The sequence below is a fragment of the Capnocytophaga sp. HP1101 genome (assembly GCF_054772415.1).
The window spans coordinates 6,896-64,566 of sequence record NZ_BPUU01000017.1 but is presented as its reverse complement, the minus strand read 5'-3'; the positions used below and the strand labels follow the sequence as shown (position 1 = coordinate 64,566).

The 57,671-nt window shown below is 40.1% G+C and carries 40 protein-coding genes and 1 tRNA gene (1 of these 41 cut by a window edge); 27 read left to right on the top strand and 14 right to left on the bottom strand.

What is annotated here, in order from left to right; genetic code table 11:
- On the bottom strand, positions 1-778 hold the start of the coding sequence (locus RCZ04_RS10320) for a nitric-oxide reductase large subunit (RefSeq protein ID WP_460485955.1). The gene continues 1,466 nt to the left of window position 1, outside the view; 778 of the gene's 2,244 nt are visible here — the first part of the coding sequence; its start codon is at positions 776-778; its stop codon lies beyond the left edge, outside the window.
- A 188-nt stretch (positions 779-966) separates the two neighbouring features.
- On the bottom strand, positions 967-1,752 hold the full coding sequence (locus RCZ04_RS10315; RefSeq protein WP_460485954.1) for an HAD family hydrolase: 786 nt from the start codon (positions 1,750-1,752) through the stop codon (positions 967-969).
- 575 nt (positions 1,753-2,327) lie between these two features.
- Between RCZ04_RS10315 and RCZ04_RS10310 the strand changes: the two genes are divergently transcribed.
- The 11 genes from RCZ04_RS10310 to dld all read left to right on the top strand — a co-directional run bounded on the left by RCZ04_RS10310 (position 2,328) and on the right by dld (position 14,982).
- Positions 2,328-2,627: a hypothetical protein gene (locus tag RCZ04_RS10310; RefSeq protein ID WP_460485966.1), complete on the top strand. Its 300-nt coding sequence runs from the start codon at positions 2,328-2,330 to the stop codon at positions 2,625-2,627.
- A 74-nt stretch (positions 2,628-2,701) separates the two neighbouring features.
- Complete coding sequence (locus tag RCZ04_RS10305; RefSeq protein WP_460485953.1) at positions 2,702-5,020, top strand: TonB-dependent receptor; 2,319 nt, start codon at positions 2,702-2,704, stop codon at positions 5,018-5,020.
- Between the two features lie 8 nt (positions 5,021-5,028).
- Entirely contained in the window at positions 5,029-6,108 is a 1,080-nt protein-coding gene (locus tag RCZ04_RS10300) for a DUF4625 domain-containing protein (protein WP_460485952.1), read from the top strand.
- 20 nt (positions 6,109-6,128) lie between these two features.
- Positions 6,129-7,061: a hypothetical protein gene (locus RCZ04_RS10295; RefSeq protein ID WP_460485951.1), complete on the top strand. Its 933-nt coding sequence runs from the start codon at positions 6,129-6,131 to the stop codon at positions 7,059-7,061.
- A gap of 181 nt (positions 7,062-7,242) precedes the next feature.
- Complete coding sequence (gene pruA / locus RCZ04_RS10290) at positions 7,243-8,871, top strand: L-glutamate gamma-semialdehyde dehydrogenase (RefSeq protein WP_460485950.1); 1,629 nt, start codon at positions 7,243-7,245, stop codon at positions 8,869-8,871.
- Between the two features lie 48 nt (positions 8,872-8,919).
- The gene (locus RCZ04_RS10285; RefSeq protein ID WP_460485949.1) at positions 8,920-10,599 is read left to right on the top strand and encodes a putative transporter; all 1,680 of its coding nucleotides are present in this window, start codon (positions 8,920-8,922) and stop codon (positions 10,597-10,599) included.
- A gap of 50 nt (positions 10,600-10,649) precedes the next feature.
- The gene (locus RCZ04_RS10280) at positions 10,650-10,955 is read left to right on the top strand and encodes a YbaB/EbfC family nucleoid-associated protein (RefSeq protein ID WP_460485948.1); all 306 of its coding nucleotides are present in this window, start codon (positions 10,650-10,652) and stop codon (positions 10,953-10,955) included.
- Positions 10,956-10,968: 13 nt separating this feature from the next.
- Positions 10,969-11,739 carry a ParA family protein gene (locus tag RCZ04_RS10275; RefSeq protein ID WP_460485947.1) on the top strand — a complete coding sequence of 257 codons (771 nt, stop codon included), beginning with the start codon at positions 10,969-10,971 and terminating at the stop codon, positions 11,737-11,739.
- On the top strand, positions 11,740-12,675 hold the full coding sequence (locus tag RCZ04_RS10270) for a ParB/RepB/Spo0J family partition protein (protein ID WP_460485946.1): 936 nt from the start codon (positions 11,740-11,742) through the stop codon (positions 12,673-12,675).
- Positions 12,668-13,288 (top strand): DUF5683 domain-containing protein, encoded by a 621-nt coding sequence (locus RCZ04_RS10265; RefSeq protein WP_460485945.1) that lies wholly within the window; start codon positions 12,668-12,670, stop codon positions 13,286-13,288. Before RCZ04_RS10270 ends, RCZ04_RS10265 begins: the two co-directional genes overlap by 8 nt.
- Before the next feature lie 2 nt (positions 13,289-13,290).
- Positions 13,291-14,982 (top strand): D-lactate dehydrogenase, encoded by a 1,692-nt coding sequence (gene dld, locus RCZ04_RS10260; RefSeq protein WP_460485944.1) that lies wholly within the window; start codon positions 13,291-13,293, stop codon positions 14,980-14,982.
- 80 nt (positions 14,983-15,062) lie between these two features.
- Here dld and RCZ04_RS10255 read toward each other — a convergent pair whose 3' ends face one another.
- Both RCZ04_RS10255 and RCZ04_RS10250 read right to left on the bottom strand, forming a co-directional pair.
- Positions 15,063-18,953 carry a hybrid sensor histidine kinase/response regulator transcription factor gene (locus RCZ04_RS10255; protein ID WP_460485943.1) on the bottom strand — a complete coding sequence of 1,297 codons (3,891 nt, stop codon included), beginning with the start codon at positions 18,951-18,953 and terminating at the stop codon, positions 15,063-15,065.
- Positions 18,954-18,957: 4 nt separating this feature from the next.
- Positions 18,958-21,006 (bottom strand): HD family phosphohydrolase, encoded by a 2,049-nt coding sequence (locus RCZ04_RS10250; protein ID WP_460485942.1) that lies wholly within the window; start codon positions 21,004-21,006, stop codon positions 18,958-18,960.
- A gap of 1,076 nt (positions 21,007-22,082) precedes the next feature.
- Between RCZ04_RS10250 and RCZ04_RS10245 the strand changes: the two genes are divergently transcribed.
- Positions 22,083-24,758, top strand: coding sequence for a putative LPS assembly protein LptD (locus tag RCZ04_RS10245; protein ID WP_460485965.1), 2,676 nt, complete (start codon positions 22,083-22,085; stop codon positions 24,756-24,758).
- 121 nt (positions 24,759-24,879) lie between these two features.
- On the top strand, positions 24,880-26,868 hold the full coding sequence (gene ligA, locus RCZ04_RS10240) for an NAD-dependent DNA ligase LigA (RefSeq protein WP_460485941.1): 1,989 nt from the start codon (positions 24,880-24,882) through the stop codon (positions 26,866-26,868).
- Positions 26,869-27,006: 138 nt separating this feature from the next.
- On the opposite strand, the gene RCZ04_RS10235 is transcribed toward ligA, so the two are convergent.
- The 4 genes from RCZ04_RS10235 to RCZ04_RS10220 form a co-directional block, all read right to left on the bottom strand.
- Positions 27,007-28,200 (bottom strand): OmpA family protein, encoded by a 1,194-nt coding sequence (locus RCZ04_RS10235; RefSeq protein WP_460485940.1) that lies wholly within the window; start codon positions 28,198-28,200, stop codon positions 27,007-27,009.
- A gap of 114 nt (positions 28,201-28,314) precedes the next feature.
- A complete protein-coding gene (gene hpf / locus RCZ04_RS10230) occupies positions 28,315-28,605 on the bottom strand; it encodes an HPF/RaiA family ribosome-associated protein (protein ID WP_460485939.1) in 291 nt (96 codons plus the stop codon).
- Positions 28,606-28,634: 29 nt separating this feature from the next.
- Entirely contained in the window at positions 28,635-29,561 is a 927-nt protein-coding gene (locus RCZ04_RS10225) for a site-specific integrase (protein WP_460485938.1), read from the bottom strand.
- Between the two features lie 226 nt (positions 29,562-29,787).
- Positions 29,788-31,035: an ABC transporter permease gene (locus RCZ04_RS10220; RefSeq protein WP_460485937.1), complete on the bottom strand. Its 1,248-nt coding sequence runs from the start codon at positions 31,033-31,035 to the stop codon at positions 29,788-29,790.
- Positions 31,036-31,861: 826 nt separating this feature from the next.
- On the opposite strand from RCZ04_RS10220, the gene purH reads away from it, so the two are divergent.
- Genes purH through RCZ04_RS10205 form a run of 3 tightly spaced genes read left to right on the top strand, consistent with a single transcriptional unit; the run spans position 31,862 to position 35,384 of the window.
- The gene (gene purH, locus RCZ04_RS10215) at positions 31,862-33,394 is read left to right on the top strand and encodes a bifunctional phosphoribosylaminoimidazolecarboxamide formyltransferase/inosine monophosphate cyclohydrolase (protein ID WP_460485936.1); all 1,533 of its coding nucleotides are present in this window, start codon (positions 31,862-31,864) and stop codon (positions 33,392-33,394) included.
- Between the two features lie 22 nt (positions 33,395-33,416).
- A complete protein-coding gene (locus tag RCZ04_RS10210) occupies positions 33,417-34,154 on the top strand; it encodes an MlaE family ABC transporter permease (protein ID WP_460485935.1) in 738 nt (245 codons plus the stop codon).
- 9 nt (positions 34,155-34,163) lie between these two features.
- Positions 34,164-35,384 carry an MFS transporter gene (locus tag RCZ04_RS10205; RefSeq protein ID WP_460485934.1) on the top strand — a complete coding sequence of 407 codons (1,221 nt, stop codon included), beginning with the start codon at positions 34,164-34,166 and terminating at the stop codon, positions 35,382-35,384.
- 388 nt (positions 35,385-35,772) lie between these two features.
- On the opposite strand, the gene RCZ04_RS10200 is transcribed toward RCZ04_RS10205, so the two are convergent.
- Positions 35,773-36,030: a hypothetical protein gene (locus RCZ04_RS10200; RefSeq protein WP_460485933.1), complete on the bottom strand. Its 258-nt coding sequence runs from the start codon at positions 36,028-36,030 to the stop codon at positions 35,773-35,775.
- 73 nt (positions 36,031-36,103) lie between these two features.
- Here RCZ04_RS10200 and RCZ04_RS10195 point away from each other — a divergent pair, with 73 nt between their 5' ends.
- From RCZ04_RS10195 to proS, 7 genes are all read left to right on the top strand, one after another.
- Positions 36,104-36,442, top strand: a complete 339-nt coding sequence (locus RCZ04_RS10195; protein WP_460485932.1) for a DUF4286 family protein — start codon at positions 36,104-36,106, stop codon at positions 36,440-36,442.
- Between the two features lie 160 nt (positions 36,443-36,602).
- Positions 36,603-37,655, top strand: a complete 1,053-nt coding sequence (locus RCZ04_RS10190; RefSeq protein ID WP_460485931.1) for a hypothetical protein — start codon at positions 36,603-36,605, stop codon at positions 37,653-37,655.
- A gap of 14 nt (positions 37,656-37,669) precedes the next feature.
- The gene (locus RCZ04_RS10185; RefSeq protein ID WP_460485930.1) at positions 37,670-39,280 is read left to right on the top strand and encodes an OmpP1/FadL family transporter; all 1,611 of its coding nucleotides are present in this window, start codon (positions 37,670-37,672) and stop codon (positions 39,278-39,280) included.
- A gap of 66 nt (positions 39,281-39,346) precedes the next feature.
- Positions 39,347-40,558: an RsmB/NOP family class I SAM-dependent RNA methyltransferase gene (locus RCZ04_RS10180; RefSeq protein WP_460485929.1), complete on the top strand. Its 1,212-nt coding sequence runs from the start codon at positions 39,347-39,349 to the stop codon at positions 40,556-40,558.
- Positions 40,559-40,674: 116 nt separating this feature from the next.
- Positions 40,675-42,702, top strand: a complete 2,028-nt coding sequence (locus RCZ04_RS10175; RefSeq protein ID WP_460485928.1) for a protein-disulfide reductase DsbD family protein — start codon at positions 40,675-40,677, stop codon at positions 42,700-42,702.
- Positions 42,703-42,711: 9 nt separating this feature from the next.
- Positions 42,712-44,370 (top strand): S41 family peptidase, encoded by a 1,659-nt coding sequence (locus RCZ04_RS10170; protein WP_460485927.1) that lies wholly within the window; start codon positions 42,712-42,714, stop codon positions 44,368-44,370.
- A gap of 7 nt (positions 44,371-44,377) precedes the next feature.
- Positions 44,378-45,856 (top strand): proline--tRNA ligase, encoded by a 1,479-nt coding sequence (proS, locus tag RCZ04_RS10165; RefSeq protein ID WP_460485926.1) that lies wholly within the window; start codon positions 44,378-44,380, stop codon positions 45,854-45,856.
- A 53-nt stretch (positions 45,857-45,909) separates the two neighbouring features.
- Here the strand turns inward: proS and RCZ04_RS10160 are convergent, their stop codons facing one another.
- The 4 genes from RCZ04_RS10160 to RCZ04_RS10145 are packed head-to-tail and all read right to left on the bottom strand — an operon-like array spanning position 45,910 to position 51,647.
- Positions 45,910-46,695 (bottom strand): zinc ribbon domain-containing protein, encoded by a 786-nt coding sequence (locus tag RCZ04_RS10160; protein ID WP_460485925.1) that lies wholly within the window; start codon positions 46,693-46,695, stop codon positions 45,910-45,912.
- A gap of 2 nt (positions 46,696-46,697) precedes the next feature.
- Positions 46,698-47,795, bottom strand: a complete 1,098-nt coding sequence (locus RCZ04_RS10155; RefSeq protein ID WP_460485924.1) for a Nif3-like dinuclear metal center hexameric protein — start codon at positions 47,793-47,795, stop codon at positions 46,698-46,700.
- A 9-nt stretch (positions 47,796-47,804) separates the two neighbouring features.
- Positions 47,805-51,353, bottom strand: coding sequence for an AAA family ATPase (locus RCZ04_RS10150; protein WP_460485923.1), 3,549 nt, complete (start codon positions 51,351-51,353; stop codon positions 47,805-47,807).
- Between the two features lie 42 nt (positions 51,354-51,395).
- Positions 51,396-51,647, bottom strand: a complete 252-nt coding sequence (locus RCZ04_RS10145; protein WP_002671135.1) for a type B 50S ribosomal protein L31 — start codon at positions 51,645-51,647, stop codon at positions 51,396-51,398.
- A gap of 967 nt (positions 51,648-52,614) precedes the next feature.
- Here RCZ04_RS10145 and RCZ04_RS10140 point away from each other — a divergent pair.
- The 4 genes from RCZ04_RS10140 to RCZ04_RS10125 all read left to right on the top strand — a co-directional run bounded on the left by RCZ04_RS10140 (position 52,615) and on the right by RCZ04_RS10125 (position 57,208).
- On the top strand, positions 52,615-53,658 hold the full coding sequence (locus RCZ04_RS10140; RefSeq protein ID WP_460485922.1) for a vWA domain-containing protein: 1,044 nt from the start codon (positions 52,615-52,617) through the stop codon (positions 53,656-53,658).
- Between the two features lie 83 nt (positions 53,659-53,741).
- Positions 53,742-54,662, top strand: coding sequence for a tetratricopeptide repeat protein (locus RCZ04_RS10135; protein ID WP_460485921.1), 921 nt, complete (start codon positions 53,742-53,744; stop codon positions 54,660-54,662).
- A 19-nt stretch (positions 54,663-54,681) separates the two neighbouring features.
- Positions 54,682-56,436: a BatD family protein gene (locus RCZ04_RS10130; RefSeq protein WP_460485920.1), complete on the top strand. Its 1,755-nt coding sequence runs from the start codon at positions 54,682-54,684 to the stop codon at positions 56,434-56,436.
- Positions 56,437-56,452: 16 nt separating this feature from the next.
- Positions 56,453-57,208 carry a tetratricopeptide repeat protein gene (locus RCZ04_RS10125; protein WP_460485919.1) on the top strand — a complete coding sequence of 252 codons (756 nt, stop codon included), beginning with the start codon at positions 56,453-56,455 and terminating at the stop codon, positions 57,206-57,208.
- Between the two features lie 349 nt (positions 57,209-57,557).
- Here RCZ04_RS10125 and RCZ04_RS10120 read toward each other — a convergent pair.
- Positions 57,558-57,641: transfer RNA gene (locus tag RCZ04_RS10120), tRNA-Leu, on the bottom strand.
- Positions 57,642-57,671: the final 30 nt, after the last annotated feature.

Genomic DNA, 57,671 nt, shown 5'->3' with positions numbered 1-57,671 from the left:
GTTCACTCTCCTCCTCTTCCTTGTTGCTGGCGTGGTAATACACCAAAAGTCCTACTCCAAAAAGCAACATTAGCACGCTGAAACCTGACCACATCTGTAATGAAGTAGACGGGTGATTGCCAATTACGGGGTCGTAAGGCCAGTTGTTCGTATAAGTAACATCGTCATTAGGACGGTTGGTACTACATACCCACGTTGTCCAAGTGAAAAACGCATTCATCTGTTGCATACGCACTGAGTCTTTAATAGCGTTCTTTGGGATAGCGTAATGACTGCGCGTTTCATTAAGCGATGGGTCATTCATAAAGAGCTTGGTGTAATATGCCGCCAACTCTTTAGCCACTTGGGCGCGTTCTGGTGAGAAGGTAATTACACCTGTCTCTTGATTAAAAGTGTTGGTGCGCAACTCTTTGCGCAACTGCACTTGGTACTTTGCTTGCTCTTCTTCAGGCAGGTCTTTGTATACCTTACCGTCTTTCTGTGCAAAAAGTGCCAAAAGCATTTCCGATTCGCGGTGCAGATAATCAGCATTCCAGTCGGGTGCAATGTAAGCACCGTGCCCCCAAATACTGCCTACCGTCTGTCCGCCTATCGACTGCCATACGTTCTGACCGTCTTTGATATCTTGCCCCTCATAGAGCACTTCCCCTTCAGTAGTTACTATCTTTTCAGGGAAAGGTGGCGTAGTACGGTATATCTCCACACCGTAAAAAATAAGCACGAGGAATGAGGCAGCTACCGTTGCCCCAAGCCAAATCCATAATTTCTTTGCTGTCATAAATAAATCTATTAGTGTTTTATGTTTCTGGGTGTAAATATATAAAAGACTTTTTTATCTCCTATATCCTTCGTACTATTTTTTTATTGTTAATTTTTAATTCTACCACTAAAAAAATAGGTTATCTGTTGAAAATCAACAGATAACCTATCTCATTTTTTTATAACTTTTTCCGCGCTACGTTATTGTTATTTTATCAAATGCTGAATAGTTTTCACCACGCCAGCCTCATTATTGTCGTGCTCAGTCACATAATTAGCAACAGCCTTCAAAGCCTCTTGAGCGTTTTTCATCGCATAACTCATCTCAGCGGTTTGTATCATTTCCACATCGTTCATATGGTCACCAAAAACTACGGTTTCTGATGGTAAGATACCCAATTTCTCTTGCAGATGCCGTACTGCTACCCCCTTGTTTACATCGCTTCGAGTGATGTCAAGCCATATTTCACCCGAAACCACCACATTAAAATCATTCTCATATTTTTTCAAAAGAGGATAACTGTTAATCCTCGAAATACCTTCGTCACAAATAGTTATTTTAAAAATATCATCATTCACTTCCGAAAAGTCTTTCACCTTTGTATGAGCAGGATAATGCCTGGCTATTTCGTCAAAAATAGTAACGCTATCCGTCTTGATATAGGCATATTCTCTTCCGCAAAGTGCTACCCCTATTTGTTCAATATCCTCACAAGTTTCCAATATAGGGCAAATGCCCTTAGGACTCAACGGATTTTCAAAAAGCGTCTCCCCTTTATAGATGAGCGAAGCACCGTTATCAGGAGCAAAAGCTATCTCATCTTTGATAGGTGCAAAAAGCTCGTGCAAACTCTGTATTTGTCGCCCACTCGCCACACAAAACTGAATTCCACGAGATTGCATTTGTTTAAAAACTCCCCAAAAACTCTCTGGCACTTCTTTTTGATTATTTACCAAAGTACCATCAATATCCGTTACAATAAGTTTTATCATACGTTCTAATTTTTGGCAAATATACAAAATTATTCACACATAGCGTTCAAATATTATGCTAATTCAGCACACCTTCTTATCTCCTTTCTTTTTTCTTCGTCTCAAAACCCTATTTTCGGCATCATTGGCATTATTGTATTATGGTATTAATCAATTATTTACATACCCTTTGTATAACAATCGTCCAAGATTCGTATAAGCTTCCTATAAGCTTTGTATAAGCTAACCATACCCATTTTACCTTTTAATTTTTAACTTCCACCTAAATCACCTCTTCCGAACCCCTCCGTTTTCTTCCGAACTCTCCACCCCTCTCACCTGTCCGACTCGTCTAACTCGTCTGAATTTTCCAATATCACAACTTTTTCAAAGTTTTTAATCACCCGTCGTGCTACGACCTTTGTCAAAGTTCATCATCAGTATTATTGGCATTTCTGGTATTATTGGTATTATTGGCATTTTTTTTTGTCATTCATCATTCGTAATTCATAATTATTTTGTAATTTTGCATCTTGAAAACTATGAAAAGACAATCGCTACATACACGCATTTTCGCCTTTCTGCTACTCTTTTGTATGCTGAAGGTAGCTTTTCCAGTGGGTGAATTCTTCCATAATCACCACACTCAAGAAGAGTTATGCACCATAGCTACCGGCGATACTTGTCATCACGACTCTCACCTTTCGGCGGTAGATACGCATCACGATTGTATCTTTTTGCAGTTACACCAGTTTTTCGCTCCTTCATTTTTTACCTATCAATTCTTAGAACAAAATGTAGTAGCAGTATTCTTCTTTATCGAAAAAGGCATTCCTCAAACTGCCTTTGCTATCTTTTCAAGAGGTCCGCCAGTTAATTTAGTAGTTAGTCGTTAGCTGTTAGTCGTCAGAACTAACGACACTTTACTAAGGACTAAAGACTGACGACTAAGGACTAATTTATTAATTTTATGCAAAAGATATTCAGTCTTCTGCTGCTCAGTTGTGCCTTTTCTCTATATGCACAAGAAAGCCTGCAATTGCAGATTGAAGACACTCAACACCTACCCTTAGGCAATGCAGTGGTGCATTTCGTCGGAAAGCACTTCGTAAGCGATGCCGAAGGGAAGGTAACGGTTAAAAAGCTCAGCAAGGGCTCTTATCCCATTAAAGTAACCTATCTCGGCTATCACGATTATGAAGCAACGGTTGCCATTCCTCACCCACAGCCTCTTGTGATTGTGATGAAGGAAACAGCCACCCAACTCAAAGAAACCACTCTTGTGAGTACATATGTACGCCCACATAATCCTGTAAAAACAGTAGCCGTGATAGGCAAAACTGAAATACAAGAAAACTCAGGTAACGAACTGGCTAAAGTGCTTAGTAGCGCTGCTGGCGTATCAATGATACAAACAGGGGCAACCATCGCCAAACCCGTAATACACGGATTGCACAGCAACCGCATCCTGATTCTCAACAACGAAGTACGCCAAGAAGGACAACAATGGGGTGCCGACCACGCTCCTGAAATCGACCCTGCTGTAGCCGACCAAATAACAGTGATAAAAGGAGCTGAAGCCGTGCGCTATGGCGCTGATGCCTTAGGAGGTGTTATTGTTATTTCTCCTAACCGATTGCCTTATGACGACGGACTACACGGTGAACTCTCACCCTCGTTTGCTTCTAACGGACGTAAATCCGCTACCTCTCTGAAGTTAGAGAGTTCAGTATTTGGGATACCCTCGTGGGCGTGGCGCATACAAGGAACATTAAAACGTTCAGGCGACATTAGTACGGCTAATTATCTACTGAACAACACCGCAACTCGCGAAGGCAACTTCTCAATAGCAACCGGCGTTCAGAAGGATAAAGGCAGTGCCGAAGTGTTCTACAGTAGGTATGAGAATGAGAGTAGTGTGTTCTACGGTTCACATATTGGCAATCTAGACGATTTACTCGCTCGATTTGAAATAGGTCGCCCACTCACCACTTATCCATTTTCGTACAGCATCAACGCTCCTAAACAAAAGGTAGTGCACCACTTGCTGAAAGGAAAGGCGTTCTATCTCTTGCCTTTCGGCGGTAAACTCACGGCACAATACGCTTTCCAGAAAGATATACGTCAGGAGTTTAGTGTGCGCCGTATGGATAGAACCCGTATCCCTGCCCTAAATATGGAGCTCACCACACACTCTCTCGATGTATATTGGGAAAACAGCTATGGCTACGGCAATTGGCATAGTATGGTAGGTGGTAGTTTCGGCAAGCAGGATAACTACAACCAACCGGGCACAGGGGTAGTACCTGTAATCCCTAACTTTGCCTCGCTTAGCTATGGTGCTTTTGGTATACAACGTTATGATTACCAAAAGTGGCTTGCTGAGGTAGGACTTAGGTACGACTACAAATACCTCAATGCCGATGGCTATGATATGTACTCACAACGTTATGGAGGTGAACATCAGTTTCACAATATCACTTATAGTGCAGGGATGTTATACCGTTGTCATAGATGGATAGACCTTAGCACCAATGTAGGAGTAGCGTGGCGTGCCCCTCACGTAAACGAGCTGTATAGCAGCGGGCTACACCACGGAGCGGGTACTTATGACTTGGGTGATGAGACGTTGCAGTCCGAAACGGGCATCAAGTGGCTTACCAGCTTTGCTTACAAGCACCCTAAGTTATCGCTTAATGTAGATATGTACCTGCAATGGATAAAAAACTATATCTACGATTACCCTACAGGCGAAGTACGCACTCTATTTTCGGGCGTATACCCTATCTTTCAGTACACTCAAGCGGATGCTTTCTTTAGAGGGGTAGACCTTGAGGCAAGATTGCCACTGATAAAATGGTATCGCCTAAGCGACCACGAACTAAGTTATGAGCTAAAAAGTTCTGTAGTCTTTGCTAACGAGATGCAAACCAAGCGTTACTTTCCTTTTATACCTGCTCCGCGTGTGAGTCAGCAGTTAAAATGGAACGTAGACCGCAATGGACGGTTGCTAAGAAACTTTTCTGTGGGTATAGGGCATATCTTTGTAGCCAAACAAACCCGCTTTGAGCCTTCTCAGGAGTTAGTTTCCACCACCCCCGATGCCTATCACCTTTTTGAGGCAAGCGTAGGAGGTACTCTCAATATAGGTAAACGTCAAACCCTTACTGTAAGGCTCTCTGCTGAGAACCTTTTTAACACCGAATACAAGGAATACACCAATCGCTTTAGATATTACGCACACGATTTGGGTAGAAATGTATTCGTAAGATTGAGTTATAATTTTTAATTTTTATTATGAAAAGAATCACATCATTTATAGGTGGCATAGTAGCTGGACTGCTATCCACTATCTTGTTCTTTTCTTGTTCAAAAGACAAGAACGACACCCCTATAACCTCTAATATCGCTGCTCCTAAAATTGAAAATATTGAACTGGGGCACGACAATACTAAAACTGCTGAAATAGGTAATGATTTGCACTTTGAGGCGACCATTACAGCCGAAGCTACTATCAAGGAAATCAAACTATTAATCACTTATAGCCAAGGATCTTCCTCTTTCAAAGTGGAAGAAAACTTTACTAAATCAATAGGTTTAAAAGGCTATAATATTCATCAGCATTTTGATATTCCTACCGATGCCGCTGAAGGTAACTACAATTTCTTGCTAAAAGTAACTGATACAAGCGGACAAACAGTTGAATTAAAAGATGTAGTAAAAGTTACTAAAGCAATTGACTTAACCGAAGACAATAGCTTACCCCTCAGCACCTTGCAGTTAGGTGTACTCAACCAATGTATCGCAATGCCTCGTGCTGATTTTATTGCTAAATTAGGTAGTATAGCACACGAATGGACAGATGAAGACGAAATAGAATTAGTGTACTACGCTACTAAAAAAGAGAGTCCTTTTGAGTTGTACAAAGTAACCGTCACCTTTGAAAATGTAGCTGATTTAAGCACTCCCCTACCCTACAAACCTTATGATGGAGTAGCTAAAATAACGGTTGTACCCGTAAATACCCAAAAGGAAGTTGCCGTAAATACTGATGCCTCAAATGTACTTCATTATTTTGAGCATTACATAAATTCTTTTCAGCAAAAACCTCTGAAATATATCCGTAAAAACACTGATATAGGTTACGAGTACAATCAATTCACTCAAGAAGAGTTTTACACTTCACTGCCTAATAAAAACATTGAGGCTGATGCTATCATCTTGTGGAATAAAAACCCTAAAGCTCTTGCCAAAGATAGTAGCAAAGAGAAAAACACTCCTATAGTGGAACTCTCTCATTTCTACGAAACTCATACTTACCAACTCTCTTTGGAGTTCAACGCTCCTAAAGATTTTTCCTACAATATTAAATTTTAACAACAAACATTATCAAAACGATGAAAAAAATATTAAACACATTAAAATCAATGCTTAGTGTAGCTTTATTAGCTACTATTTTAGTAGGTTGCAGCAAGGACAGCGCAACACCCAAACCTCCTACCAATGAAAAAGAAGACAAAGGTCACGAAGAGCCTTCTCGCGTAGAATTTACCATTCGCCAAGGACACTTGCACGGTGTTAAATTTCACGGTAACCCCGAAAGTATCATTGCCCCTGTGCAGCAATTCAAATTTGAATTAGACGAAGCCTCAAAAAACTGGGTTCGTAAGGATATGAATGGTAAAATTCTTACTGAAAATGCACCTGTTATAATGATTGAAGGTGCCTATTATGCTATGGAAATAGTATACTACAACAGTAATGGCAAACGCATTAACAGTGAGTTTACCACCAAAGAAATGCTCCCTATTCATCAACACTTCTTTGAAGTAGATCAATACACTGATGTGAAGGCTAATAAAGTAGAAAAAGATACTGACAACTTGTTAGACTACACCTATCGCGATACTGATCCTGAAAACGTTGCTGTAGGAGACTTCGTCAATCCAAAAGGTAGTACCCTCAAATCTGAACTTACTAACAATCCATTAGGTCTCAAAGGCTACTTTGCTCCTAAAATAGCTTATATCAAATTCAATTTGCAGATAAGCTTATTTCATGTGATTAGAGGAATAAAAAACGTGAATAACCAAGCTGGTCAATTCTATCCTTTTAATAAACCAGGCGATGAATTACTTGCGCGGAGTACTACCGATTTCTCTCAAAAAATACCTGTCTATGTAATTACTAAAACTCCTGGAGGAGGTACTGAGGATGCCAACCGCTTCTACCAAGAAGTAGCCGATTACTACAAAATCACTCCCGAGAGAGTAAAAGAACTGATAAACGAAGCTCGTAAAAATCAAGAAAACAGCAGTTATTGGATGTAGTATATAAAAGCTGTTAAGCCTCCTCGCTTAACAGCTTTTATATCTCCTCAAAATAAAGTAGTTACCTACTTACCTCTTATCTCTTACCTCTTACCTAACAAAAAAAACTTGCAGATTCAAATATTTGTTGTAATTTAGCCGAAATTTTTGAACTGTATTAACAACTAAACAACCTATAACTATGGGAAAAGGATTTTTCAAGGTGCCTACACCTACCAATGAACCCGTAAAAAGCTATGCTCCAGGCTCTGCCGAACGCGAGGCTGTACTACAAGCCTATAAAGAATTGTGGAATTCTCCAATAGATGCTCCGCTCTACATAGGTGGAGAAGCTGTACGCACTGGTAACACAGGTGAAATGCATTCTCCTCACGACCACAAACACTCTTTGGGCGTGTATCACAAAGCTAATAAAGAACACGTGCAACAAGCCATTGAAGCGGCTCTCAAAGCACGATCTCAGTGGGCTTCCCTTGCGTGGGAAGAACGCGCCGCTATCTTCTTAAAAGCAGCCGACCTTATTGCCGGTCCCTACCGCGCTAAAATGAACGCTGCCACTATGATTGCCCAATCTAAAACCGTGCATCAAGCTGAAATCGATTCAGCTTGTGAGCTCATCGACTTTTTACGCTTCAATGTGCAGTTTATGGCGAATATATATAGCGACCAACCCAACTCTTCCGAAGGCGTGTGGAACCGTGTAGAATACCGTCCGCTTGAGGGGTTTGTGTATGCCGTTACGCCTTTTAACTTTACCGCTATTTCGGGCAACCTTCCTACCAGTGCTGCTCTTATGGGGAATGTAGTGGTGTGGAAACCCAGTACCTCGCAAATCTTCTCTGCCGAAATGATTGTAGAAGTACTTAAAAAAGCTGGACTCCCCGATGGCGTGATTAACGTCCTCCACGGCGATGCGGGTATGATTACCGATACCGTATTAGCAAGCCGTGATTTTGCGGGTATCCACTTCACAGGTTCTACTGGTGTATTCCAAGATATATGGAAGAAAATAGGCAACAATATTCACCATTATAGAACCTATCCTAAAATTGTAGGCGAAACGGGGGGTAAAGACTTTATCATCGCGCACCCAAGCGCTTGCCCTAAACAAGTTGCTACTGCTATCACTCGTGGAGCTTTTGAATACCAAGGACAAAAGTGTAGTGCCGCCTCTCGTGTATACTTGCCTAAATCTAAAGCTGAGGAAATTTTAGCCTTGGTAAAACAAGATGTCCTTTCTTTCAAAATGGGCTCTCCTGAAAACTTTGAAAACTTCATTACAGCAGTCATCCACGAAAGCTCTTTTGATAAATTGGTAAGCTATATTGAACAAGCTAAAAAAGACAAAGATGCCCAGATATTTGTAGGTGGTGGTTACGATAAGAGCAAAGGTTATTTCATCGAACCTACAGTAATTGTAACTACCAATCCGCATTACACCACTATGGAAACTGAACTTTTTGGTCCTGTGGTAACTGTATATGTATATGAGGACGATGAGTGGAGTAAAACCTTGCATTTAGTAGATGAAACTTCAGAGTATGCCCTTACAGGGGCTGTGTTTGGCACTTGCCGCTATGCGTTAGACGAAGCGGTCAAAGTACTCGAAAACGCTGCAGGTAACTTCTATATCAACGACAAGCCTACGGGTGCTGTAGTAGGACAACAACCTTTTGGAGGGGCTCGCTCCTCAGGTACGAACGATAAGGCAGGTTCTGCCCAAAACTTATTGCGCTGGGTATCCCCTCGCCTTATTAAAGAAACCTTTGTACCCCCTGTGGATTACAGATACCCTTTCTTAAACAAGTAATAAATAATAAAGAATCTAATCATTAATCATTAACAATTAAACATTAAAATGGACTGGTTTATTAATTTAATGACCAATCACGAAAGTGTAGCCTATACTGTCATCGTGTACAGTATAGTAATTGCCATAGGGGTAGCCTTAGGTAAAATAAAAGTATTCGGTATCTCCTTTGGCATTGCGTGGGTGCTATTTGCAGGTATTGCAATGGCTGAATTAGGATTCACTGTTAACCCACATATTCAACATTTTGTAAAAGAGTTCGGACTGATCTTGTTTGTCTATACTATAGGGTTGCAAGTAGGACCTGGCTTTTTTGCTTCCTTCCAAAAAGAAGGTATTAAACTCAATCTCTTGGCTTTGCTCTCCATTGTGAGTTGCGTGGCAACTGTAATTGCTATTCACTACATCACCCAAACCGATATGGGTACTCTTGTAGGAATTATGTCAGGAGCAGTAACCAATACACCTGGATTAGGAGCCGCTCAAGCTACATTGGAAGACGTATTCACCGGCGACCCTGCTACAATGCCTACTCTATCTACTGCTTATGCCGTAGCTTACCCATTTGGGGTATTGGGAATTATCTTAGTAATGTTAGGACTCAAAGCCTTCCTGAAAGTAAATGTAGATGCCGAAAAGCGCTTAAACGCTGTACGTCATTCCAAAGATCAAGTGGTAATCAATCGCTTTGCTATCAAAGTTACTAATCCAGCTCTTTTTGGTAAAAAATTGAGTGTAATCAAACAAACTCTCGACTTTGATTTTACTATTTCACGTATGTGCCGAAAAGGTGAAATACTATTGGCTAGTGCCGATACATTGATAGAAGAAGGCGATATTGTGCTGATAGTTGCTAACCAAAAGGAAAACGAGAAATTCCTCACTCTTATAGGAGAAAGTGTTTCTATTTTAGAGTATTTCCCCGATGAAAAAGATATGCGCTATATTTCACGTCGCATTAATGTAACTCAGCGCGCTATTTTTACTAAAACTCTTGCCGAACTCAACGTGCGTAAGCGCTTTGGGGTAACCATTACTCGCGTATATCGCGCAGGTATTGAATTTGTACCCGCTGCCGATACTAAATTGCAGTTTGGTGATACCATTACGGTAATAGGCGATGAAGCCCATATACAACAAGTAAGCAAAGAGTTTGGTAATTCTAAACGCCGTATGCAAACACCTCACATTGCAGAACTGTTTATGGGCATCACTCTTGGCGTATTATTGGGTAGCATTCCTTTTGCTATACCTGGCATTCCTGTGCCTGTGAAATTAGGATTGGCAGGAGGACCTCTGATTGTAGCCATACTCATCAGCCGTTATGGTGGCAAATTATCAGTAACTCATTATGTATCGCAAAGTGCTAACCTGATGGTGCGTGAGATAGGTATCGTGCTCTTCCTTGCTAGCGTGGGCTTAGACGCAGGAGCTACATTTGTAGAAACGATTTTGCACGGTCAAGGCTTATATTGGATGGGATTAGGTGCTCTAATCACTCTTATACCACTTATTATCACATCATTAGTAGCCCGCTTTAGAGCAAAATTAGATTATTTGGGTATTTGCGGTCTACTTTCAGGGGCTTCAACTGACCCTCCCGCTTTGGCTTTTGCTAACGATATGTCTAACTCCGAAATTCCTGCACTTACATATGCTAGTGTATATCCGCTTACCACGTTTATGCGAATAATGGTCGCACAACTATTGATTGTCTTTTTTGTGTGATGTTTCAAAAAAAGTTGTACTTTTGCCCTCTCAAAAATAAAAAAAATATTATGTTTGGAAATATGATGGATATGATGGGCAAACTGCAAGAAATCAAAGAGAAAACTGATCAAGCAAAAGCACAACTCAACAATGTATTCTTGGAGGAAACGTCTGCTGATGGGAGTGTGAGAGTAATCATCACTGCCAACAGAGAAATTAAATCTATTAGTATTAACGATGCACTTTTGCAAGACAAAGAAGCCTTAGAGGACTATCTAATTCTCACCCTCAACAAAGCCATTGCCAAAGCGACCGAAAAGAATGAAGCTACCTTGGCTGAAGTGGCTAAACAAGGGCTTCCGTTTAACTTTTAAAAACACTAAATCTATGGGTAAAATAATAGCTATTGCAAACCAAAAAGGAGGCGTAGGCAAAACCACTACCTCCGTGAACTTAGCCGCCTCATTAGGCGTGCTTGAGAAAAAAGTATTACTCATTGATGCCGACCCTCAAGCAAATGCTACTTCTGGCTTAGGTATTGATGTAGATTCTATCGAACACGGTACCTATGAGCTCTTAGAGCACGCTATGGAAGCTAAGGATATGATCGTGCACACCAGCTCTCCTAACCTTGATCTCATCGCTGCTCACATTAACTTGGTGGCTATCGAAATTGAATTGGTCGACAAAGAACAACGCGAGTTTATGCTCAAAAAAGCCATAGCTTCTATAAAAGATCAGTACGACTATATTTTGATAGACTGTGCTCCTTCTTTAGGGCTCATTACCTTGAACGCCCTTACTGCAGCCAACTCGGTGATCGTACCTATCCAATGTGAGTATTTCGCTCTCGAAGGATTGGGCAAATTGCTGAATACTATTAAGAGCGTACAGAAAACTTTCAACCCCAATTTGGATATCGAAGGCCTTTTGCTCACTATGTACGATGCCCGCTTGCGCCTATCTAACCAAGTGGTAGAAGAAGTCCAAAAACACTTTAGCGATATGGTATTCAAAACTATCATCCAGCGCAACGTGCGCCTCAGCGAAGCTCCAAGCTTCGGCGAAACAATCATCAATTACGATGCGACAAGCAAAGGCGCTACCAATCACATCAACTTAGCTCAAGAGATTATTGATAAAAATAAAACAGTGTAAATGACAAAACCTGCAAAAAAACAATCCTTAGGGAGAGGTATTTCTGCTATTTTCGGCAATAGTCCTGAAGTGGCTATCAATTCTATCAAAGATAAAAATGCTGATAAAATTGTAGGAAATATCATTGAATTAGAACTCGACCTAATCGAAACGAACCCTTTCCAGCCCCGTACCTCTTTTAACGAAGAAGAACTGCAAGGGCTCGCCTCGTCTATTGAGGAACTGGGGGTAGTACAACCTATCACCGTGCGCAAACTCAATGGAGAAAACAAATACCAACTCATCTCGGGCGAACGCCGTTTTCGGGCTTCCAAATTGGCGGGTCTAAAAACAATTCCTGCCTATATCCGCATTGCCGACGACAACGAGTCGCTCACTATGGCTTTGGTAGAGAACATTCAGCGTCAGGACTTAGATCCTATTGAAATTGCGCTTTCTTACCAACAACTCATTGAGCAGGTGAACCTCACTCAAGACCAAATGAGCAAACGCGTGGGTAAAAAACGCTCTACTATCACCAACTACTTGCGATTGCTAAAGCTCGCTCCTATCATCCAAACCGGCATACGCGACGGCTTTATCTCTATGGGGCACGGCCGCGCGATCATCGCTATTGAAGACCCTGAACAACAAGCTGAAGTGTATCAACGCATCATTTCAGAGAATCTATCTGTACGCGATACCGAAGAGCTCGTGCGCCGTTTGCAAAACCCCGAAACTCCTACCAATGTGGTGAGCATTCAGTTGCCTAAAAGCAGTAACAAAAGCGAAGTGCCTACCTATATCCGTGAGAATATGAGTAGCTTCAATCACTTTTTTGGCACTAAAGTTGCCGTAAAAATGGGCAAAGATGGCAAAGGTAGCCTGACCATCCCTTTCAGTTCAGAGGAAGATTTCAAACGCATTCAAAGTTTATTACACAAAAAAGATGAATAGAGCCATTGTTTTGATAATAATGCTCCTGCTGGGAGTGGGGAGTTCGTATGCACAAACCGACAACGAGGAAGTGGTAGAAGTACCCTCCGACTCTATGCAGGTGGCTGTTATGCAAGACAATATGCGAAAAGTCCCTTGGAATACCGACCCGCTCTCGCCTGCCAAAGCTGCTTTTTACTCAGCGGTAGTGCCTGGTTTGGGTCAAATATACAACAAAAGTTATTGGAAAGTGCCTTTGGTCTATGCGGCCATAGGCACTCCTATCTATTTTTACGTGCGCAACTCAAAAGAGTACGACCGCTACCTCACCGCCTACAAACGCCGTCAGCAAGGTTTTACTGACGATGAGTTCTACGGTGATAGAGCCGACGGCCAACCCCGCCTCAGCACCGATGGATTGCGCCGTGGCATACAGTTCTACCGCCGTAACAAAGAACTTTCCATCCTCATAGGGGTAGGCTTGTACGCCCTCAACATCATCGAAGCCAATGTAGATGCCCACCTCAAGCAATTCAATGTTGATGAACGCCTCACCGTTGAGCCATTCATCCAGCACGACTTTCTCACACACCCCCAGTTTGGGCTTACCCTTACATATAAATCTAAGAAATAATAATGAATAAAGAAACCTTATTAGAAACCTTGCGCCACATCGTTGGCGCTAAGTACGTTATTACTGATCCTTCCAAAACCGAACGTTACCGAACTGGCTACCGTTTCGGTATAGGAAATGCGATTGCCGTGGTGCGTCCCGCTACTTTGTGGGAACAATGGCAAGTACTCGAAGCCTGCGTCAATGCCGATGTCATCGTGATTTCGCAAGCTGCCAACACGGGCATCACTGGGGGCTCTAACCCCTTTGGCAATGATTACGACCGCGAGGTGGTGATCATCAACACGATGCGCAACGACAATATCCAGCTCATCCTCGATGCCAAACAAGCCGTATGCCTCACTGGCGCTACCCTCAACCACTTGGAACAAGAACTCAAACCTCACGGACGCGAACCGCACTCAGTCATTGGCTCTTCGTGCATTGGGGCTTCAGTCATTGGGGGCGTGTGCAACAACTCTGGAGGGTCTTTAGTACAACGCGGCCCTGCCTACACTGAAATGGCGCTCTTCGCCCAACGCAATGCTGAGGGCAAATTAGAGCTCATCAACCACTTGGGCATCGACTTAGGGACTACCCCTCAAGAAATCCTCACCAACTTGCAAGAGGGTAAATATCAAGCTAAAGACATTCACGCTACAGGCAAAAAAGGGCACGACCACGACTATTGCAACCACGTGCGCGAAATCAATGCCGATACTCCTGCCCGCTTCAATGCCGACCCTGCTCGTTTGTACGAGACTTCAGGAAGTGCAGGGCGCTTGGGCGTGTTTGCCGTGCGCGTAGACACCTTCCCTGCCGAAAAACACACCGCTGTGTTCTATATAGGCACCAACGATACAGCTGTACTCACCAAGTTGCGCCGCGATATGCTTGGCACCTTTGAGGAAATTCCTATCTCGGGCGAGTACATCCACCGCACGGCTTTTGATATTGCTGCCAAGTACGGCAAAGATACTTTTTGGTATATCAAAAATGTAGGCACTGAGTACCTCCCCCGCCTATTTGCAATGAAAGCGTGGGGCGACCGTGTGGCTAAGAAATTGCCTTTTATGCCCAATCACTTCAGCGAAAAATTCTTGCAATTCACCTCTAAGCTAATGCCTCAGCACTTGCCTAAAATATTGTGGGACTACCGCAACCAGTACGAACACCACCTCATCTTAAAGATGGGAGGCAAGGGCGTGGAAGAAGCCCGCGAGTACCTCAAAAAAGAATTTGCTGATAGTAGCAAAGGCGCTTATATTGAGTGTGATGCCAAACTGGCTCAAGCGGCTATGCTCTTGCGCTTTGCCGTAGCCTCAGCCGCTATTCGCTACCGCTCTGTACACGAGGACGAGGTTGAAGATATCGTTGCTTTGGATATCGCTTTGCGTCGCAATGATGAAGATTGGTTTGAAAAGCTTCCTCCTGAACTCGACGCTAAGATACTTTACAAATTGTACTATGGTCACTTTATGTGCCACGTATTCCATCAAGATTACGTGATTAAGAAAGGTTACAACTGTGAGGAAATAGAAGAAGAGATGCTCAAAATATTAGACACTCGTGGCGCACAATATCCTGCAGAACACAATGTAGGACATTTATATCACGCTAACGACGACCTTAAGAACTTTTACAACTCTCTTGACCCTACCAATAGCTTTAACCCAGGTATTGGTAAGACCTCTAAGAAAAAAGATTGGAAATAGAAACTCATAGTATTACATATTTATTTAGAGAGGCTACCTCAAAAAGTTTTGAGATAGCCTCTCTTTTTTGTTTTTCTTTATCACTTCATACCTTCTCTATAATCACGTGGCGTTATTTTAGTAGCTTGTTTAAAAACTGTACTAAAATACTTAGAAGAGTTAAATCCTACTTCAAAAGCTATATCAGTAACTGATTTTTCTGTTTGTTTTAAGAGCTGGCAAGCTACTTCTATGCGATACTTATTGATATATTCACTGATACCAATGCCTGTAATTTGTTTCATTTTATTATACACCGAAGCACGACTCATTGCCATTGCTTCAGAAATCATTGTTACATCTAAGTCGATATTACTATAGTGCTTTTTAATGATTTCATTAAGTTTTATCATAAACACTTCGTCAGCATTGCTGATAGTAGTAAGTGCAGGTGAAGGAATCAATAGTTCTTTTTCATAACGTTGCTTGATGAGCTCTTTTTGTTTGAGCAAATTACCTATTACTGAAAGCAAAAGGTCTATATCAAAAGGTTTAGAGAGATAAGCATCGGCACCTAATTTATAGCCTATCTTTTGACTTTCGGTATCACTTTTAGCAGTGAGTAATATTACGGGAATATGACTGATTTGCAAATGCTCTTTCACCTCTTTACACAACTGATAACCATTCATTACAGGCATCATCACATCGCTGATAATAATATCGGGCTGATGCGTTTTTAATAACAACAAAGCTTCCTCACCATTTACTGCTTTTAAAACGCTTTTAAACAACGGACGAAGTTCATCATAAAGATAATTTAAAAAATCAGGATTATCATCTACTAAGAGTACAGAATACATAGAGGTATCCATAGTTACTGCTATCTTCTCTGGGGCTTCGGTTTGTTCTTCTTCACCTTCAAACTTGTGAAGGACGCCCTCAGTGCTATGAGAGTAAGGTAATTCTACATAAAAAACCGTTTGCTCTTCTTCATCTTGATAAGCCCCAATAGTACCGAGATGTTTCTCTACTAATTCTTTACAATAAGCCAACCCTATACCACTACCTCGCTGGTTGTGTTTTCCTTGTTCAAAGCGAGTAAAGAGCTTATCCATATCAATATTATGCAATCCTATACCGGTATTTTCTACTTGAAAACGCACTTTTTGTTCGTTATAACTACTGCGAATGTGTATAGTAGAATACTCATTACTAAACTTTACTGCATTCATTAGTAGGTTAGAAAGGACTACCCTTATTTTGGCACTATCTAACTCTACAGGGGGTAGATTTTTATCGAGGTGTAGTTCTAAACTTATATGCTTTGTTTCAAATTCTTGTTCAAAATCTTTAGCACTATCAGTGATAAAGTGATTCAAATCAGTATAGGCTTTGGTGAGTGTATTTTCTAACGAAGTATTACGGTTGTAGTCTAATACCCAATTGATAATATTCTTCATAGTAGTAGCTTGACGGAAAGCACTCTCTAACTGGGTTTTCTGTGAACGCGTGAGTTTACCACTCTCGGTATGATTTAGCAGACGCTTTAACGGTGCATAAATGAGGGTAAGAGGCGTGCGCAATTCGTGACTTACATTGGTGAGGAATTGTATTTTATCTTCATTGAGTTCCTGCTGATGCAAAGCTATTTGCCATTTGAGTTGTTGCTTTTTACGACGCAGATAACCCCACATTACACCTGCAATAATAGCCAACAAAAGCAAAGAAACTCCTACCAAAAAAGAAGTGCGCTGATACCACACAGGAAGCACTTCGAAGTTGAGCAATGGGGTATCTTTCGTCCAATAACCATTTTTAGTCATACAAGCGACTTCTACTTGGTATTTTCCTACTGAAAGCAAAGAGATATCTAAACTATTGTCATAAGTTTCAATCACCGAAGTTTGGGCGTTATTTTTAATCTTAAAACGGAAGAGTATGCGCCTAAACATATCTTTTTCATTCAATCCTACATTTAGTTTTAAGGTTTTGAAATAAGGGGGTACCTCTTTAGGAAAGTTTTCGGCGGTGTATATTTTGCCGTTCAATTCTATATTTTGCAAAAAGAGTAAAGGAGTACTACTCTCTTCGGTGTGAATATTCTTATTTATCTTCACAAAACCACCCACTCCTCCCATATAGATGTAAGGGGAAGGCAACAACTGTACATAGCCTGTAAGCACATCGTTGTGGAGAAAGCCATCGGAATCGTCCCAAATCATTATCTTCTTATCGGGAATATGATAAGAAAATAGCACGTTGGAAGCATTAATCCACAAACGCTGTTCAGTATCGAGTTGCATATAGCTAATTTGGTGGAACATATTATCGGTTCCTACGGCACTGAGCTTCTTTTGTGGTATCGCATAACTAAACAACCCATTGGAAGTAGCAATCCAAAGGGTGTGATGAACTTTATCATCGCATACTGCACTAATAGTATACCCTTCATTAAGGGGTAGATAACGTGTTATCTTAGCTTCCGATAACTTCATTTGGTAGAGTACATTTCCTTTGGAGAGAAATAAAGTATCACCTTGTTGTGCTTTGAGTTGTAAGGCATTTTTAGGAGTAAGTCCTTCGGCAAAAGAAATTTTATTAAACTCTTTGTTTTGAAGATTATACAGATAGGTATTTTTAGCTGTAATGAGTATTTTATCTTTATCAATGTGATATACAAAGGGAGTAAAGCCTGCGTGACACTCTTGCTGGTCAGTAGCTTCATCGATGAGCAAGAAAGGAGTGTAGGAACGACTCAGAATATTATATATGAAAAGACCTTTGCCATAGAGAGAGACTAACAACTCATTAGGTGAAAAATAGGTTATAGAAGAGACCTTATCGTTATACGTATTGGTATGATGTACAAATTGTTCTGTTCTGGGGTTAAAAGCATTGATACCTCCTCCATCGGTGCCTATCCATATGATGCCATTGGGAGCTTCGAACAAACTTATCACAGCGCGTTCACTTAACCCATTGCTACTTCCTAACGCACTATCGGTATAAGTCTTGATATAGGTTTCTTTAAAGAGAAAAACGCCATCGCGCACTGTACCTGCCCAAAGGTTATGATTAGGGTCTTCATAAAGCACTGTAATGGAATTGACCGGCAAGGAATGTATATTACCGGCACTATGCTGAATATTGTAAAAAGTGTTCTTCTCAGGACTAAAAACCGATACTCCTCCCCCATCGGTGGCTAACCATATATTGCCTTTATAAGGCTTGATATCTAAGATAATATCATTGGACAAAAGAGTATTGTGAGTATCGTAATGTGAGCGCAATTCACCTGCAAGGGTAGCACGAAAAAGCCCTTTTTGAAAAATAGAATAATACACTTCTTTGTGTTGTGCATCATAATACAAAGAACTCAGCGGGCTTGTATTTTCAATAAACAAACTCAACAGTTCTGAGGTAAGAGAATACTTATAAATACCATCGTTTTCAGTACCTACAAGAAAGGTTGTATTATCAACAGGACATAGATAGGTAATGAGGCATTCTTTATCTTTTGTTTTAGGTTCTTTCCTCAAAGGCAAGCGCCCTATATTTTTAGTTTTGTAGTTATACTGGTAGATAGCACTATATCCACCAAAGTAAACCCCTTGCTCAGTAGCGCAAATAGAGAAGAGTTGTTGCTGGATTTTAGAGGTAAAAGTATCTTTATTTGGGTCGTATTGCCATACGCCTTTATCGGTTACAGCCCAAAGGTTATGCTGGGTATCTTCATAAAGATGGTAGATGTAAGACTCAGTATACCTTTTGATATGATTACGGTCTACCCTATTGATACCCTGGCGAGTACCTATCCACAAAATTCCCTTATGGTCACGTACAATAGCGGTAACGCCCGATTGAGAGAGACCGTGTTCAATGGAAATACGTTTAAAATAGTATTCCGTAGGGTTTTGCCCGTAGATTACCCACGTAAAAAAAAGTAAGATATAAGTGCCAAGCACCGATGGTAGTTTTATTATCTTCATTGGGTTATTCAGGGTATTCGATGCGTACGTGATAGATATTAGTAAGTTTGCTTTTAAATATGCGTTTGATAGCTTCGATTTCTTTGAAAGATATATCGGAATTGGCAAACTGATTATCGTCTAACTGTTTTTTGATAATACGGTCTACAAACTCATTGAGAGCTTCGAAAGTAGGATTTTTGAGGCTCTTAGTAGCTGCTTCAACCGAATCAGCCATCATAAGAATAGCGGTTTCTTTGGAGAAAGGAATAGGACCTGGATAACGGAAATCTTCTTCCTTAGTACCTTCGGGATTTAAGTCTAAGGCTTTGCGATAGAAATAATAAGTAAGACTACGCCCGTGATGGGTTTTAATAAAATCGATAATGCGTTTGGGCAGTTTGTTTTTATGAGCGAGTTCTACTCCATCGGCTACGTGCTTGATAATCACCTTAGCGCTTTGTTCAGGAGTGAGCTGGTCGTGAGGGTTGAGGCTTGTTTTTTGGTTTTCGGTAAAGTAAATAGGGTTTTCCATCTTACCGATGTCGTGATAGAGGGCACCTACACGCACCAAGAGGGTATTAGCTCCAATCTCGGCAGCAGCAGCTTCGGCAAGATTAGCCACTTGCATAGAGTGCTGGAAGGTGCCTGGAGCTTTTTCGGAAAGTTGACGCAAGAGCTTGGTATTTGTATCGGAGAGTTCTAAGAGAGAGACATCGGAAACTAAGCCAAAAGTACGTTCGTAGATATACGTAAAGGGTTGCGAAAAGAGAATACCAATACCATTGAGGATAAAGAGCGTAAGTAGAGAGATATCGAGTCCTTTGAGTGTTCCTTCGGTAATGGTATGGAAAGCGATATAAATAATTAAATAGGCAGCCGTGATCAGTCCTGCTGATACAAAACTGCTCAATCGGTAGTGCATTCCCCTAGGGGTGAGAATGATAGCCATAGCAGCCACAATCTGTATGAATACAAACTGGAAGCTATTGGGCACAATAAAGCCTGTGATGAGTATGGTGCTGATATACACAAAGAGGACGGTACGCAAATCGAAAAACGACTTGAGAATGAGCACCATCATACCTATAGGAACAATATAGATATAATCAGGGAAATATCTTGCAATGAGCCCTACGAAGAGAATCATAGAAAGCATATTGAGCAAAATAACGCCCAATTTAAGGTTGCTTTTGTATATCTTCTTTTCGTACATTTTCAGATATAACGCCATTAGTAGCAAGACCATAGCTACTAAAATGTAATAACCTGAAAGCGACCAATTATAGTTGTTTTGATTCCACGTTTGGGTTTCGTACTCTTCTTTAAGCGACAAAAGGGTATTGAGCTTTTCTCCCTCTACCAATTCGCCTTTAGCGATAATGAGTTTTCCTTTATTTACCCAACCACGGGTATAGACTATTTCTTTAAGATTTTGACTAAGTGCTTTTTGGGTAAAATTTTGGTCGATTACGAGATTAGGGGTAAGGATTTCAAAGAAAAGTTCGTAGTAATTCTTGAGATATTCGTTATAAGGGGCGGTATCAAAATAATTTTTAATAGCCTCAGTGAGCTGCTGAAGGTACAGCAGGCGCTCAGTGGGCACTTCCACTATTTGATTGTTATGCTTGATAACAAAGACTTCGGAGGGGCTAAATGCAGGTGGATTGAGCATCACCCCATTTTGATAGCTTTCAGTTAAAAAAGCCTCAGCTTTGTTGAGCAAGAGCTCTCTTTTATCTTCGGGCAAATACTTGAAATAGCTAAGCTTCTTCTGTTCAAACTTTTGCTTAGCACTCACAAAGGCAGTTGTATCTTGCTTGTAATAAACGGTAGATTGGCTAGATATATGTTGCTTTTCGGCATTTATTTGTTCTTCAGTTTTTTTGAGGGGAAAATCAAAAGGGGCGTATAGGTTATCGTGTTGCCATAATTCTCCCTTGCGAAATTCATACTTAAACTTCGCTTTTTCGGGAAAAACTTGCAAGATGAGCACTAAGGCTATGGCAAAGGCTAATATCTTGAATACAAGTGATTTTTTAATAAATTCTTTGATATTTTTGAGCGTTATCATCGTTCGTCCTTTCTCAAATGTAAACATAAATGCACTGCAAAGGTACGAAATAATTTTTTAATACCAAAATACTGATAATGCCGATTAAGGGTTGAATTAACTCGCTAATTATAAACATCCCCCCAGCCCCCCTCAAGGGGGGAGATGTAACGCAAAAGTGACAATGCACTGTGTATCAGTGATAATTATTTTTTAACCCTTGATTCATATTAATAATACCGATTAATACCAATAATACTGATAATACCGATAATACCAAATAATGAACTTTGCCAAAGGTCGTAGCACGACGGGAGATTAAAAACTTTGGCAAAGTGTGGAGGAGTCAGATTTTTCGAGTGTGGTTGAGGAGGAAACATAGTGGGGTAGAAGGCGTCGGAAGAAAAGGAAAAATATCAAAAGAGGAGTTTTAGGTAAAAAGTAAAAGATAAGAGGTAAAGTGGATATGGTTAGCTTATACAAAGCTTATAGGAAGCTTATACGAATCTTGGACGATTGTTATACAAAGGCTATGTAAAGAGTTGATTTATACCATAATACAATAATACCAAAAATGCTGATAATAGGGTTTCGTGACGAAAGAAAGAGGAAGTGCGAGCCGCACAGGCAGGTAGAAAATTAGAGAATTAGCAAATTTAAAAATGTGTAGAAACCTCCCCCTAACCCCCTCGGAGAGGGGGAATTAGTGACGGAAAAGTGATAGAAAATTAGGCATTAGGCAATAGGTATTAGGGGAAATGGGCGAATGACGAGGACGAATGACGGAGAAAATGTGCAGAAACCTCCCCCTAACCCCCTCGGGGAGGAGGAATTAGTGACGGAAAAGTGATAGAAAAATAGTAAAAACTGCTCTCTATTCACTTACTTCGTTCTCGCAGATTACCTCCAAAAAAGGGAACTGTAGCGACATTAAAGTGAGGGGAATCGTTTGTAAAATATCGTGTTTTGGATGTTGTTTTTTTGGTAAATAGCAGGTAATTCAAAAAAAAGTTGTATTTTTGACCCCTCAATAAAACTATATAGAAAAGACTTTGTTACATTATAAACGTCAGATAACTTTCATTGTCAGCTTATTAGTGATAAGCTCGTGCCTTTGGTATGCGGAATCATTCGCCTTTAGGTCGGGCAGTTTTCACTATACGTATCCGTGGACAGTGCGCGATACCGTTAAAAAAGATACGGTAGAACCCAAAAACGACCGCCGTGGGCGACGTATCCGCCCTAAAAAACCTTCGGAAAAAGCGAAAGATTCTCTTAAAAACGACACGCTTAAAAAGCCTAAGAATGCCTTGGAAGACATCGTGAAATACAAGGCTAAGGATAGTATCGTCTTCAACAAAGTGAAGAATGAAATCATCTTGTACAACGAGACTAATGTGCAATATACTGATATTGACATCACTGCGGGGATAGACGTGATTAACTACGAGAAGGGCGAAGTGTATGCCGGACGCCTGAAAGACAGTGTAGGAGAATACAGTCAGCACCCTGTTTTTAAGCAAGGTAGTGATGTGATAGAGCCTGATTCTATTCGTTTTAATTATCGGAACCAGAAGGCGATTATCCGCAATGCTTATACGAAACAGGACGAGAACAACATAAAAGGAGAAATCATCAAGAAGGAGAACGACTCGACCTACTTTATGCGCAACGCCATTATCACTACGGCTGAAGACCTTGATGACCCCGATTATTACATCAAAGTGCGCAAAGCGAAGTTTGTGCCTAAGAAGAAGATTATTGCGGGATTCAGCAATATGTATATCGTGGATATTCCTACGCCACTGGCTATCCCTTTCGCTTATTACCCTATGGTATCGGGGCGGTCTTCGGGGCTTATCTTCCCTACCTTTGGAGAGGTGAACAACCGCGGTTATTTCTTGCAGAACATAGGTTACTACTTCGTGATTAGCGACAATTTTGACCTCTCGCTCACGGGCGACTATTACACCAATGGTAGTTATGGGCTCAGGGCACAGTCGGCTTATGTGAAGCGCTACAAGTACTCAGGAAGTTTTAATCTTTCGTTTGAGAACAACATATACAGTATGAGGGGCTTACCTGATTATTCGGGTAGCCGTATGTACAATATCCAATGGTCGCATTCTAAAGACGGCAAAGCGAATCCTAACTCCAACTTCTCGGCTTCGGTGAACCTATCGAGCAACAGTAGATATTACCAAGAATCGTACAATCAAGCGAACACATCGAACTTTTTGAACAATACGATGATGTCGTCTATTTCGTATTCTAAGACGTTTCCAGCGTATCCATCGATTAACTTATCACTATCGGCATCGCATTCACAAAATACGAATACCAAAAGTATTGATATGACATTGCCTTCGATGCGTGCGAGTATGGAGCGTATTTACCCTTTTGCTCGTGAAGGACAAGCGAAGAAAGGGCTAATCAAGAGTCTGAATTTCCAATACAGTATGCAGGCGGATAACCGTTTTTCGACCTATGACAGTTTGTTTTTTACTAAGAAGATGTTCGATGAGGCAAGAAACGGGGTGCGCCACTCTATACCGGTGAGTACTACGGCTAAGCTGTTTAAATACGTTACCTTAGGACTCAACTCTTCAGTAAACGAGACGTGGCAGTTTAAGACCATTCGACGTAAGGACTTCAATAGCAACACTGGCAAGGTAGGCATTGACACCCTCAGTGGTTTTGACCGTTTTATGACGTACAACCTGGGGGCGAGTTTAGGTACCACTATCTACGGGACTTTCCGCTTTGGGAAGAATGCTAAAATACAAGCGATTCGCCACGTGATGCGACCCTCGGTGAGTTATGGTTATAATCCTTCTTTTGACCAGTATTACGATTATTATATATCCGATGCTTATGGCAACCGCGCACAGTACACTCGTTTTGAAGGAGGTGTCTACGGTACGCCCAGTTTGGGTGAATCACAATCGATAGGATTCTCATTGGCAAATACCTTTGAAGCGAAAGTGCGACAAAAGGATAGTACCGATGCAGAGACTAAGAAAGTAATGCTCTTGAACAGCCTCAATTTCAGTTCAAACTACAACGTGATTACTAAGCAATTTAGTCCGCTGAACGTTACGGGGGGTACTTCGTTTTTCAATGGCAAACTTGGGGTGAACTTTGGGGCGACACTTAACCCTTATGCGATAGACAACAACGGGCGACAAATGGAGAAATGGAATATTGACAACGGCGGTAGCCTGTTTAGACTTACCAATGCCAATATTTCTACCAACTATTCTTTCTCGAACAAAGATAAAAAAGATAAGAATAAAGACAAACAGACGGGAACGGTAGCAGGTGGACGCACCGATGACCTTTTTGGTTCATCGAAACCGCTGAGCGAAGTGCAAGATATGGATAAGCCACTCAGAGAAGGCGAGGATAAAGAGGAAAAGAAGACCTTTTATAAGGCGGCTATTCCTTGGGATATTACCTTGGCTCACTCACTTACGTACAGCAATCAGGCACGTGAAAGCAGGATAGCCAACAACTCACTGATGTTCTCGGGGAACGTGTCGCTTACGCCTAAGTGGCAAGTAGGGCTCTCGAGCGGTTACGACTTTGTAAACCAAGGGTTCACCTACACGCAATTGCGTTTTGAGCGCGATTTGAGCAGTTTCCGTATGAGTTTTCAGTTTACTCCATTCGGTTACCGCAGTTCGTGGTATTTCTTTATCGGCATCAAAGCCTCAATGCTTTCTGACCTAAAATGGGAGAAAAACAGAGAACCAGATAGGGTTTTGAGGTAATGATTGATGATTAATGGTTAATGATAAATGATAGTGCGAGCCACACAGGCAGAAAATTGTTTGATTTGAAAAGATTTGAAAGATTTTTATGCCTTTAGGGCATACTTGGTCTTAAATAGCTATGAAAGAAAAGATACAACAACTTCGCGAGGAACTCAATCAGCACAACTATAACTACTATGTGCTTGATAATCCTACGATTTCGGATTATGAGTTCGACCAAAAGCTGAAAGAACTACAAGCTTTAGAGCAAGCAGACCCCGAGTTTTATGATGAGAACTCGCCTACAGTACGAGTGGGGGGTACAATCACCAAGAACTTTCCTACTGTGGTACACGAATACCGTATGTACTCATTAGACAATTCATATTCTAAAGAAGACATAGAAGAATGGGAACAGCGCATTATTAAGGCGTTGGGCAGTGACCAAATTAATTTTACTTGCGAACTGAAATACGACGGGGCTTCTATTGATTTGCTATATGAGAACGGTAAACTCAAACAAGCAACCACTCGTGGAGACGGTATTCAGGGTGATGATATTACTGCCAATGTGCGCACGATTCGCTCGGTACCCTTGCAACTGAAAGGCGATTACCCAGAGCGTTTTTACATTCGTGGCGAAATTGTGATGCCTAAAAAAGCCTTTGAAAACCTCAATAAAGAACGCGTAGCAGCTGGCGAAGATCCTTTTATGAACCCGCGCAATACTGCCAGTGGTAGTTTAAAATTGCAAGACACTGCCGAAGTAGCTAAACGCGGTTTGGATTGCTTGTTGTACTTTTTAGTAGGGAATACAGGAGTAACAAGTCAGTTTGAAGGCTTAGAGAAAGCGCGCGAATGGGGCTTTAAAGTACCTAATATCTCTAAACTTTGCCATTCTACTACTGAAGTGATGGACTTTATTAACGAATGGGATACCAAACGCCACACTTTGCCTTACGAAACCGATGGGGTGGTAGTGAAAGTAGATAGTATTGCGCAACAACAAGAATTGGGATATACCTCTAAATCACCGCGTTGGGCAATGGCTTATAAGTATAAAGCTGAGCAGGTAGATACTGTTTTAGAGAGTATTTCGTACCAAGTGGGACGTACAGGAGCTATCACTCCCGTGGCAAATCTCAAGCCCGTATTATTGGCTGGAACGGTAGTAAAACGCGCCTCTTTGCACAATGCCGACCAGATTGAGAAATTAGACATTCGCATAGGCGACTCGGTATATGTAGAAAAAGGCGGAGAGATTATCCCTAAAATAGTAGGAGTAAACTTAGACAAACGCGAAGCTAATGCTGAGCCCGTACAGTATATCACCCATTGCCCTGAATGCAATACCGAATTAGTGCGCAATGAAGGCGAAGCACAACACTACTGCCCTAATGCTTATGGCTGTCCGCCACAGATTACGGGTAAAATACAGCATTTTATTTCACGCAAGGCAATGGATATTGAAGGCTTAGGTGAAGAGACTGTAGAACAACTCTTCCGTGCTGGCATTATTCATACTTATGCCGACCTATACGAAGTGACTGTAGATAAATTGCTCCCCTTAGAGCGTATGGCACAGAAGAGTGCCGAGAATATAGTGAAAGGTATTCAGCAATCTAAAGAAGTGCCTTTTGAGCGTGTGCTTTTTGCTTTGGGGATTAGATATGTAGGTGAGACGGTTGCTAAAAAGTTGGCTCGTCATTACAAAACTATTGAAGCCCTTGAAAGTGCTACCGTTGAACAATTAATAGAAGTAGATGAAATAGGCAACCAAATAGCGAGTAGTGTAGTGAATTTCTTTGCTGATGACTATAATCGTAAACTCATTGATAGACTCAAAGGTTACGGCTTGCAATTCACACTTAGTGAACAAACAACAGAAGAGCAAACAGATACCCTTAAAGGGCTCACTTTTGTAGTATCAGGAGTGTTTCACTTGTATTCACGCGACGAACTCAAAGCCTTGATTGAACAGCACGGAGGGAAAGTAGGATCGTCTATTTCTTCTAAAACTAATTACGTAATAGTAGGTGATAATATGGGACCAAGTAAGAAAGAAAAAGCTGAGCAATTAGGTGTGATGATGATTAGTGAAGAAGAATTTAATACAATGATTTTATAAGTAGCGTTGAATATTTTTTTATGCTACAGCTTTCTTTTTGTTGGTTAAAATAAATAAACCTTCTCATAAAGAACAATGCCCCCAAAAGTATTAACTTTTGGGGGCATTGTTGCTTGTTATTCTAAATTGATTATCTCACTATTTCAATTCAAAAGTTGTCTTACGAGCTAACTGACGTGCTCTTGAAGAGTTTTTATCAACACTTGCATCTACACCTTTACCTTCGGCAGAGATACGAGAGCCATCAATACCTGCTTTTACTAATAAATCTTTCACAGCATCAGCACGTTTTTGTGATAAAGTTTGGTTGTACTGAGTACCTCCTAATTCATCAGCATAACCCTTGATATTAATTTGAGCATTAGGATTAGACTTCATATATTTAGCTACAAAATCTACAGCCCAAGAAGATGATATCTGTGGCTTAGATGAATTAAAGTCGAAGTATGCACTGATATAACCTTTTCTGATAAGGTCTGCAGCTACGTCATCATCTGTTACTTCACCGTTCTCACCTACTTTATCTTTTGCTTTGTAATTATCGTTTAAGTAGCTTTCAATTTCATCAGGAACGTTGTTACCATTAGCATCGTTCATTTTGTTTTGCTTGTTAGCTACTTCGCTCTTCAAGTCAGCAACGTTATTTTCAAGATTAGCTACGCGTTGAGCTACTTCTTCTAATTCATCTTTTTTAGAAGCGGCTGCCCAGTCGGCGTGTTTACCGTGCTTACCAAGAGCAATATTCAAACCAGCTGTAAGAGTAAAGTGGTTCCCTTGGAAACCTTGTTGTCCATTAGCTGACTTAGTATCATAAGTAAGCTGTTGCTTGCTATTAATGTACATTGAGGCATCAAGCAAGAAAGCTATACGGTTCGAAATTCTCAGCTGTGGAGTAAGACCTACTGTAAGAAATGCTATTTGGTCGGGCTTAGAAATATCGTCACTATTAAGTTGTGAATACCCCAAACCAGCGTGCAATAGTAATCCTAAGTCACTTGTCCATTCTTCAAAGCTAAGAACACTCGCAAGGTTTGCTACCCCTTGTAAGTTTACATTCCAAAGTCTAGACTCAAAATTAGGAGTATCGTCATCATTTTTGAAAACGTCATATCCACCACCTAAACGAACCCCAAACTTGTTGTTTGCCATATAGCGAACCCCTGCGTTTGCGCTCCATAAATTAGGCGTATTAGTACTATACCCACTTGTGAAAGGGGTGGTAGGTTTGTTGAAACCTCCATTTATATCAATAGACCATCTGTTATAGTCATTCTGTTGTGCTTGGACTCCAAAGAAAACCAATGAAGCCAATGCTAAAATGCTTCTTTTCATTACTTTCTAATTATATAATTATACAAAAACTGGGGCAAAGGTATAACTTTTTTTTATAACCAAAAAGTTTTTAACAAACTTTAAGCTTCTGCTCTTTCTTGTTACACAAGTTTTCTAATGCTTATCTTTGTGTTTTAGTAACATTCTTTCCAACGGCGTGATAGCACTATCAACCCCCTCTTCAAAAGTCTTAAACTGTTTCTTTACCACAAGACTCTCTCCTGGGATATGTACTTTCACTTCTACTATTTTATTCTCTTTAGTATTGGTATTATCCAACTTCAAATGCACATCGGCTTCAATAATCCTGTCATAAAAGTTATCAAGCTTATCAAGCTTCTTCTGAATAAAGTCTACTAATTTCTGATCGACTGTAAAATCTACTGGGTGTACGTGTACTTTCATAATGTTTACAAATTTTAAGGTTTAACAATTCAATTATTCCCCTCATCGCTATTCCCTTTGGCTCGAGGGTGCGCCTTCTTATACTGCTTTTTAAGTTCTGCCAAACTCGTCGTCGTATACACTTGAGTAGAGGCTAAACTGGAATGCCCCAGTAGTTCCTTCACAGTATATAGGTCTGCCCCATTATCTAACAAATGGCTCGCAAATGAGTGTCGTAAAACGTGAGGACTCACGTCTCTTTTCGTCGTAACAGCTCCAAAATACGAATTTATAATTCGGTATACCAGCGTCGAATATATCTTTTTGCCGTTCTTTACTAAAAATAAATAATCTTGGCTCTTTTCATTCTTCACTTCCTCCCTTATTGCCAAATACTCCTTAAGCGTCTCTTCTAACTCTGGAATAATAGGTATGTAACGCTCTTTATCTCCTTTCCCTAACACCTTTATTTGCTTTTGCCCTAAATCTACATCACTTACTTTTAGCCCTGATAACTCTGCTCGTCGTATCCCCGTAGCATAAAGCGTTTCTATCACTGCCCTATCCCTCACCTCATCAAATGAATTCTTCACCGAAAAAAAAGACAATACCTTCTCAACTTCCGCTTCCGAAAAAGGTAACTTATGCTTCTTCTCCGTCTTCAATAAAAATATCCCCTTCTCAAACGGACTTATCTCTATCTGTTTCGTCTTCTTCAAGAAATTGTAATAAGTCTTCAAAGCCGATAACTTCCTATTAATACTCCTAAACGATATCGCCTCATTTGATAAGTGTATGATCCATTTCTTTATATCTTCTTGATCTGCTTGTTCCAAACAGTAATCTTCCCCCTTTTCTTCATACAAGCTCTTAATAAACTTCTCAAAGCTCCTAAGATCGTGTTTATAAGCCTCTACCGTATGATCAGAGTACTTCATCTCTATTGAGAGATATATTATAAAGGCGTTGATGGGCATAGGTTAAAAATTTAGTTGATTAGTAAACTCAGTTCCTAAAGCAAGGCTTTCACCTTTCTTCGCTACAAAGTAACTAAATATTTTTCATATACACCATAAAAAAAATGTTAATTTTTTAGATGAGTTGTTAATTATTTTTTTACTTGTAGAAAATGAGTGAGTTATATCTCCCCTCTTTTTCCTTTAAAATCCCTTTTCTCACCAAATATATGCAAATCACACCCCATTACTGCCCCGTTCTAATCGCTTCCACAGGATTAAGCCGTGCCGCTGACGATGCCGGAATAATACCCGAAAGCAATCCTACTACAAACGAGATTCCTAAACCTATCGCTACATTTTTAAACGATAACATAAAGTTAAACCCATCACTACTGCTCGGGATTATAAAGGTAAGTAACCACACAAAAAGCAACCCAAAAAGACCTCCAATGATAGCTAAAAGCACCGCTTCAAACAAAAACTGAAACAAAATAAACTGATTCTTAGCCCCTAACGACTTCTGTACTCCAATGAGGCTCGTACGCTCTTTCACGCTCACAAACATAATATTAGCAATACCAAAGCCCCCTACCAAAATAGAAAAACCCCCAATAATCCAGCCCACTACATTCATCATACTAATCGTCTCATCTATCATATCAGTAAACGACGATATCTTATTGAGAAAAAAGTTATCAATATCATCAGGCTTAAGCCCCCGATAAGTACGTAATTTTTGGCGCAATACAGCTTCATATTCCGCCATATCCACCTCTTTTTTAGGCTTTAGTACTACCCCACTCGGCATTCCTTGTGGACCTGTATTCATAAATCCTCTTACAAAATTAGCCGGTACATAAGCATTATTATCCGGTCCACCTCCCAGCTCACCATATTTTTTTAGTACCCCAATAACCGTAAGTCGGCGTCCAAAAATGCGTATTTCCTTATCAATAGGCTCTTCTTCACCGAAGAGTTGTTCCGCAGCCTCATACCCTAAAACAGTTACTGCCGTACCCGCATTCGATTCTGCTTCGTTATAAAAACGTCCCTTGCCCATACGAATGTCGCTAATTTGTTCCACTCCCGAAGTACTAGCTTGCACATTCATTGAAGAAATAGTTTTCCCTCCGTACTTTGCTGAAGAAATTACCCCAAACATTTCGTACACCACAGCTTCAGTATTAGGAATTTCACGCTTCATAAACTCATATTCCTGATACGTAACTTGTGGAAAATTCAACCGTTGCCAGCGCGGCACATCGGTAGGAGCAAACGAAAATTTAGAGACGCTAATCATATTTTTATCTAAGCCCGAAAGGCTCTCCTGAATACTTCTATTCAGCGAATCTACCGCTGCCAATACTGATATAATAGAGAAGATTCCCACCGTTACACCCAATAACGATAAGAAAGTACGCAACTTATTATCCCGCAACGATTTGATTGCAAAGTTAAAGCTCTCTTTTAATAGTTGTAAATAAATAAACATAGGTCAGCTATACTTATCTTATTTTTTTTGCAAATATACATTATTTTTTTAATTAAAGACGAATTTATTTCATTCTTTTCTTCACTCATACTCCACAAGGATACTCTCCCTTTTCATATTACCCTCACTGTTTCTTTGTTATCTCTTCGTTCATTGTTCGCCTTTGCATCACTACAATTCCCCCTCGGAGAGGAACAGAGGGAGGTTTTCTTCATTTTTTCCATCACTACATTCCCCTTTGGAGGTTGTCCGTGAAAGTGGAGTATGTGAATAGAAAGTAGCTTTTACTATTTTTTCATCATCTTTCCGTCACTACAATTCCCCCTCTCCGAGGGGGTTAGGGGGAGGTTTCTACACATTTTCTCATTTTCAAATTTGCTAATTCTCTAATTTTCTACCTGCCTGTGCGGCTCACACTTCCTATTTCTTTCGTCACGAAACCCTGTTTTTAGTGTTATTGACATTATTGTATTATAGTATGAATCAACTCTTTATATAGCTATTGTATAACAATCGTCCAAGATTCGTATAAGCTTCCTATAAGCTTTGTATAAGCTAACCATACCCATTTTACCTTTTACCTTTTATCTTTTACCTCAAAATCCTCTTCTGAAATATTTCTTTTACTTCCGCCACCCTAACTCACCATCTGACCTACCTGCCCCACCCGAAAAATCTGACTCTTCCGAAAAATCTGCCCCCGTCTTATCAGTATTATCGGTATTATTGGCATTTCTGGTATTATTAGTATTTTTTTAATCTTTTATTTGCTTGGTATTGGTAAAAAGTAGTATTTTTGTAGCCAAAATTAAAACACATTTTCTAAATGAGCACTGCAAAACAAGCAAAATCTGCCTTAATATCTGTTTTTGACAAAACAGGATTAGAACCTATCATTCACAGAATGAAAACCTTAGGTATCACTATATACTCCACAGGAGGTACTGAAGACTTTATCAAAAAACTCGGTGTAGAGGTTGTTCCCGTTGAAACTATTACCGATTATCCCCCTATTTTTGGCGGACGTGTGAAAACACTCCACCCTAAAATTTTCGGGGGAATCCTCAACCGTCAAGACAATGCGCAAGATACTGAAGAGATGAAGCAATACGCTATCCCTCAAATCGATATAGTGATTGTAGACTTATATCCCTTTGAAAAAACAGTAGCCAGCGGTGCCAATGAGCAAGAGATTATTGAAAAAATTGATATAGGCGGCATTTCACTCATTCGTGCAGCTGCCAAAAATTATAAAGATGTGCTTTGTGTAGCATCAGTAAACGAATACGCCGAGCTGTTGCATATCTTAGACGAACAGCACGGAAGCACTACTTTAGAACAACGTCGCCACTTTGCAGCTAAGGCTTTCCGCGTGTCCTCACACTACGATACCGCTATCTTCAACTATTTTAACCAAACAGAAGAAATACCTACCTTAGCCATTAACGAGTGCGACGGACAAGTATTGCGCTATGGCGAAAATCCACATCAAAAAGGAGAGTTCTACGGCGATTTCGATGCCCTTTTTGAAAAATTGCACGGCAAAGAGCTCTCTTATAATAATCTCTTAGACGTTGATGCCGCCGTAAACCTAATGGCTGAATTTGTCGGTGACGACCCTACTTTTGCCATTCTCAAACACAACAACGCTTGTGGGGTAGCCACACGCAAAACCATATTCGAAGCCTATAAAGATGCTCTCGCAGGTGACCCAGTATCGGCTTTTGGTGGCATTCTCATCTCTAATACTAAGATAGATTCAGCCACTGCCGAAACCATTCACTCGCTCTTTTTCGAAGTAATTATTGCCCCTTCTTACAGCGATGAATCCTTAAAAATACTCGAACAAAAGAAAAATCGCATTATTTTAATACAGAAGAAAGCCAAAATGCCTACAATAAGTGTACGCTCCTGTCTCAACGGCTATTTGGTACAAGAAAAAGACCTCAAAACCGACAGTATAGAAGATGTGCAATACGTAACCGCTGTAAAACCCTCAGCTGAAGTGCTCGAAGACCTCTTCTTTGCATCTAAAATATGTAAGAATACTAAATCAAACACCATTGTATTAGCGAAGAACAAACAGCTCATCGCCAGTGGTACAGGGCAAACCAGTCGCGTAGATGCTCTTAAACAAGCTATTGAAAAGGCTAAAGAATTTCAGTTTGACCTCAACGATGCAGTAATGGCAAGCGATGCCTTCTTCCCCTTCCCTGATTGTGTGGAAATCGCTCATAACGAAGGTATCCGTTCTGTAATACAACCTGGTGGGTCTATCAAAGACCAAGCCAGCATCGACTATTGCGATGCACACCAAATGGGAATGATATTCACCGGAGTACGACACTTTAAACACTAATTAAACGCTATTTAAACAACGTATGAAACATATTGCAGCCGTAGGAGGCTATTTTATAATGCTTTATGATATCTTTCGCAAACGCACCCGCTGGTCGATTACCAAAGACCTCATTTTGCGTGAGATAGATGATTTGATATTTGGGTCAATTTGGATTGTGGCTTTTATCTCTTTCTTTGTAGGAGGGGTAGTAGCCGTACAGACCGCCCTAAATATCGATAACCCTTTTATTCCTAAATACCTCATAGGGTTTGCTACGCGTCAATCCATCGTATTGGAATTTGCTCCTACCTTTACAGCCATCATCTTGGCAGGAAAAATAGGGTCGTTTATCACTTCCAGTATAGGTACTATGCGCGTAACCGAACAGATAGACGCTCTTGATATTATGGGAGTAAACTCAGTAAACTACTTGATATTCCCCAAAATCGTAGCCCTGATGTTATTGCCTTTCCTCATTGCCTTAGGTATGTACTTAGGGGTATTAGGAGGCTGGGCTTCAGCGGTGATGAGTGGCTATACCACGTCCGCTGAGTTTGTACAAGGAGTGCAATACGACTTTAAACCTTATAGTATGGTATACGCCTTTACCAAAACGGTAGTTTTTGCCTTTTTCTTGGCTACAATTCCGTCCTATCACGGTTATTATATGAAAGGAGGTGCACTGGACGTTGGGAAAGCGAGCACGGTATCGTTTGTATGGACGAGTATAGTTATTATTCTCTCTAACTCAGTGCTTACCCAGTTGTTCTACGCTTAAAATACCATAATGAATCAAGAAAACAAGCCACAATATCGCATTTTACTACTTATAGCTTTAGCGCACGGGCTGAATGATATTATCCAAGGCTTACTTCCGTCAATTTACCCTACTTTACAGCAAAAATATGCCTTAACAATGGCAGAAGTAGGGTTGATTACACTTTTTTATCAGCTTGCAGCTTCCATATTACAACCTTTGGTAGGCAATTATACCGATAAGCACCCCAAACCTTACTCACAAGTATTGGGAATGGCATTTACCACTATAGGAGTTATCAGTTTATCAATAGCCAATAGCTATATAGCAATACTGTTTTCAGTAATATTCATAGGGATTGGCTCATCGGTATTTCACCCTGAATCGTCTAGAGTAGCCTTTTTAGCATCAGCGGAAAGGCGTTCGTTTGGACAGGCAATTTTTCAATTAGGGGGTAATTTAGGTACTGCCTTAGCCCCTCTATTGGTCATATTAATAGTATTCAGTAAAAAAGAAATTGGTGGGGAAATAGTAGAGGAGAGCCATCAAGAAAATATAATATGGTTCATAGCGTTTACAATTTTTGCTATGCTCATATTACTGATTGTAGGCAAATGGCGTAGTATACTGCTAAAACTGCTCAAGAAGAGACCTAAGAAACCCGTGATAATGCCCAATTTGAGTCGGGCACAGATACGCAACTCAATGATTATATTGATGTTATTGGTCTTTTCTAAAAACTTCTATACAGCAGCTATCAACAATTACTTTCAGTTCTATACCATTAAAAAGTTTGGATTTAGCAATGCCGAGGCACAAATGTATCTGTTCTACTTTTTAGGAGCAGTAGCTGCGGGGTCGCTTATTGGAGGATTTTTAGGTGATAAAGTAGGAAGAAAATTTATTATTTGGTTTTCTATTTTAGGGGCAGCCCCCTTTGCACTTTGGTTGCCTTACGCCGATGCAACCACTACGGCAGTGCTCATCGTGCTAATAGGATTCATTATCTCATCGGCTTTTGCGTCTATTTTGGTGTATTCACAAGAGTTATTACCCCATAAAATAGGAATGATTTCTGGATTTTTCTATGGTTTTGCTTTTGGTATGGGCGCCTTAGCTTCGGCTATTTTAGGAAAATTGATAGATATGACGAACATTGAGCTTGTTTATAAACTTTGCTCTTTCTTACCCTTAATGGGACTTATTGCCTACTTTTTACCAGATTTATCAAGGAAAGGAGTTAGGGGGTAGGAATTAGGAATTAGGAATTGGGAATTAGAAATTAGAAATTAGAAATTAGAATTAGAGATAGCCTATGAATACACTTCATTTTAACGAAAAACAAACTCTGTAAAAGAAAAGTAAACAAAAAATACAGACAACAAAAAGATACTTTTTGCTTAGGGGTAGCATATGCTTAGCTTATACAAAGCTTATAGGAAGCTTATACGAATGTTGGACGATAGATATACAAAGGGTATATAAGTGGTTAATAATCAATAGTTAAAAGTGAATAACAAAAAGAAAGTCAAACGGAGGTAGATAGGCAAAAATCGAAGGAAAACGTATCTTAATTCTCAATTGTTTTTCTTTAACTCTTCATCATTCACTTTTTTTGTATTTAACCTATTTTTTCTACTTACGCTAATGCGTTGAGTTTTTCGATAAGAATTGCTGCTTTTTGCTCAAATTCTCTTCTCACTTGTTTGAGGTGAGCACCTCTGTTTTCTACTGATTTATCAGCTACTTTATCGATAAGTGTATCAAAATCGTTGAGAATTTCGGCTACAAGAGCCTTACCTCCTTCAGTTTGCATCTTGCCGGTGAAATACACGGCATCGATGATATCACCCAACACATAGTTGATGTCCTTTTTTAAATTGCGAATACTTGCCATACGTTTTTAATTTATTTATAATTCGGTTGCAAAGTTACAAATTATTTATTATCTTTGCAAAAAATAAATGGGTATGTATGTATATAATTTAACAGCGGTGATAAGCGATGAGGTTTTTCCTCAGTGGCAAGAATGGTTGCAAAGTGTTTATTTACCTACTATTAGCACAACTGAGACTATAGAGAAAATACGCGTTTTTAAAGTGTTGGACTCACCCGAAAAACACTATGCTATCCATCACGAAACCGCTTCACCTGTGCAGTTATTGGATTTTATAGAGCATATAGTTCCCAAACTCTTAGAGCTATCTGCCGAAACTTTCGGCGAAAAAGTACTCTTTTGGGGAACACAACTAAAGGAAATGACGAATGACGAGGGACGAATAGAATTTGGCATAAAAATTGATTTATAATTACTAAATATGCGAATCAAGGGTTGGATTAATTTATTGAAACCTCCCCCCACCCCCTCCAAAGGGGGAGATGTGACGAAAAAGCGACAATGTACTGTAAATCAAGCATCATTATTTTTCAACTCCTAATTCATATTACTAACGACTAAAAAGAATGACGATGAAAAAGAATTTTAACCTTAGGAAAACGATGAGATACCTCACTCTTGGTGCGGTAGCCTCATTAACACTTACCTCGTGCGTAGGTTATTACTATGCTGATGGTATCTATAATGACCCTGTACCCGAAAGGGTAAGATACGTGGAGAGAGAAAGCTATCCTGAACGTTATGACTATCCTCCTGAAAACCGCTATAGCCCTAATAAGTATAGAGATTATTTTGGCGAGAAAGCGCAACAATATCAACAAAAACCGGACAGTAGTTTCACGCATTTCACCGATGTGAATAGCTACCGCTCTAACGCCTATACCTCAGGTAACTCTTCTTATGGTGGTTGGGGCAGTAATCCTTCGCGTGTGAACGTGAATGTATATAACAACGGCTGGATGAATCCTTATTACGGTTGGAATAATTATTGGGGTTACGGAGCTTGGTATCCTTACAATTACTACGGTTATTACGACTATCCTTACTACCGCAATCGCTCTGGCTGGAGTATTTCCTTAGGCTGGGGTTGGGGTAATTATTACGATCCTTATTGGGGTGGTTACTACGGAGGCTACTATCCTTACTACGGTTACGGATATCCTTACGGCTATTATGGATATTACGGATACCCATACTATGGGTATGGTTATTATTACGACTATTACCGTCCAAGAGATTACTATTATGAGCCCAATCGTTCATATGGTAGAGATTACTATGGCAGAAGCAGAGGACGTGCTATCATAAGAGATGACGGACGGAGAGGAGACCCTAATCGTTATAGCAATTATAATAACGGTTCTTACAATCGTTCACAAACACAAGGTAGCAATAACTATGGCAATGGTAGTCAACCTAATTATCAAAACCAAAGTCGTGGTAATGAATACAACGGAGCTCGGAATGGATATGAGTTAAGGAGAGCTTATGAGTCTAACAATTCTAACTATTCGGGCAGAAGTTCTAACTATGGCAATAGCAATTCAGGAGGGAACTACAACAGTGGCGGAAGCTACAATAGTGGTTCTTCTAACCAAGGCTACAGAAGTTCTAACCGTAGATAAAACAGTATTGACTAATGAAAAGATTTAATTACATATTATTTTTAGGAGTTTCATTGATAGCTATAACAGCAAAGGCTCAAAACTATACCGATGCTTTGCGCTATAGTACAGAGGAACTCACAGGGACAGCTCGTTTTAAAGGAATGAGTGGTGCTTTCGGAGCATTAGGTGGTGACCCCTCTGCTTTTAATATCAACCCTGCTGGGAGTGCTGTTTTTGGCAGTTCAGAAATTTCGTTCTCTCTAAATAATAACAGCCAAAAAAGAGAGATAAGTTTTCGTGACAGAAATAACAGCAAGACTAATAATGATTTTAACTTGAACCACTTTGGAGTTGTGTTTGTCTTACCAGATGCTTCTAACACTTTTAAGAAAGTGAGTTTTGGGTTCAATTATCAATTAGCGAAAACGTTTGATAATGATAAGTTTTCTTATTCTGCCTATGATAATAAAGGGTTAGATAATTATTTTTCGTACTATGCTACGCAGGGTAATGGTGGAAGTCCTTTTGCTTTTGGTACTTTTCTAAACGGATATAATTATAATCCGGCAAATCAGCAAGAAGAAATAGGCGAATATTATGCTACCTTAGGTCGTAGAGAAGGTTATGCTGCGCAAATGGCTTATTTAGGTTTGATGGCTAATCTAATTACTCCTACAAATAACACTGCCACCAACACGAGTTACGAGCTGAGTGGTAATAACTTAGAACGCTTGCAAACTTATGTAGTAGAACGTTCCGGTTATGTAAACAAATACAATTTCAATCTTGCCTCGCAAATAGGCGATTTCATTTTCTTAGGCTTAAACCTAAACGTACACAACATTAATGAAAAAGCCCTTTATAGTGCAAAAGATGATAATTTTCAAAGCAATAACCCTTTTTTACGATATGCTAATCATCAACAGTATATCAATACTACAGGAGATGGTTTTTCTCTACAATTAGGTAGTATCATCAAATTAACTGATGATTTGCGTTTGGGAGTAAGCTATCAATCGCCTACTTGGTATACATTAAAAGAAGAAAACCGACAAGTATTATATGCTACAACGGGGATTGCTACTAATACATTTGATTCTGACATAGAACTTGTAAATCGTTACGGTGACCCTATTTGGTATGAAAAAGAATACAAATTCCGTACTCCAAGTGCGTGGACAGGTAGTTTAGCTTATATCATAAAGAAAAGAGCTATACTAAGTGTAGATTATACTTATAGAGCTTATAACAATTTAAAGTTCAGAAGTAGTAATATGGAAGGTGAAAATACTATTATCCAAAATGATTTGGGTGATACATCTACCCTTCGTATAGGAGGTGAATTCCGTATTCCATTTAAAATGTTCAAAGGAGAAGACACTGCTAGAAACTTTGTAAGTTTGCGTGGAGGTTATCGTTACGAACAAAGTCCGTACCGCAAAGCCACAGCTACCGTAGGTGACCTTACGGGGTATTCGTTTGGAGCAGGGGTTACCTTAGGAGGAATTCGTTTAGATGCCTCTTACGACATTGCTAAGCAAACAAACCTATACCAGATGTACGAAACAATTCTTACGGATAATGCTCAAATAAAATCAACTTATGGTAACTTCTTGTTTACCTTTACGGCACAATTATTTTAGGTAAGACATAAAAGGTAAAAGATAAAAGAGACGGTAATAAAAAATTGCCGTCTCATTTTTAGTATAATGAAATTACACAGAAATTTAGTAGATGCTGTGATAGAGGGACTTGCCTTTATCTTCAACGACAACCAATACGCCGATAAAGTCGTAGAAAAACAACTGAAAAAAGACAAACGTTGGGGCGCTCGCGACCGCGCTTTTATCGCTGAAACGATTTACGACATTGTGCGTTGGAAACGCCTTTATGCCGAGATTGCCGAAGTGTACGAACCTTTTACAGTGCACAACCTACGCCGTATGTTTGCCGTGTGGGCAACTTTAAAAGGCATTGCCTTGCCCGATTGGGGCAACTATTTTGAAGATACACCCGCACGCCGTATCAAAGGCAAGTTCGATGAGCTCTCCAAGGTAAGAAAACTCCGCGAATCTGTACCCGATTGGTTAGATAAATTGGGCGTAGCTGAGTTAGGCGAAACGATCTGGACAGACGAACTGCACGCTCTCAATAGTTTAGCTCCTGTAGTCTTGCGCGTGAATACCCTCAAAACTTCTATAGACCGCCTGCAACAATTCTTGCGACAAGAGGGGGTAGAAACTTACCCTCTACGCGACTATCCCGATGCCTTGCAATTAGTAGAACGTGGTAATATCTTCAAAACCCAAGCTTTTGCCAATGGTCTTTTTGAAGTGCAAGATGCGTCTTCTCAAAAAGTAGCGCCTTTTTTGCAGATAGACAACAAAGTGAAACGTGTGATTGACACTTGTGCAGGAGCAGGAGGCAAAACGCTACACCTTGCTACCTTGATGCAAAACAAAGGTCAGGTAATTGCGATGGACATCTACGAGCAAAAACTACAAGAATTGAAACGCCGTGCGCGTCGCAATGGCGTTCACAATGTGGAGACCAAGCTCATCGACCCTAAACAATTGAAACGTATGCAAGGTACCGCCGACCGTATACTTATTGATGCCCCTTGTAGTGGCTTGGGTGTATTACGTCGCAACCCTGATGCCAAGTGGAAATTGCAACCTAATTTCTTGGATGAAATACGGACTACTCAACAAGAAATCTTGCAACAGTACAGCAAACTGCTGAAAAAAGGAGGCAAACTTGTATACGCAACTTGTTCGATATTACCAAGTGAAAACCACAAACAAGTAGAAGCTTTTTTAGCTTCCGAAGCTGGAAAAGATTTCCGCTTAGAAGCTGAAGAAGTAATTTTTGCTCATCAATCGGGGTATGATGGTTTCTATATGGCACGACTTTCGCTTTAACTTTGCCAAAGTTTGGAACTTTGGCAAAGTGTAAGTTGTACAGATAGTATTGTACATATCATTATTTTGTTGTACTTTTGCACCCTAAAACTCATCACTCATAAACTCAATAACGAATGAAGAAAATAATAGCACTGATATTCGTAGCGTTTGCAACCATAGCAAATGCGCAGATACACAACCCTGTAAAATGGACTACAGCGGTTGAAAAAATTAACGACTCTGAATATTATTTGGTGAGTACCGCCTCTATTGAAGCAGGTTGGAAACTCTATGCTCAAAATATTCCCCCTAAAGGACCTATCCCTACGACCTTTACTTATGCCAAGACAGCCGACTTTCAGCTCATAGGTAAAACCGAAGAGAGCAAACCTATTGTAAAACACGACAAAGTGTTTGATATGGAGATTGCTTATTTCCACAATCAAGCAGTCTTCAAACAACGCGTGAAAGTGCTGAACGCCGTTGCTTCTATCAAAGCGGAGGTAGAGTTTATGAGCTGTGACGATAGCAATTGCTTGCCCCCTGACACCGCTGATTTAGAGTTTGTCGTCTCTGGTTCAGCTCCTACTGCTCAAGGGGCTACCCCTCAATTCACTTTTGGCAACAACCCTAATAGTGATAACACTACAGCTCCCGCAACTACGGTAAGCGAAACAACTGACAATACAAAAGTCTCTGCTAACTCGCCTATTTCACATCAAGGATTGTGGACGATCTTCTTTATATCGTTCCTCTCTGGTTTTGCGGCTTTGCTCACTCCTTGTGTGTTCCCAATGATCCCAATGACGGTGAGCTACTTTACTAAGCAGAGCAAAAATAAAGCGAAAGGCATTAAGAATGCAGTCATCTATGGTATTTCTATCATCGTGATTTATGTGTTGTTGGGCTCTGCTATTACAGCTGCTTTTGGGGCTGATGCTTTGAATGCTTTGGCGAGCAACTTCTGGTTCAACATCATATTCTTCCTGATATTGGTGATATTTGCAGTCTCTTTCTTAGGAGCGTTTGAAATTACCCTGCCCAGTTCGTGGAGTACCAAAGTAGATGCCCAAGCCGATCGCAGTGGCTTTATTGGTATTTTCTTTATGGCTCTCGCTTTGGCGATAGTGTCTTTCTCGTGTACAGGTCCTATCGTGGGTACTTTGTTAGTACAAGCGGCTTCCGAAGGCGGAATCGCTCCTATTGTAGGAATGTTCGGTTTCTCATTAGCAATAGCTTTGCCTTTTGCCTTGTTTGCAGCTTTCCCCGGTTGGTTGCATTCTTTGCCTAAATCAGGCGGTTGGATGAACACAGTAAAAGTGGTATTAGGCTTCTTGGAATTAGCATTAGCATTCAAATTCCTTTCTAATGCCGACTTGGTATTACAATACCACTGGATAGAGCGTGAAGTGTTTATTGCTATTTGGATTGCCGTATTTGGGGCTTTGTCATTGTACCTCTTTGGCAAAATACGTTTGCCACACGACGATGTTACCGACCGTATCTCGGTGGGGCGATTGATGTTAGGCTTACTTACTTTGAGCTTTACAATTTATATGATACCTGGTTTATGGGGTGCTCCGCTGAAACTTATCAATGCTTTTCCACCGCCACAACACTATAGTGAATCACCTTACGGCGTAGGTTACACCGCTGGTGGAGGTACAGCTGGCATAGACGAAGGGGCATTGCCTGAAGGGGCACACTTGTTCAAACCTCATAACATCATTACTTTTGATGATTACGAAAAAGGATTAGCATATGCCAAACAAGTAAACAAACCTGTGATGTTAGACTTTACAGGTTGGTCTTGCGTGAACTGCCGTAAGATGGAGCAAAATGTGTGGCCTGCCCCTCAAGTGCTTGATGCCTTGAGAAACGAGATAGTGCTCATTTCCTTGTACGTTGATGATAAACGCCCATTGCCTGAAAGCGAAGTACACTCTTCAAAAATTAGAGAGGGCAAAATGATAAAAACTATCGGGCAAAAGTGGAGTGAGTTCCAAACCCTCCGATACAAAGCCAATACACAACCTTTTTACGTATTGATGAATCACGAAGGAGAAAACTTAGTACAACCCATTGGCTATACCCTTGATACCGACGATCCTGATGAGTTTTACCAATGGTTGCAACAGGGAATTACGGCTTTTGGCAAATAAAATCATTTGATGAAAAACAAACACTACATACTCCCTATATTTATAGGCTTAAGCCTAGCTTTGGGGCTCGTTTTAGGAAGACAGCTTGCGAATTTTTATATTCCCAAGCCACCTCCTCCTGTACCTATGCCTATTACTGATATAGATACTATACCCGAGAATCCTTACAAAGTGAAGTTGAACAGACTTATTGACTATATAGAAGAGGATTATGTAGATAAAGTAAATACTGACAGCATTGTAGATCTTACCATTAACAGTATTTTGCGCAAGTTAGACCCACACTCTACCTATATCTCAAAAAGTGATATTCAGGAAGTGGCAGAAACAATGAGCGGTAAGTTTGTAGGTGTAGGAATTAGCTTTTATATGTACAAGGATACCATTGCCGTAATTAAGCCTATAGAAGGAAGTGATGCAATGCATAAGGGGATTCGGTTTGGCGACCGTATTTTGATGGCTGGGAAAGATACTTTGTTTAAAAAGCGCTTGAATACTGACAAAATTAAGAATATTCTCAAAGGCGAAATGGGGTCAAAGGTAGACTTAACTGTTTATAGAAAAAGTAAGGACAGCCTTTTTAAGATAGACATTGAGCGAAAGTTCATCCCTATTAGGAGTATTGATTGCTTTTACAAAGTGAACGATACACTGGGCTATATCCGTATGAATCGCTTTGCCGAAACTACTACCGATGAGTTTACTACGGCACTTAAAGCTTTGGAAAAAGAAGGCATCAACAGTTTAATTTTAGATTTGCGCAATAACTCTGGTGGTTTTCTGAATGTAGGAATTCAGATAGCCGATGAGTTTTTGGCAAAGGATAAGATGATTGTTTTTACTAAAAATAATCGCAAAGAAATAGAAGAGACTTATTCTACTGCTGGGGGATTATTTGAAAACAAACCAATATTTGTACTTGTTAATGAAAATAGCGCCTCAGCCAGTGAGATTGTAGCAGGGGCTTTACAAGATAATGATAGAGGTATAATCGTAGGACGTAGGACTTTCGGCAAGGGATTAGTACAGAGCGAAATGCCTCTACCCGATGGTTCGGCTGTAAGACTTACTACTGCTCGCTATTATACTCCTACAGGGCGTTCTATTCAAAAACCCTATAATTTGAGACATCAGCGTAGAAGTTTCCAAATAGATAATGCAACTGTCCCAGATTCATTAAAATTTACGACTCCTAAAGGAAAAGTAGTGTATGGTGGAGGAGGTATTTATCCTGATGTATATGTGCCGGTAGATATGAAGCCAGAAACCTATATGGTGAATGAAGTACTCAATTCAGGACTTACTAATTTCTTCTTGTTTGAATACTTAGATAGTCATTCTAAAGAGAATTATAAGCCTTCAAAAAAGTATTTTATAAACGAATATAAAGTATCAAAAGAAATGCTTAGCGCTTTTGCTAAATTTCTCAAAGAGCGTAAAATCAATATTGATTTTAAACGAAACAGTTATGATATAGCTAAATATTTAAAAGCCAACTTAGCCGAAATTTGGTTTAATGACAATGTATCAGGACTTATCCGTAATCAAGGTGATTTTTATATTGAAAATTGTTTGTATTACTACAAACATAAACAATCTAAAACAAGTACAGAAAGTAGAACAAAATCAGTAAAAAGAAGAAGTGCTAAATCTATAAAAAGAGTTTAAAAAATATATGAGCAAGAATTTAACATCACGCAGTGAAGATTATTCTAAATGGTATAACGAATTGGTTGTTAAAGCCGATTTAGCCGAAAACTCAGGCGTGCGTGGCTGTATGGTTATCAAACCTTACGGCTATGCTATCTGGGAAAAAATGCAAGCCGAACTTGACCGTATGTTCAAGGAAACGGGACACACCAATGCTTATTTCCCACTATTCGTTCCTAAAAGCTACTTTGAAGCTGAAGAACAAAACGCCGAAGGTTTTGCTAAAGAATGTGCCGTAGTAACTCACTACCGCCTCAAAACCGATCCTAATCAAAAGGGTAAACTAATGGTTGACCCCGACGCTAAATTGGAAGAAGAACTCATCGTACGCCCTACTTCCGAGGCGATTATCTGGAGTACTTATAAGAACTGGATTCAGTCTTACCGCGATTTGCCTATTCTGATCAACCAATGGGCAAATGTGGTACGCTGGGAAATGCGCACGCGATTGTTCCTCCGTACAGCCGAATTCTTGTGGCAAGAAGGTCATACCGCTCACGCTACCAAAGCCGAAGCGCTTGAAGAAGCTGAAAAAATGATGAATGTTTACGCTACTTTTGTGGAGAACTTTATGGCGGTACCTGTCATCAAAGGTCTCAAAACTGAAAGTGAGCGTTTTGCAGGGGCTGTAGAGACTTTCTGTATCGAAGCGATGATGCAGGACGGTAAAGCCTTGCAAGCAGGGACTTCTCACTTCTTAGGTCAAAATTTTGCTAAAGCTTTTGAAGTGAAGTACGCTACTAAAGAGGGCAAACAAGAATACGTGTGGGCGAGCTCTTGGGGTGTCTCTACCCGCTTGATGGGTGCTCTTATTATGACCCACAGCGATGACAACGGACTCGTATTACCTCCTAAATTGGCTCCTATTCAAGTGGTAATCGTACCTATTTATAAAGGAGAAGAACAATTGGAAAAAATCCGTACACATATCCAGCCTTTGCTTGACGAACTTCGCAAGCAAGATATTAGTGTGAAATTCGACGATCGCGACACCCAATCTCCTGGCTTCAAATTCCACGAGTACGAACTCAAAGGGGTACCCGTGCGCTTAGCGGTTGGGCAACGTGATATTGAGAATAACACCTTTGAAGTAGCTCGCCGCGATACGCTTACCAAAGAAACCGTAGCAGGCAACCAAATTATAGTTCATATCCAGCACCTTTTGAAAGATATCCAAGCTAATATCTTCAAAAAAGCTTTAAACTATCGTAATACGCACATTACTGAGGTCAATAGCTATGACGAATTTAAGGAATTACTTGAAACCAAAGGGGGGTTCTTCGCTGCCCACTGGGATGGTACCCCTGAAACCGAAGCACTGATCAAAGAGGAAACCAAAGCTACCATTCGTTGCATTCCTTTAGATGCTAAAGAAGAAGCAGGCGTGTGTATGTACTCTGGCAAACCTTCAAAACGCCGTGTACTATTTGCTAAAGCATATTAAAAAGTAAAAAAGTTCAGTAATCTCTTACTGAACTTTTTTTAATTATCATCCTTCTATCCTTTAAAACTCTTAAACAGAGCTTCCATCTTTTCTCTTTCTTCTTCAGCCAAAGCCGCATCCACTAAAATTCTACCGCTGTGCTCATCAGTAATAATCTTTCTACGAGAAGCAATTTCTACTTGCACTTGTGGTGGAATAGTGAAGAACGAACCTCCTGAAGCTCCTCGTTGGATTGGTACTACTGCCAAACGATTCATCACACTACTGCGAATGCGTTGATAAGCTTTCAGTAAACGCTCTTCAATTTTACCAGCATATTCTTCTGCCTTTTCTCTTAAAAATTCCTCCTCTTTCTCTGTTTCTGCCAAAACAGAATCAAGCTCAGCTTTTTTATGTTTAAGATGAGCATCACGTTGGGCTTTACGTTCATCTACTTGCTTGATAGCCTCTTTCTTTTGGTCTACTTGTGCCTTACCTTCTTTAATGCGTTTTTCAGCCAACTGCACTTCTAACTCTTGAAATTCTATTTCTTTAGAAAGAGAAGTATACTCACGATTGTTGCGTACATTCTTTTGCTGAGTAGTATACTTCTTGATAAGAGCTTTTGCCTCTTCAATTTTTGCCTTCTTCTCTGCAATTCCTGCTTGCAATTCGTCTAATTCTTCTTTAAACTTTACGTGGCGCTTTTTTAAACCCTCTACCTCATCTTCAAGGTCTGATACTTCCAAAGGAAGCTCACCACGAGTGTTCTGTAACTCATCAATCTTAGAGTCAATGAGCTGTAAATCATACAGTGCTCTTAACTTTTCTTCTACGGTTATATCCACTTTTTGTGCCATATCTATGAATAATATTTGATAGGATTTGTATCTACATTTGATATTGAGAGGGCAAAAGTAGGAATTTTTTTTGAAAGATAATCAAATAAAATAAATTTTATGTATTGTTCACTTTCAAAATGACCTATATCTGCTAATAATATTTGCCCCTCAGCCTTGAAAAAATCGTGGTATTTAAAATCTGCACTCACAAATACATCTGCTCCTGCTCGCTTAGCATTTTCAATTGCAAAAGCACCACTTCCCCCCAATACAGCTACTCTTTTCACTTCTTTGCCCCTAAATGCTGAATATCTAATACAGCTTACCTCCATCTTTTCTTTTAAATAAACAAGAAAATCAGCTTCATTCATTGAGGGTTCAAGTTCCCCTATCATACCCATTCCTATATGTTGGTGCTCATTTTCTAGGGTATATATCTCATAAGCCACTTCTTCATAAGGATGATTTTGGTGAAGTGCTTTTAGGATTGGAGCTTGCAAATGCTTAGGGAAAATAACTCCTATTTGTGTTTCATCTTCTGTGTGAAATACATTGGGTTCTCCAATTGTTGGGTGCGAAGATTCATTCCCCCTATAAGTGCCTTTTCCTTCAAGGTTAAAACTGCATTCTGCATAATTGCCTATATTTCCCGCTCCTGCTTCGAAGAGCGCTTTACGTAGCTTTTCAGCATTAGCTTTTGGAACATACGTAATGAGCTTTCTGATAACATTACGCTGTGGAATAAGTATGGCGCGATTGTGCAACCCTAAGCGGTCAGCAATAGAGGCATTCACTCCTAACAGCTGATTGTCTAATGCCGTATGCATACTATAAATAGCTATTTGGTGTTGTATTGCTTTCATCACTACTCGTTCCACATAAGTCTTCCCTGTAAGCGATTTAAGTCCACTGAAGATAATCGGGTGGAAACTAACAATAAGATTACATTTCTTTTCAATAGCTTCTTCTACCACAGCCTCTAAGGTATCTAAGGTGATAAGTACCCCTGTTACTTCAGCATTATTATCGCCCACCAATAAGCCTACATTATCAAAACTCTCAGCATAATGAAGCGGTGCGAGAGTTTCTAATGCATTAATGACATCTTTTATTTGCATAATTTATTTTTAAGAATTTACTACTATCTTACTCTTTCCATTACCTTCCTTCTGTACCACTACTTTCACAGCAATACGCTCTACCATCTCCTGCACGTGAGAGATAACTCCCACTTTCTTCCCTTGATTTTGCAAACTCTCTAACGCATCTAAGGCTACTGAAAGTGTCTCAGAGTCTAAAGAACCAAAACCTTCGTCTATGAAAAGTGTCTCTACATTCATTTTGGTAGACGAAAGCGACGAAAGTGCTAAAGCTAAAGCCAAGGACACCAAAAACGATTCTCCTCCTGAAAGTGAGTATACCGAGCGCACCTCAGCTCCCATATCGTTGTCTATCACCTGCAAACTAAGTGAATTGGGAATGCGTTGCAGAGTGTAGCGTCTATTGAGGTAGCACATCTGTACATTGGCATATTGCAAGAGCATATCCAAAGTATATTCCTGAGCGTATTTGCGAAACGCATTGCCCGTACTACTTCCTATCAAGTCGTTGAGTGAGCTCCAGCGATGAGCGAGTTTTTCCTTTTCTTCTTTAGCCTTGTGTAATTCTGCTGCCATAGTGCGCTGTTGTTCATCTGCTAAGAGTCTGCTTTTTTGAGTTACTACTCTATTGCGCAACGCCTCTTCTTCTGCTGTTGCTACCCCTAATTGCTGAAGCGTATCATCTTCGGTAAGTTCAAGCGGTCGTTTGGCTTTAAGGGTTTCAAGCGCTTGTTGTTTTTCATTCGCAATAGTGTGGTACTGAGCAATACGCTCGTTCAGCAATTGTAGTGCTTGGCGTTCTGTTTGTAACCACTCGTGCGAACGATTTGCCCACTCCTGCATTTTTTCTCTTATAGTTTCTATTTGAGCAGGTTCATATCCCTTCAGCCATTCTTCTATCTTGTGAGTAGCTTCTGTTATATGCGTTTGCGATTGTTGCTGTTGCACCACTAAACTCTCTAAAACCTTTTCATTAGTAGCAATCTGCAACAAGATTGCATTGTACTGTTGTTGGCTCAGCTCTAAGTGAACCGTCAATTCACTTATTTGCTCTTCAAAAGCTGTTTCCTCCTTTTCAGCTTGCTTGCCCTCCAACAATCCCTCGCGTTCTGCTCTCAATGTTTGCCATTGCTCTTGTTCTTTTGCGATACTCTCATTTAGTTCAGTGAAGTCTTGCTCAAGTGCTTGTGCAGATGAAGTGAGCTCAGCGCGCTCTTGGCTAAGTTCGGCTAAGCGCTTTTTGTATTTCTCTACCCGAACCGAATGCTCCTGATAATCGCTGGTAGCCTTGTTTAGGTCAATTTGGAACTGCACTATATCTGTTTGCCAAAGTCTAAGCCAAGCGTCCGAAAGTTGCAAATTCTGTAATTGCTGAGTGTGCTTTTGGCGTTGCTGTTCTTCATTCTCAGCATCTTTAGTAAGTACATTCTGTTCTTCAGTAAGCGAATTGAGTTGTTTAACCACTTCAAAAAAACTTTCTGCTTCCGTTAAAAGATGTTCTGTTTCCGCTATCTTATCCGTGATATATTCCTCTATTTTTGCTGAAGGATAGCTTGAATAATATACTGACTGCGAGAGGCGTTCGCTCTCTTGTCTCCATAAATCAGCGTATTCTATGTTTTGCAACTGCTGACTCTCAATGCGTTTTTTCAGCTCTTTGCCCTCCGCTTCTTTAGTGATAAAGTCTTTAGTAATGGTTTCTAACTGCGCTTTAGCCACCAGGAACTCCTGCTGTACTGTATCGATGAGGTGTTCCACCACAGCCTTGTGGGCATTAGGGTGGTGCACCGACCCACACACAGGACAAGCTTCCCCTTCCACCAAATGTTCACGCAAGAAAGCTACATCTTTAGTATTTTCTATTTGTGCCTTTTGGTAAATGCGCTCAGCGGTATCACACGCTATTTGAGCTACCTCCTTGTTTGTTTGCAACTCAGCTATTGTTTTCTCTGTTTGGCTTTGCACATTTTGCATCTCCTGCAAGAGCCCTTCTCCTTTAGCTTTCTGTCCCTCATATTGCATCATTCGCTTTGCCACTTCTCTATCCGATTGATAGACTTGTAAAGCCAACATAAGTTCCTTTTGTCGTTTGGCAAGAGCCTCCATATCCGTTGAAGGAAGCGCTTCTACAGGGTGTTGCGCTCTCAGCTCACTAAGTTGCAAGCTAAGGCGTTGCCTTGCTTGAGTATTCTCACTCAGTCTTTCATTCAGCTGTTGCTGTTCCATTGCAAGTTGGCTCAGCCACAAAGCATTGCGGTACAATTGCGCTTCATCAGGGTGAGCGCTAAGCCACTGCTCTTCTGTTTGAAGATAACCTTCCCCTTTTTGAATATGCTCAGTTACTTCTCCAAGCTCTGCCTCTTTAGCCTGTAAACTCTTTCGCTTAGCATCGTGTTGCTGTTCTCGTAGCGATAATGCTCTTTGTTGTTCAGTAAGTCGCACATCCAATTCCTTTGCTTTAGCAATGGCAGGTTTGGCAGACTCGTAAGCCTCTTTGGCTGTAGCCAAATCACTTTCGGCAGTTATTTTTTCGTCAGATACTCTTGCCTTATCAGCAGTAAGCTGTTCTTTTTCAGTAGTAGCTTCTTTAAAACGTCGCTCCGCACTCACTAATACCTCTTTCTCTCTTTGCTGGGTGAGGATATCCCCTTTCACGGCTTGCAATTGCTCTATGATAGCAAGCTCAGCAAAACGCTCTGCCTGTGATTCCTTTTCCTCTTCTGCACTTTTTTTATTAGCCTTTGCTTCCTCCCATTGCTTTGTAAAAAACTTCTGATTGTCAAACCACTGCTGTTGTTCTTTTAAAGAAGTAAGCGATGCTTGTAAGGTTTTCAACCTCTCCTCATCGGCTGTCAGTTGCTCTGTTAGCGCAGTGCGTTCCTCTTCAGTTAAAAAAACAATGTTTTCGAGCTGTTTTTCTAAGAGTTGGAGTTCGTTTTTATGTTGCTTGTTAAGTTCGTATACCTGCTTTGAAATACGCGTGTAAATCTCGGTTCCCGTCAGTTTCTCCAAAATATCCGAGCGCTTATCATCGTTCGCTTTTAAGAACGACGTGAAGTCTCCCTGTGCTAAAATCACCGATTTGGTAAACTCGTCAAAGGTCAACCCTACGCATTCCTTTATTTTTTCAAGTACTAAAGTCTTGCGATTTTCTGAAAACACCTGTTTATCAGTGAGGCAAGTAAGTTGTATCTTTTCATTTTGGATAGCCCCCGAAAGTCTGTTATAGGCTCGGCTCACCTGCCATTCAGCTTCATAGGTCTTGCCATCTACCGCCCTAAATACCACTTTGGCATAGCCCGAAACCGCCCCTTTGCGCAAAAGGTTCTTCACATTGTTAGCCTTTACATCCACTCCGCTATCTGTGATTGACACATTACTCTGAGTGGTAGCTAACCGAGGCGTATCGTTGTAAAGCGCAAGGCAAATAGCATCTAAAATCGTAGATTTACCAGCCCCCGTAGCTCCTGTAATAGCAAATAACCCCACCGATTTAAGGGGTTCAGCTTCCAGATTGAGTGTAAAGGGACCTTCTATAGAGGCAATATTATGAAGAGAGACCGAAAGTATTTTCATAAGAAAAAAACCTCCGTGAGGAGGTTTTTAAAAGTTGCTATGTTATTTTTGGAACTTAGCGTATTTGTTTTTAAACTTATCAATACGTCCGGCTGTGTCGATAAGTTTAGATTTACCGGTGTAGTAAGGGTGTGACGTGCGAGAAATCTCCAACTTTACTAATGGATACTCAACCCCTTCTACTTCAATAGTCTCTTTTGTCTCTACGGTAGACTTTGTGATGAAGATATCGTCGTTCGACATATCTTTGAAAGCCACCAAACGGTAAGATTCTGGGTGAATTTCTTTTTTCATTGCAATGCTAATTTTATTACGTAATTTTTTCAGGGCGCAAAGGTACAACTATTTTTTGAATTGGCAAACTAAATAATAAAAATATAAAAACTAAAAACACAATCCACTGATTATTAAACCCTCCAATAGCCTTTGTTCAACAATCACCTAAAATTCATCAAACTCTCAATTACCGCTTTTGCTTCTCATCTCCCACTTTGAAGATAGCCAGCGATAGCAAAGTAAGTGAATAGAGGGAGGTTGCCGTGTGAACTTTGCCAAAGTTTGAAACTTTGGCAAAGTTGAAAACTCCCACTTATCCTCATCTTATCTTCACCTTTCGGTCACTACAGTTCCCCCTCTCTGAGGGTAGTCAGCGAGCTGGCGTAGAGTATGTGTATTAGGGGGAGGTTGCCTTCGTCATTCGTCACTCGCCTCTCGTTATTCGTTCCTTGCCCGTCGTGCTACGACCTTTTTCTTTCGTCTCGAAACCCTGTTTTCGGCATTATTGGCATTATTGTATTATAGTATTAATCAATCACTTATACACCCTTTGTATAACAATCGTCCAAGATTCGTATAAGCATCCTATAAGCTTTGTATAAGCTAACCATACCCATTTTTCCTTTTACCTTTTATCTTTTACCTAAAAACCCCCTTCCGAAATTCTCCGCTCCTTTTCGAAATCGCTAATATGTCACTTTTAGCAGTATACACTTTAGCAAAGTTCATTATCAGTATTATTGGCATTATCAGTATTATTGGCATTATTGACTTTATTTTATAACTTTTTGTACTCTATTCCGTGAAATCCGTGCGAGACTTAAATAAGCAACAAACTGCCTAATGTTAAATACTAACGCCTTCTATCAAACTCTCATTAAATTAGCAATTTGATAAATTATTTGTATCTTTGCACCGTTTGGCGCAGTATTTGATTATTAGCAGTGGATTAAAAGTTAAAAACTCTCACAACTCTTAACTAATTATGATTCATATCGACGAAAAAATATACCTTTGGCTTATAGCAGTACTCATTCCGCTATTCATCATTTTTGCCCTTTCGATGATTCGCAAACGTCGTAGGCAAAAACAATTTGCCTCCTCCCCTACCCTCAGGCGTTTAGCACCTAACCGTTCGCGATTCAAACTATGGGTGAAATGGAGCGTCTTAGCGGTAGTATTGGTGCTACTAAGTATCGCTTTGGCTAACCCCAAGATAGGCACAAAAATTGAAACCGTAAAACGCGAAGGGGTAGATATCGTCTTTGCCATTGATGTCTCTAAAAGTATGCTTGCCGAAGACGTAGCTCCTAACCGTTTAGAAAAAGCAAAACGCATCGCTTTCGAGACCATCAGTCAGCTAAAAGGCGACCGCGTAGGTATCGTGGCTTATGCCGCTAGCGCTTATCCACAGCTCGCTCTCACTACCGACCATTCTGCCGCTAAGATGTTCCTGCAAGGTATGAACACCGATATGCTCTCCTCTCAAGGAACTGCCATTCAGGAAGCAATACGTATGGCAAGTAGCTATTTCGATGAAAATACACCCACCGCACGCTTGCTCTTCATCCTCACTGATGGCGAAGACCACGAAATGGGTGCTACTGAAATCGCTACCGAAGCACAAGAAAAAGGAGTACATATCTACACCATAGGTATCGGCACTGAAAAAGGCGCTCCTATCCCTATCAAAGAAGGGGGCGGACAAGCGTATAAACGCGACCGTAATGGCGAGGTAGTGATTACCAAACTCAACCGCGAACTCTTGCAACAGATAGCCGCTAATGCAGGAGGTGAATACCTCAATGGTGATAATACTCAAAAGGCAGTAAGTCAAATTAATAAGATATTAGACGGAACAGAAAAAAGTCAGTTCGATACCCAAAAGTTCGTAGACTTCAAAGACCAATTTCAGTGGTTTTTAGCGGGAGCTTTGCTCTTGCTCATCTTAGACCTTGCTATCTTTGAGCGCAAAACTCAATGGGTAAAGAAATTGAATCTATTCAACGAAAAAGAAAAAGGCAAATAATAAAAAATCCGTGTGTGATGACCATCGCTAGTTCCCCCTTAGGAGGGGGCTAGGGGGAGGTTTTCAAAGAGATATATTCTATTATGAAAAGCATTCTATACATAACATTATCGTTACTATCCCTCTCAACTTTGGCACAAACCAAAGCCGATAAAGAGGCACAGAAAGCTATAGCTAATTCTAAAAAATACACCTATGAAGGCAATACCGCCCTCAAAGGCGATAAACCCGTGCAAGCCGAAGTAGATTACCGCAAGGCAATAGCCGAAGATAAAAACAACGCTACCGCACAGTATAATCTCGGTACGATGTACTACCAACAAAAGAGCTATGACGAGGCTTTCTCCCGACTTAAAAACGCCTCAACCTCCGATAAAATAACCGAAGAAGAAAAACACAAGGCTTTTCACAACTTAGGCAATGCCTTTATGAAGAACAAAGAGTACGAAAAGGCAGTGCTCACTTATAAAGAAGCTTTGCGTCATAATCCTAAAGACGAAGAAACGCGTTATAACTTAGCAGTAGCCAAAGAAATGCTTAAACAAAACCCACCTCCACCACAAAACAACAAAGACAACAAAGACAACAAAGACAACAAAGACAACAAAGACAACAAAGACAACAAAGACAACAAAGACAACAAAGATAATAAAGATAAAAATAATCAGCAAAACCAAAATAACCAACAAAATCAGAACAACCAGAATAATCAGAACAACCAGAATAACCAGAATAACCAAGACAATAAAGATAATAAAGATCAAGGCAATAAACAGGATAAAAACAAAGATAAGAGCAATGACCAAAAAGACCCTAACCAAAATAATCAGCAGAATAAGAACCAAAGCGGACAAGGACAAGGTGAGCAACGCCCGTCTTCTCTTTCACCTCAACAAATGGAGCGTATCTTAGAAGCTATGAACAACGAAGAACGTAAAACCCAAGAGAAAATCAACGCTCAAAAGGTAAAAGGTCAGCGTGCTAAAACTGAAAAAGATTGGTAACAATTAGGTAAAAGGTAAAATGAAATCTAAACTCATATTCTTTATAACTTTCTTAATACAAAGTCTCTACGCACAGCAAGTAGAGTTCAAAGCCGAAGTGAGTAAAAATCAATTAGGTGCTAATGAACGCTTACGCATAGAGTTCTCTATGAATAGAGACGGCGATAACTTCACTCCACCTAACTTTCACGGTTTTACCATAGTGATGGGACCTTCGCAATCGGTATCAAGATCGTGGGTTAATGGAGTAAGTAGTTTCTCCAAAACTTATATTTACATCCTCCAACCTACTGCCAAAGGTAAATTTACCATAGGGCAAGCAAGCATAGAAATTGACGGTAGAACCTATAAAACAAACCCTATAGCTATCACTGTTACTGAGGCGGTAAAAACTCCCTCAATGGATAGAAATACTAATGATATTGCACGTGAAAACCTATTCTTGCTCGCCGAAATATCAAAACCTAACCCTTACCTTAATGAAGCTGTAAGTGTGGTATATCGACTTTACGTAGGTCCAGAAATATCACTTAGCAACTTGCGTTTGTTAGAAGTACCTAAATACCCTAACTTCTGGAGTCAAGATATACGATTACAAAACTATGAAGTAGAAAATTGTACCTATCAAGGTCGTTCCTATCGTTGTATTGTAGTGAAAAGAATAGTGCTTTACCCTCAAAAAACAGGTGCTATCACTCTTGAACCTCTATCTGTAGAAGCTATTATCAATGCTCCTACAGGACAACGAGACTTCTTTGGGCGTCCTTTCTATGAAGAAGTCTCACGTAAGGTAAGTTCTGGCAGTCGTGTTTTAAATATAAAGCCTTTACCTGAAGAAGGTAAACCCGAAAACTTCTCAGGAGCTGTTGGCGATTTCTCTTTTGCTGTAAATGCTACCAAACAAACACTGAAAGCTAATGAAAGTACTCAACTGAAAATAGAGGTATCAGGTAATGGTAACTTCAAACTGTTTGACTTGCCTAAACCTACTTTTCCATCGTCGTTAGAAGTGTATGCTCCTGAACAAAAAGAGGATATCAATACTTCACTTAACGGAATGAAAGGACGCTTAGAGCAAACCTATACTATGGTTCCTGAATACAAAGGGAAATATCCTATTTCAGGACTTTCTTTCTCATATTTTAATCCTAATACTCAAAAATATGTGACTGTAAAGACCGAAGACATTTGGATAGACGTAACCGAAGGTCCTACACCTGATAATGCAACAGCCTCTGATAGCAATGAGAATAGCACTTCTCCTAAATCATTAGCTGGATTACAAATGAACGCTGACCTTCAATCAATACACCAACCAGTATTCTTTGGCTCAACAAGTTATTATCTATGGTTGTTCTTGCCGTTGCTTTTGATTCCTATTGTACTTATCTGGTGGCATATCAAAATGCAAAGAGCTGGCGATATAGAAGGTAATAAAGTGAGAGTTGCCAATAGATTAGCGAAGAAATATTTGGGAGAAGCCAAGCGTAAATTAGGTGATAAAGGTACGTTCTACGAAGCGTTAGAACGCGCTTTGCACAACTACTTAAAAGCTAAACTGAAAATTGAAACTACTGAAATGAGCAAAGATAAAATCACTGAATTATTGCTCAGCCGAAAAGCTACTGAGGTTACGGTAGCTCAGTTTATGGCATTGCTTGCTAATTGTGAAATGGCACGCTACTCTCAGCATCACACTGATGCTTCTATGGAAAAAGATTTTAGCGAAGCAGTACAAGTAATTTCTGCTTTAGATAAACAAGTAAAAAAATAAGTAATAGCTAATAAAAATGAAAAACAATATTTTTATATATCTCTTCCTTTTGCCTTTATTGGTCTTTTCACAAGAAGATAACATCAGTCTTTTTGAGAAAGCTGCTCAATACTACAATCAAGGAGAGTACCAAAATGCAATTGACCAATATAAATTAATTTTGAAGTCTGGTAAAGAATCGACGGCTTTGTACTACAATTTAGCGAATACTTATTACAAACTGAATCACGTTCCTGAGAGCATTTATTATTACGAGAAAGCGCTTCAACTAAACCCCAACAACCAAGAGGCTAAAAACGGATTATTATTAGCAAACCAAATGAAAATAGACGCTATTGTTCCGTTACCCAAAACGTGGTTGCGCCAGCTTTCTGATGCTATTACAGGTTTGTTTAGTTTACAAACGTGGGCAATACTCTCTATAATAGGAATAATGGTATTTGTATTGAGCTTTTTTTGTTACTATTTTTTAGAACAAACCGCTCTCAAACGACTCTTTTTCACTTTGATGTTTATGTCAGTAGCGGTAGCCGTAGGCACTTATTTTATTGCTGATTTTCATAAGAAGCAAATTGAAGGAGAGAAGTATGCTATTTTATTCGATAAAACGGTACGGGTATTTTCTGAGGCTAATTCTTATAGCAGTGAAGTAGTACAGCTTCACGAAGGTACTAAAGTAGAAATTATAGAAAAGAACAATGATTGGATAAAAATTCGTTTGGCTAATGGGAAGATAGGTTGGACTAAAGAAAGTACTTTAAAAGTACTATAATTATGATAAGAGATTTGTGACTTTTCTAAAGAAAGAAAAAGAAATTATTAGCACCTAAAAAAGGTGCTTTTTTGTTTGAAGGAATCTTATGATTAGCTTATACAAAGCTTATACGAACCTTATACGAATCTTGGACGATTGTTATAGAAAGGGTATATATACGCTTCATTTATAATAGTTTACACTAAGCATATACTTCAAGAAATGATGGGATTATGCGAAACTAAACAGCTATAATACGAAAGGTGATTAAAGGTTTTATAGGGGTAATAGTAGGATTGAAGGCTTGTTATATTGAACTAAGACAAATAAAAAAGACTACTTTATTACTAAAGTAGTCTTTCTTTTGTGCCTACGACTGGATTCGAACCAGCACGCCCTAACGAGCACCACCCCCTCAAGATGGCAAGTCTACCAATTTCTCCACGTAGGCTTACGTGATTGTGACCTGGCTGGGGCTCGA

What these genes read in the sequence shown, in the direction of transcription:
- RCZ04_RS10175 (WP_460485928.1), top strand. Translation starts at nt 40,675, where the DNA reads ATGAAGAAAATAATAGCACTGATATTCGTAGCGTTTGCAACCATAGCA.
- RCZ04_RS10275 (WP_460485947.1), top strand. Translation starts at nt 10,969, where the DNA reads ATGGGTAAAATAATAGCTATTGCAAACCAAAAAGGAGGCGTAGGCAAA.
- RCZ04_RS10200 (WP_460485933.1), bottom strand. Translation starts at nt 36,030, where the DNA reads ATGGCAAGTATTCGCAATTTAAAAAAGGACATCAACTATGTGTTGGGT.
- RCZ04_RS10220 (WP_460485937.1), bottom strand. Translation starts at nt 31,035, where the DNA reads ATGTTTATTTATTTACAACTATTAAAAGAGAGCTTTAACTTTGCAATC.
- ligA (WP_460485941.1), top strand. Translation starts at nt 24,880, where the DNA reads ATGAAAGAAAAGATACAACAACTTCGCGAGGAACTCAATCAGCACAAC.
- RCZ04_RS10125 (WP_460485919.1), top strand. Translation starts at nt 56,453, where the DNA reads ATGAAAAACAATATTTTTATATATCTCTTCCTTTTGCCTTTATTGGTC.
- RCZ04_RS10135 (WP_460485921.1), top strand. Translation starts at nt 53,742, where the DNA reads ATGAAAAGCATTCTATACATAACATTATCGTTACTATCCCTCTCAACT.
- RCZ04_RS10235 (WP_460485940.1), bottom strand. Translation starts at nt 28,200, where the DNA reads ATGAAAAGAAGCATTTTAGCATTGGCTTCATTGGTTTTCTTTGGAGTC.
- RCZ04_RS10205 (WP_460485934.1), top strand. Translation starts at nt 34,164, where the DNA reads ATGAATCAAGAAAACAAGCCACAATATCGCATTTTACTACTTATAGCT.
- RCZ04_RS10265 (WP_460485945.1), top strand. Translation starts at nt 12,668, where the DNA reads ATGAATAGAGCCATTGTTTTGATAATAATGCTCCTGCTGGGAGTGGGG.
- RCZ04_RS10210 (WP_460485935.1), top strand. Translation starts at nt 33,417, where the DNA reads ATGAAACATATTGCAGCCGTAGGAGGCTATTTTATAATGCTTTATGAT.
- RCZ04_RS10225 (WP_460485938.1), bottom strand. Translation starts at nt 29,561, where the DNA reads ATGCCCATCAACGCCTTTATAATATATCTCTCAATAGAGATGAAGTAC.
- RCZ04_RS10255 (WP_460485943.1), bottom strand. Translation starts at nt 18,953, where the DNA reads ATGAAGATAATAAAACTACCATCGGTGCTTGGCACTTATATCTTACTT.
- RCZ04_RS10160 (WP_460485925.1), bottom strand. Translation starts at nt 46,695, where the DNA reads ATGGCACAAAAAGTGGATATAACCGTAGAAGAAAAGTTAAGAGCACTG.
- purH (WP_460485936.1), top strand. Translation starts at nt 31,862, where the DNA reads ATGAGCACTGCAAAACAAGCAAAATCTGCCTTAATATCTGTTTTTGAC.
- RCZ04_RS10270 (WP_460485946.1), top strand. Translation starts at nt 11,740, where the DNA reads ATGACAAAACCTGCAAAAAAACAATCCTTAGGGAGAGGTATTTCTGCT.
- RCZ04_RS10150 (WP_460485923.1), bottom strand. Translation starts at nt 51,353, where the DNA reads ATGAAAATACTTTCGGTCTCTCTTCATAATATTGCCTCTATAGAAGGT.
- proS (WP_460485926.1), top strand. Translation starts at nt 44,378, where the DNA reads ATGAGCAAGAATTTAACATCACGCAGTGAAGATTATTCTAAATGGTAT.
- RCZ04_RS10195 (WP_460485932.1), top strand. Translation starts at nt 36,104, where the DNA reads ATGTATGTATATAATTTAACAGCGGTGATAAGCGATGAGGTTTTTCCT.
- RCZ04_RS10130 (WP_460485920.1), top strand. Translation starts at nt 54,682, where the DNA reads ATGAAATCTAAACTCATATTCTTTATAACTTTCTTAATACAAAGTCTC.
- RCZ04_RS10140 (WP_460485922.1), top strand. Translation starts at nt 52,615, where the DNA reads ATGATTCATATCGACGAAAAAATATACCTTTGGCTTATAGCAGTACTC.
- RCZ04_RS10300 (WP_460485952.1), top strand. Translation starts at nt 5,029, where the DNA reads ATGAAAAGAATCACATCATTTATAGGTGGCATAGTAGCTGGACTGCTA.
- RCZ04_RS10145 (WP_002671135.1), bottom strand. Translation starts at nt 51,647, where the DNA reads ATGAAAAAAGAAATTCACCCAGAATCTTACCGTTTGGTGGCTTTCAAA.
- hpf (WP_460485939.1), bottom strand. Translation starts at nt 28,605, where the DNA reads ATGAAAGTACACGTACACCCAGTAGATTTTACAGTCGATCAGAAATTA.
- RCZ04_RS10285 (WP_460485949.1), top strand. Translation starts at nt 8,920, where the DNA reads ATGGACTGGTTTATTAATTTAATGACCAATCACGAAAGTGTAGCCTAT.
- RCZ04_RS10280 (WP_460485948.1), top strand. Translation starts at nt 10,650, where the DNA reads ATGTTTGGAAATATGATGGATATGATGGGCAAACTGCAAGAAATCAAA.
- RCZ04_RS10305 (WP_460485953.1), top strand. Translation starts at nt 2,702, where the DNA reads ATGCAAAAGATATTCAGTCTTCTGCTGCTCAGTTGTGCCTTTTCTCTA.
- RCZ04_RS10295 (WP_460485951.1), top strand. Translation starts at nt 6,129, where the DNA reads ATGAAAAAAATATTAAACACATTAAAATCAATGCTTAGTGTAGCTTTA.
- RCZ04_RS10310 (WP_460485966.1), top strand. Translation starts at nt 2,328, where the DNA reads ATGCTGAAGGTAGCTTTTCCAGTGGGTGAATTCTTCCATAATCACCAC.
- RCZ04_RS10180 (WP_460485929.1), top strand. Translation starts at nt 39,347, where the DNA reads ATGAAATTACACAGAAATTTAGTAGATGCTGTGATAGAGGGACTTGCC.
- RCZ04_RS10315 (WP_460485954.1), bottom strand. Translation starts at nt 1,752, where the DNA reads ATGATAAAACTTATTGTAACGGATATTGATGGTACTTTGGTAAATAAT.
- RCZ04_RS10155 (WP_460485924.1), bottom strand. Translation starts at nt 47,795, where the DNA reads ATGCAAATAAAAGATGTCATTAATGCATTAGAAACTCTCGCACCGCTT.
- RCZ04_RS10185 (WP_460485930.1), top strand. Translation starts at nt 37,670, where the DNA reads ATGAAAAGATTTAATTACATATTATTTTTAGGAGTTTCATTGATAGCT.
- RCZ04_RS10250 (WP_460485942.1), bottom strand. Translation starts at nt 21,006, where the DNA reads ATGATAACGCTCAAAAATATCAAAGAATTTATTAAAAAATCACTTGTA.
- dld (WP_460485944.1), top strand. Translation starts at nt 13,291, where the DNA reads ATGAATAAAGAAACCTTATTAGAAACCTTGCGCCACATCGTTGGCGCT.
- RCZ04_RS10170 (WP_460485927.1), top strand. Translation starts at nt 42,712, where the DNA reads ATGAAAAACAAACACTACATACTCCCTATATTTATAGGCTTAAGCCTA.
- RCZ04_RS10190 (WP_460485931.1), top strand. Translation starts at nt 36,603, where the DNA reads ATGAAAAAGAATTTTAACCTTAGGAAAACGATGAGATACCTCACTCTT.
- pruA (WP_460485950.1), top strand. Translation starts at nt 7,243, where the DNA reads ATGGGAAAAGGATTTTTCAAGGTGCCTACACCTACCAATGAACCCGTA.